This is a genomic window from Polaromonas sp. P3_B1 (assembly GCF_056402935.1).
In genome coordinates this window covers 57,111-107,175 of record NZ_JBFUGK010000016.1, presented here as the reverse complement: position 1 = coordinate 107,175, position 50,065 = coordinate 57,111, and the positions used below count along the sequence as shown (strand labels likewise).

General features: G+C 63.4%; 50 protein-coding genes and 1 tRNA gene (1 of these 51 running past the window's edge). 22 read left to right on the top strand and 29 right to left on the bottom strand.

Features of this window, described 5'->3' with window-relative positions; all coding sequences use genetic code 11:
* A partial coding sequence (locus AC1DXS_RS11545) for a purine nucleoside phosphorylase YfiH/LACC1 family protein (RefSeq protein ID WP_477737642.1) occupies positions 1-362 on the bottom strand: 362 nt, incomplete at its 3' end.
* Between the two features lie 7 nt (positions 363-369).
* Positions 370-1,008 (bottom strand): maleylacetoacetate isomerase, encoded by a 639-nt coding sequence (gene maiA / locus AC1DXS_RS11540; protein WP_477737641.1) that lies wholly within the window; start codon positions 1,006-1,008, stop codon positions 370-372.
* 234 nt (positions 1,009-1,242) lie between these two features.
* On the opposite strand from maiA, the gene AC1DXS_RS11535 reads away from it, so the two are divergent.
* Entirely contained in the window at positions 1,243-2,277 is a 1,035-nt protein-coding gene (locus AC1DXS_RS11535; protein ID WP_477737640.1) for an NADP-dependent oxidoreductase, read from the top strand.
* 16 nt (positions 2,278-2,293) lie between these two features.
* On the opposite strand, the gene AC1DXS_RS11530 is transcribed toward AC1DXS_RS11535, so the two are convergent.
* Together AC1DXS_RS11530 and AC1DXS_RS11525 are read right to left on the bottom strand one after the other, a co-directional pair.
* The gene (locus AC1DXS_RS11530) at positions 2,294-2,782 is read right to left on the bottom strand and encodes an Lcl C-terminal domain-containing protein (RefSeq protein ID WP_477737639.1); all 489 of its coding nucleotides are present in this window, start codon (positions 2,780-2,782) and stop codon (positions 2,294-2,296) included.
* A 150-nt stretch (positions 2,783-2,932) separates the two neighbouring features.
* Positions 2,933-3,877: a LysR substrate-binding domain-containing protein gene (locus AC1DXS_RS11525; protein ID WP_477737638.1), complete on the bottom strand. Its 945-nt coding sequence runs from the start codon at positions 3,875-3,877 to the stop codon at positions 2,933-2,935.
* A gap of 124 nt (positions 3,878-4,001) precedes the next feature.
* Between AC1DXS_RS11525 and AC1DXS_RS11520 the strand changes: the two genes are divergently transcribed.
* Both AC1DXS_RS11520 and AC1DXS_RS11515 read left to right on the top strand, forming a co-directional pair.
* Positions 4,002-5,204 (top strand): MFS transporter, encoded by a 1,203-nt coding sequence (locus tag AC1DXS_RS11520; protein ID WP_477737637.1) that lies wholly within the window; start codon positions 4,002-4,004, stop codon positions 5,202-5,204.
* A 35-nt stretch (positions 5,205-5,239) separates the two neighbouring features.
* Complete coding sequence (locus tag AC1DXS_RS11515) at positions 5,240-6,481, top strand: SGNH/GDSL hydrolase family protein (RefSeq protein ID WP_477737636.1); 1,242 nt, start codon at positions 5,240-5,242, stop codon at positions 6,479-6,481.
* Here AC1DXS_RS11515 and AC1DXS_RS11510 read toward each other — a convergent pair.
* Positions 6,478-7,200, bottom strand: a complete 723-nt coding sequence (locus tag AC1DXS_RS11510) for a GntR family transcriptional regulator (protein WP_477737635.1) — start codon at positions 7,198-7,200, stop codon at positions 6,478-6,480. The genes AC1DXS_RS11515 and AC1DXS_RS11510 overlap by 4 nt on opposite strands.
* A gap of 72 nt (positions 7,201-7,272) precedes the next feature.
* Between AC1DXS_RS11510 and AC1DXS_RS11505 the strand changes: the two genes are divergently transcribed.
* From AC1DXS_RS11505 to AC1DXS_RS11490, 4 genes are read left to right on the top strand one after another with little or no spacing between them, the layout of a single operon-like run.
* Positions 7,273-8,688 (top strand): Rieske 2Fe-2S domain-containing protein, encoded by a 1,416-nt coding sequence (locus AC1DXS_RS11505; protein WP_477737634.1) that lies wholly within the window; start codon positions 7,273-7,275, stop codon positions 8,686-8,688.
* On the top strand, positions 8,685-10,169 hold the full coding sequence (locus AC1DXS_RS11500) for a glutamine synthetase family protein (RefSeq protein ID WP_477737633.1): 1,485 nt from the start codon (positions 8,685-8,687) through the stop codon (positions 10,167-10,169). Before AC1DXS_RS11505 ends, AC1DXS_RS11500 begins: the two co-directional genes overlap by 4 nt.
* 33 nt (positions 10,170-10,202) lie before the next feature.
* Positions 10,203-10,526: a 2Fe-2S iron-sulfur cluster-binding protein gene (locus AC1DXS_RS11495; RefSeq protein WP_477737632.1), complete on the top strand. Its 324-nt coding sequence runs from the start codon at positions 10,203-10,205 to the stop codon at positions 10,524-10,526.
* Positions 10,527-10,549: 23 nt separating this feature from the next.
* Positions 10,550-10,852: an antibiotic biosynthesis monooxygenase family protein gene (locus AC1DXS_RS11490; RefSeq protein WP_477737631.1), complete on the top strand. Its 303-nt coding sequence runs from the start codon at positions 10,550-10,552 to the stop codon at positions 10,850-10,852.
* A gap of 111 nt (positions 10,853-10,963) precedes the next feature.
* On the opposite strand, the gene AC1DXS_RS11485 is transcribed toward AC1DXS_RS11490, so the two are convergent.
* A complete protein-coding gene (locus AC1DXS_RS11485) occupies positions 10,964-11,407 on the bottom strand; it encodes a MarR family winged helix-turn-helix transcriptional regulator (protein WP_413328456.1) in 444 nt (147 codons plus the stop codon).
* Positions 11,408-11,540: 133 nt separating this feature from the next.
* On the opposite strand from AC1DXS_RS11485, the gene AC1DXS_RS11480 reads away from it, so the two are divergent.
* The 12 genes from AC1DXS_RS11480 to AC1DXS_RS11425 all read left to right on the top strand — a co-directional run bounded on the left by AC1DXS_RS11480 (position 11,541) and on the right by AC1DXS_RS11425 (position 23,906).
* Positions 11,541-12,740, top strand: a complete 1,200-nt coding sequence (locus tag AC1DXS_RS11480; protein ID WP_477737630.1) for a 3-hydroxybenzoate 6-monooxygenase — start codon at positions 11,541-11,543, stop codon at positions 12,738-12,740.
* 28 nt (positions 12,741-12,768) lie between these two features.
* Complete coding sequence (locus tag AC1DXS_RS11475) at positions 12,769-13,749, top strand: Bug family tripartite tricarboxylate transporter substrate binding protein (protein ID WP_477737629.1); 981 nt, start codon at positions 12,769-12,771, stop codon at positions 13,747-13,749.
* 16 nt (positions 13,750-13,765) lie between these two features.
* Positions 13,766-15,142 carry an FAD-dependent oxidoreductase gene (locus AC1DXS_RS11470; RefSeq protein WP_477737628.1) on the top strand — a complete coding sequence of 459 codons (1,377 nt, stop codon included), beginning with the start codon at positions 13,766-13,768 and terminating at the stop codon, positions 15,140-15,142.
* A 20-nt stretch (positions 15,143-15,162) separates the two neighbouring features.
* Positions 15,163-16,257: a gentisate 1,2-dioxygenase gene (gene gtdA / locus AC1DXS_RS11465; RefSeq protein WP_477737627.1), complete on the top strand. Its 1,095-nt coding sequence runs from the start codon at positions 15,163-15,165 to the stop codon at positions 16,255-16,257.
* The gene (locus AC1DXS_RS11460) at positions 16,254-16,949 is read left to right on the top strand and encodes a fumarylacetoacetate hydrolase family protein (RefSeq protein WP_477737626.1); all 696 of its coding nucleotides are present in this window, start codon (positions 16,254-16,256) and stop codon (positions 16,947-16,949) included. The genes gtdA and AC1DXS_RS11460 overlap by 4 nt, the downstream gene beginning before the upstream one ends.
* A gap of 245 nt (positions 16,950-17,194) precedes the next feature.
* Positions 17,195-17,677, top strand: coding sequence for a TRAP transporter small permease (locus AC1DXS_RS11455; protein WP_477737625.1), 483 nt, complete (start codon positions 17,195-17,197; stop codon positions 17,675-17,677).
* Positions 17,674-18,993: a TRAP transporter large permease gene (locus AC1DXS_RS11450; RefSeq protein ID WP_477737624.1), complete on the top strand. Its 1,320-nt coding sequence runs from the start codon at positions 17,674-17,676 to the stop codon at positions 18,991-18,993. Before AC1DXS_RS11455 ends, AC1DXS_RS11450 begins: the two co-directional genes overlap by 4 nt.
* Before the next feature lie 87 nt (positions 18,994-19,080).
* The gene (locus AC1DXS_RS11445; protein ID WP_477737623.1) at positions 19,081-20,133 is read left to right on the top strand and encodes a TRAP transporter substrate-binding protein; all 1,053 of its coding nucleotides are present in this window, start codon (positions 19,081-19,083) and stop codon (positions 20,131-20,133) included.
* A gap of 211 nt (positions 20,134-20,344) precedes the next feature.
* Positions 20,345-21,307, top strand: a complete 963-nt coding sequence (locus AC1DXS_RS11440; RefSeq protein WP_477737622.1) for an MBL fold metallo-hydrolase — start codon at positions 20,345-20,347, stop codon at positions 21,305-21,307.
* 69 nt (positions 21,308-21,376) lie between these two features.
* A complete protein-coding gene (locus tag AC1DXS_RS11435; protein ID WP_477737621.1) occupies positions 21,377-21,931 on the top strand; it encodes an NUDIX hydrolase in 555 nt (184 codons plus the stop codon).
* A 158-nt stretch (positions 21,932-22,089) separates the two neighbouring features.
* Entirely contained in the window at positions 22,090-23,082 is a 993-nt protein-coding gene (locus AC1DXS_RS11430; RefSeq protein WP_477737620.1) for a recombination-associated protein RdgC, read from the top strand.
* Positions 23,083-23,192: 110 nt separating this feature from the next.
* Positions 23,193-23,906 (top strand): aspartate/glutamate racemase family protein, encoded by a 714-nt coding sequence (locus tag AC1DXS_RS11425; RefSeq protein ID WP_477737619.1) that lies wholly within the window; start codon positions 23,193-23,195, stop codon positions 23,904-23,906.
* A 57-nt stretch (positions 23,907-23,963) separates the two neighbouring features.
* On the opposite strand, the gene AC1DXS_RS11420 is transcribed toward AC1DXS_RS11425, so the two are convergent.
* The 12 genes from AC1DXS_RS11420 to AC1DXS_RS11365 all read right to left on the bottom strand — a co-directional run bounded on the left by AC1DXS_RS11420 (position 23,964) and on the right by AC1DXS_RS11365 (position 34,985).
* Positions 23,964-24,040: transfer RNA gene (locus AC1DXS_RS11420), tRNA-Pro, on the bottom strand.
* 35 nt (positions 24,041-24,075) lie between these two features.
* Positions 24,076-24,564 carry a MerR family transcriptional regulator gene (locus AC1DXS_RS11415; RefSeq protein WP_436154061.1) on the bottom strand — a complete coding sequence of 163 codons (489 nt, stop codon included), beginning with the start codon at positions 24,562-24,564 and terminating at the stop codon, positions 24,076-24,078.
* A gap of 162 nt (positions 24,565-24,726) precedes the next feature.
* A complete protein-coding gene (locus AC1DXS_RS11410; RefSeq protein ID WP_477737618.1) occupies positions 24,727-25,062 on the bottom strand; it encodes an integration host factor subunit alpha in 336 nt (111 codons plus the stop codon).
* Positions 25,063-25,108: 46 nt separating this feature from the next.
* Positions 25,109-27,535, bottom strand: coding sequence for a phenylalanine--tRNA ligase subunit beta (gene pheT, locus AC1DXS_RS11405; protein WP_477737617.1), 2,427 nt, complete (start codon positions 27,533-27,535; stop codon positions 25,109-25,111).
* 31 nt (positions 27,536-27,566) lie between these two features.
* Entirely contained in the window at positions 27,567-28,631 is a 1,065-nt protein-coding gene (gene pheS / locus AC1DXS_RS11400; protein WP_477737616.1) for a phenylalanine--tRNA ligase subunit alpha, read from the bottom strand.
* 187 nt (positions 28,632-28,818) lie between these two features.
* Positions 28,819-29,178 carry a 50S ribosomal protein L20 gene (rplT, locus tag AC1DXS_RS11395; protein WP_007870727.1) on the bottom strand — a complete coding sequence of 120 codons (360 nt, stop codon included), beginning with the start codon at positions 29,176-29,178 and terminating at the stop codon, positions 28,819-28,821.
* 25 nt (positions 29,179-29,203) lie between these two features.
* Entirely contained in the window at positions 29,204-29,407 is a 204-nt protein-coding gene (gene rpmI, locus AC1DXS_RS11390; protein WP_066266229.1) for a 50S ribosomal protein L35, read from the bottom strand.
* A gap of 258 nt (positions 29,408-29,665) precedes the next feature.
* Positions 29,666-30,268: a translation initiation factor IF-3 gene (gene infC, locus AC1DXS_RS11385; protein ID WP_477737644.1), complete on the bottom strand. Its 603-nt coding sequence runs from the start codon at positions 30,266-30,268 to the stop codon at positions 29,666-29,668.
* 95 nt (positions 30,269-30,363) lie between these two features.
* Complete coding sequence (thrS, locus tag AC1DXS_RS11380; protein ID WP_477737615.1) at positions 30,364-32,271, bottom strand: threonine--tRNA ligase; 1,908 nt, start codon at positions 32,269-32,271, stop codon at positions 30,364-30,366.
* A 285-nt stretch (positions 32,272-32,556) separates the two neighbouring features.
* Positions 32,557-32,736, bottom strand: coding sequence for a hypothetical protein (locus tag AC1DXS_RS11375; protein WP_477737614.1), 180 nt, complete (start codon positions 32,734-32,736; stop codon positions 32,557-32,559).
* Positions 32,737-32,901: 165 nt separating this feature from the next.
* A complete protein-coding gene (gene aceA, locus AC1DXS_RS11370) occupies positions 32,902-34,221 on the bottom strand; it encodes an isocitrate lyase (protein WP_007870714.1) in 1,320 nt (439 codons plus the stop codon).
* A gap of 350 nt (positions 34,222-34,571) precedes the next feature.
* Positions 34,572-34,985: a gamma-glutamylcyclotransferase family protein gene (locus AC1DXS_RS11365; RefSeq protein ID WP_477737613.1), complete on the bottom strand. Its 414-nt coding sequence runs from the start codon at positions 34,983-34,985 to the stop codon at positions 34,572-34,574.
* Positions 34,986-35,126: 141 nt separating this feature from the next.
* On the opposite strand from AC1DXS_RS11365, the gene AC1DXS_RS11360 reads away from it, so the two are divergent.
* On the top strand, positions 35,127-36,074 hold the full coding sequence (locus tag AC1DXS_RS11360) for a DMT family transporter (RefSeq protein WP_477737612.1): 948 nt from the start codon (positions 35,127-35,129) through the stop codon (positions 36,072-36,074).
* Here the strand turns inward: AC1DXS_RS11360 and AC1DXS_RS11355 are convergent.
* The 4 genes from AC1DXS_RS11355 to AC1DXS_RS11340 all read right to left on the bottom strand — a co-directional run bounded on the left by AC1DXS_RS11355 (position 36,019) and on the right by AC1DXS_RS11340 (position 40,265).
* Positions 36,019-36,897, bottom strand: coding sequence for an ABC transporter permease (locus AC1DXS_RS11355; RefSeq protein ID WP_477737611.1), 879 nt, complete (start codon positions 36,895-36,897; stop codon positions 36,019-36,021). The two genes, AC1DXS_RS11360 and AC1DXS_RS11355, sit on opposite strands and share 56 nt — an antisense overlap.
* A 13-nt stretch (positions 36,898-36,910) precedes the next feature.
* Positions 36,911-37,855, bottom strand: coding sequence for an ABC transporter permease (locus AC1DXS_RS11350; protein ID WP_007870705.1), 945 nt, complete (start codon positions 37,853-37,855; stop codon positions 36,911-36,913).
* A gap of 36 nt (positions 37,856-37,891) precedes the next feature.
* Positions 37,892-38,998, bottom strand: coding sequence for an ABC transporter ATP-binding protein (locus AC1DXS_RS11345; protein ID WP_477737610.1), 1,107 nt, complete (start codon positions 38,996-38,998; stop codon positions 37,892-37,894).
* A 100-nt stretch (positions 38,999-39,098) separates the two neighbouring features.
* Complete coding sequence (locus AC1DXS_RS11340) at positions 39,099-40,265, bottom strand: extracellular solute-binding protein (RefSeq protein ID WP_477737609.1); 1,167 nt, start codon at positions 40,263-40,265, stop codon at positions 39,099-39,101.
* Positions 40,266-40,519: 254 nt separating this feature from the next.
* Here AC1DXS_RS11340 and AC1DXS_RS11335 point away from each other — a divergent pair, with 254 nt between their 5' ends.
* Positions 40,520-42,655 carry an acyl-CoA dehydrogenase gene (locus tag AC1DXS_RS11335; RefSeq protein ID WP_477737608.1) on the top strand — a complete coding sequence of 712 codons (2,136 nt, stop codon included), beginning with the start codon at positions 40,520-40,522 and terminating at the stop codon, positions 42,653-42,655.
* Positions 42,656-42,675: 20 nt separating this feature from the next.
* Here AC1DXS_RS11335 and AC1DXS_RS11330 read toward each other — a convergent pair whose 3' ends face one another.
* The 6 genes from AC1DXS_RS11330 to lgt all read right to left on the bottom strand — a co-directional run bounded on the left by AC1DXS_RS11330 (position 42,676) and on the right by lgt (position 49,404).
* Positions 42,676-44,196 carry a malonate--CoA ligase gene (locus AC1DXS_RS11330; protein ID WP_477737607.1) on the bottom strand — a complete coding sequence of 507 codons (1,521 nt, stop codon included), beginning with the start codon at positions 44,194-44,196 and terminating at the stop codon, positions 42,676-42,678.
* Between the two features lie 57 nt (positions 44,197-44,253).
* A complete protein-coding gene (locus tag AC1DXS_RS11325) occupies positions 44,254-45,030 on the bottom strand; it encodes an enoyl-CoA hydratase/isomerase family protein (RefSeq protein WP_477737606.1) in 777 nt (258 codons plus the stop codon).
* A gap of 7 nt (positions 45,031-45,037) precedes the next feature.
* Positions 45,038-46,036, bottom strand: coding sequence for a Bug family tripartite tricarboxylate transporter substrate binding protein (locus AC1DXS_RS11320; RefSeq protein ID WP_477737605.1), 999 nt, complete (start codon positions 46,034-46,036; stop codon positions 45,038-45,040).
* Positions 46,037-46,158: 122 nt separating this feature from the next.
* Positions 46,159-47,631: a malonyl-CoA decarboxylase domain-containing protein gene (locus AC1DXS_RS11315; RefSeq protein WP_477737604.1), complete on the bottom strand. Its 1,473-nt coding sequence runs from the start codon at positions 47,629-47,631 to the stop codon at positions 46,159-46,161.
* On the bottom strand, positions 47,628-48,296 hold the full coding sequence (locus AC1DXS_RS11310) for a GntR family transcriptional regulator (protein WP_477737603.1): 669 nt from the start codon (positions 48,294-48,296) through the stop codon (positions 47,628-47,630). Before AC1DXS_RS11310 ends, AC1DXS_RS11315 begins: the two co-directional genes overlap by 4 nt.
* 292 nt (positions 48,297-48,588) lie before the next feature.
* Entirely contained in the window at positions 48,589-49,404 is an 816-nt protein-coding gene (lgt, locus tag AC1DXS_RS11305; RefSeq protein WP_477737602.1) for a prolipoprotein diacylglyceryl transferase, read from the bottom strand.
* A 91-nt stretch (positions 49,405-49,495) separates the two neighbouring features.
* Between lgt and AC1DXS_RS11300 the strand changes: the two genes are divergently transcribed.
* On the top strand, positions 49,496-50,053 hold the full coding sequence (locus AC1DXS_RS11300; RefSeq protein ID WP_477737601.1) for a DUF4124 domain-containing protein: 558 nt from the start codon (positions 49,496-49,498) through the stop codon (positions 50,051-50,053).
* Here the strand turns inward: AC1DXS_RS11300 and AC1DXS_RS11295 are convergent.
* On the bottom strand, positions 50,040-50,065 hold the 3' end of the coding sequence (locus AC1DXS_RS11295; RefSeq protein ID WP_477737600.1) for a LysR substrate-binding domain-containing protein. Its footprint extends 946 nt past the window's final position; 26 of the gene's 972 nt are visible here — the last part of the coding sequence; the start codon falls outside the window, past its right edge — the gene reads right to left on this strand; its stop codon occupies positions 50,040-50,042. The genes AC1DXS_RS11300 and AC1DXS_RS11295 overlap by 14 nt on opposite strands.

Genomic DNA, 50,065 nt, shown 5'->3' with positions numbered 1-50,065 from the left:
GCAGCCACCACGGCACCGTCATCCGTCGCCAACAGCACTGGCAGGCAGTCGGCCACCATGATGGTGCAGGCTACACCTGCCTCTTTTGTCATGCAGGCATCAGCCTGCAGGCCGTCTTCCGTGCCGGCGTCCAGCGCAATCACCTCGCTGCCGTGCACCTGCTGCAGGAAAACCGCGCGGCCGCCCAGGGCCTGGCGCAACAAGGCGCGGTTGGCCGCGACCTTGGCCGGCAGGTCGCCGACGTGATCGCCAAGGTTCATGCTGTCGTAAGGCACGGCAGACAATCCGCCGGCCCGGGTAGTGAACACCGCACGCACACCGGCGGGCGCCGGCCAGTCGGGAATCAGCCAATCCGCATGCACGGCGATTTCAGGCCTCGTTGTCAGGGCAAGACGAAGGCTGTGCCTTCTGGAAGGCCGGCAGCGCCATGCAGGCGTCGAATGCGGCCATGGTGCGCGGCAGGCCGTCAAAGCTCACGTTAAAGCGCTTGGCATTGAAGATCTGCGGCACCAGGCAGCAGTCGGCCAGCGTGGGGGTATCGCCGTAGCAGTAGGTCGACGGAGGCAATTGCGCCAGCTGGCGCTCGAAGGCCTCCAGCCCTTCGCGGCACCAGTGCACATACCAGGCGGCTTTGGCGGCCTCGTCGAGCTTGAGCTCTTTCACCAGGTATTTGAGGACGCGCAGGTTGTTGACGGGGTGGATTTCACAGGCAATCGACTGGGCCAGCGCACGCACCTTGGCGCGGCCCAGCGCGTCGGCCGGCAGCAGGGCCGGTGTGGGGTGTGTTTCGTCCAGGTATTCGATGATGGCCATGGACTGCGAGAGTTTTTCGCCGTCCACTTCAAGCAGCGGCACCAGGGTGTCGGCCGCCAAGGCGGCATAGGGCGACTGCTTGTGTTCGCCCTTGGCGATGTGCACGGGAATGTACTCGTAGCTCAGCCCCTTGAGCTCCATCGCAATACGTACACGAAACGAGGACGAAGAGCGGAAATAGTTGTGGAGTTTCATCTCTAAAGCATAAACGATGGCCCCCACGCTCGTCACTTCGTGTACTTCGCTGCCCCCCCGAGGGGGCCGCTGCGCCTGCGGCCCGGCAAAGCCGGTTCCGCGGCCCCGGCTGGGTTAAATACATCCCCGCCGTCGCGCCCACCATGTGGCAGGGCAATCGCGTGGGCGACTGACGCGCGGGCAGTCCGCCACTACCATGGCCGTTTTGCCCACTCGCCACTCCCGGAGACACCCATGAGCGCCATCACCAGCCTGAGCAACCACCAGATTCGCCTGGCCAGCCGCCCCGTCGGCCTGCCCACACGCGACAACTGGAGCTTCACCACCGAGCCCGTCGCCGAACCCGGCCCGGGCGGCGTGCTCGTCAAGACCCTGTACCTGTCGCTGGACCCGGCCATGCGTGGCTGGATGAACGACGCCAAAAGCTACATCCCGCCGGTGGAAATCGGCGCCGTGATGCGCGCCGGCGGCGTGGGCAAGGTGATCGCATCGCAGAACCCGGCCTTCGCCGTGGGCGACTACGTAAACGCCGCGCTCGACGTGCAGGAGTACTGCCTGATCCCGGCCGACCAGATCAAGCGCAGCGGCATGTTCAAGATAGACCCGCGCCTGGGCCTGACGTCCTGGCTCAACGTGCTGGGCCTGCCCGGCATGACCGGCTACTTCGGCCTGCTGGAAGTTGGCCTGCCCAAGGCGGGCGAAACCGTGGTGGTGTCGGGCGCGGCCGGCGCCGTGGGCCAGACCGTAGGCCAGATCGCCAAGCTCAAGGGCTGCCGCGTGATCGGCATCGCCGGCGGCAAGGCCAAGTGCGACTGGGTGGTCAATGAGCTGGGCTTTGACGCCTGCATCGACTACAAGAACGGCGACGTGCGTGCCGGGCTCAAGGAACACTGCCCCAAAGGGATAGACATCTATTTCGACAACGTGGGCGGGGAGATCCTGGACATGGTGCTGGCACGCCTGGCGCGCGGGGCCCGCATCATCATCTGCGGCGCCATCAGCCAGTACAACAACACCACGCCCGTGAAGGGCCCGGCCAACTACCTGTCGCTGCTGGTGAACCGCGCGCGCATGGAAGGCATCGTGGTGTTCGACTACGCCGACCGCTACCACGTCGGCGTGGCCGAGATGGCGGGCTACCTCAAGGCCGGCACCATGAAAAGCAAGGAAGACGTGGTCGTCGGCCTGGACACCTTCCCGGAGACGCTGCTCAAGCTCTTTAACGGCGAGAACTTCGGCAAGCTGGTGCTGCAGGTGGCGAAGGACTGAGGGCTTTTCTTCGTTCTTATTTGCCGCCGCGCACCAGGCGCACCGCGGCGGACGTGGCGCGAGGGGCTTCACCGGCGCTGCCGTCGCTGAAACCCACAAAGGTGAAATAGCCCGGGCCGGTGCTGCTGGAAGTCCAGAAGCGGGCCACCGGTGTGGCGGGAAAGGCATTGGGCTCTATCGCCGCCTTGTTTTCTTCCGCCTCGCGCGCGGACACAATGCTGGAGAGTTCCTTGAGGATGGGCATGCGCCATTCAGCCTCGGGCGTCGAAGCCGCCTTGGCGCGCGCGGTCGCATCGGGGTGGTTCAGGAAAGCCGCCTGGCCGGTGCAGGTTTTTCCCTTGAAGACCATGCCTTCGGCGCAGCGCTTCCAGATCAGGCCGGTGCGGCTGTCGGTGACTTCCTGGCCGTCGGCGGAGGGCGTAAAACGATCCTGCGCCAGGCTGGCGCCGGCCGATGACAGCAATACAAGGGCCAATCCCAGGGTACGAAATACAAAGCGATGCATAGCAATTCTCCATAGCCGGAAGCGGCCCCATATGGGAATGCTAGGCAGGTCTGGGGCTTGCAACCATAGGGAAGCTATCTAGTGACTTGTACCTAGCAGGGTATTACCCAGCCGCAAGCACCGCCTGCGGGGGTTCAGGCACCAGGACAGTCAGGGCAGGTAATCCGGCCCGACGCCGCCTGCATCGAGCACCTCCTGCGTGACCTGCTCCACCAGGAAATCCAGCAGCACACGCACACGCGCCGGCAGGCGGCCGCCCCGGCCGACAAACACCGCATGGATGGGTTCGCGCTCGCCCGGGTTGAGCTCCTCGGCCACCGCGACCAGGCGGCCGGCGTTCAGGTCGCGGCGGATGTGGAACATGGACATGCGGGCCAAGCCCGCGCCCGCCAGCACCAGGTGGCGCAGCGCCTCGCCGTCGCTGGCGCGCGCATAGCCGGTGATCGGCAACTGCTGGATCTGGCCGTCCACCCGCACCGGCCAGTAATGCATATTGCGCTTGAAGGTATGGGCCAGGCGCTGGTGCGCCTCCAGGTCTTGCAGCGTACGCGGCGTGCCGTGGCGCGCCAGGTAGGCCGGGCTGCCGACGATAAGCTGCGCCGTGTCGCCCAGGTGCCGCGCCACAAGTTGCGACGAGGCGAGCGCGCCCCAGCGTATCGCCACGTCGGTGCGTTCGTCCAGCAGGTCGACCACGCGGTCGGTCAGGGTGATGTCCAGCGAGATATCGGGATAGCGCTCGTGGAAGGCCGGCACCAGCGGCAGCAGCAGGCGGTGCGCGGTCGGCATGCTGGCATTGATGCTGACGCGCCCGCGCGGCATGGCGCCGGCGGCCGCGCCGCGCTCGGCCTCGTCCATGTCGGCCAGCACGCGTGTGCTTTGTTCGTAAAACGTCGTGCCCTCGGGCGTGAGCTGCAGCTTGCGGGTGGAGCGGTTGACCAGGCGCGTGCCCAGCCGCGCCTCCAGCCGGGTCACCAGCTTGCTGACGGCCGAAGGCGTCATGCACAGCTGGCGCGCGGCCGCCGAAAACCCGCCTTTGTCCACCACCTGAACAAAAGCTTCCATTTCGCCGGAGCGGTTGACGTCTATGCGGGGCATGGTGGGGTTATTGTGGCCGAATTATTGTGAATTGAATTCACAAATGATTGTCTCCAGGCCATTCTAGTCAAGATGCCGCTACATCTCCACACTAGCTGCATCCTCACTTTTTCTGGCAACTTCCATGGCTGCGCAAAAATCCCCCTCTTCACTTCCTTTAGGCCTGCTGGCCCTGACCGCCGGCTCCTTCGGCATAGGCACGACCGAGTTCGTCATCATGGGCCTGCTGCTGCAGGTCTCCGCCGACCTCGGCGTCAGCATCGCTTCGGCCGGGCTGCTGATTTCAGGCTATGCGCTGGGCGTGGCGGTGGGCGCGCCGGTGCTGACGCTGGCCACGCGCAAGCTGCCGCGCAAAACCGTGCTGCTGGCGCTGATGGCCATCTTCACACTGGGCAACCTGGCCTGCGCGCTGGCGCCGGACTACGCCAGCCTGATGGCGGCGCGCGTGATCACCTCGCTGGCGCACGGCACTTTCTTCGGCGTGGGCTCCATCGTCGCCACCGGCCTGGTTGCGCCCGAACGCAAGGCCTCGGCGATTGCCATCATGTTCAGCGGCCTGTCGCTCGCCACCCTGCTCGGCGTGCCGGCGGGCGCCTGGCTGGGCCTGCACTACGGCTGGCGCGCCACCTTCTGGGGGGTCGCGCTGATAGGCCTGCTGGCCTTCCTGGTGCTGGCGGTCTTTGTGCCGCGCAGCGCCGCGGAAAACGGCAAGGGCTCGATCCGTCAGGAACTGGCCGGGCTGGCCCGCCCGCAAGTCATGCTGGGCCTGTTGATGACGGTCTTCGGTTTTGCCGGCGTGTTCGCGATCTTCACCTACATCCAGCCCATACTGACCCGGCTCACCGGCTTCAGCGAAGCCGCGGTGTCGCCCATCCTGCTGGTGTTCGGCGGCGGCATTTTTATCGGCAACCTGCTCGGTGGGCGCCTGGCCGACCGCGGCCTGCGCATGTCTCTGCTTGTCACCCTGGGCGCGACGGCGTTGGTGCTGGGCACCATGGGTTTTGTGCTGCATTCACCGGTAGCCACGGTGCTCTTCGTCGGACTGCTGGGCGTAGCCTCTTTCGCCACCGTCGCGCCGCTGCAAATGCGCGTGCTGCAGCAGGCCCAGGGCGCCGGCCAGAACCTGGCGGCCAGCCTCAACATAGGCGCGTTCAATGTGGGCAATGCGCTGGGCGCCTGGCTGGGCGGCCTGGTGGTGAGCAGTTCCTTTGGCCTGGGAGGATTGAGCTGGCTGGCCGCGCTGATCACCGTGGCGGGCATTGCCGTCACGCTGTACAGCCTGTCGCGCGACAAGGCTGAATTGCAAGCCGTTCCCGCCACCTGCTGAACGACATCGCCATGAATACCTTGATGAAACTCCGCGTGCTTAAGTCCGCCCTCTCTATCGCGCTGCTATGCGCCGCTTTTCTTCCGCAGGCGCAAGCGGCCGATAGCAACTGGGTTCCAGGCTGGACGGCCAGCCCCCAGCCGGTCTGGGCCGATGGCTTTGTCCTGCCGCTGGGCCTTCCGGCCAGCCTGCGCGACCAGACCGTGCGCCATATCGTGCGCGCCGGCGTGGGCGGCTCGCGCGTGCGCATTGTGCTGTCCAACGAATACGGCACGCAGCCCATGCGGATTGGCGCGGCCCATATCGCGGCAGCGGGCGACGCCGCGGGCAGCATCCGCGGCCCCGGCCTGGCCCTGACGTTTGGCGGCCAATCCACGGCCACCGTGCCGGTGGGCGCGCCCATCGTGAGCGACCCGGTCGCGATGGAGGTCGCACCGCTGCAGCGCCTGGCTGTCAGCCTGTACTTTCCGCAAACAACAGCCCTCACGACCATCCACTGGGACGGCCTGCAGCCCGCGCAGATCGCGGCCGGCAATGTCGTTGGTGCTGCAAACATCAAACCCGACAGCGTGGTGAACAGTCGCCTCTTCCTCAGCGCCGTGCTGGTGGAAGCCGCGCCCGGTACACGCAGCGTGGTGGCCTTTGGCGATTCCATCACTGACGGCGCGGCTTCCACGCCGGGCACTGACAGCCGCTGGCCCGACTTCCTCGGGCGGCGACTGACCGGGCAAAAGGTGGCCGTCATCAACGCCGGTATCTCAGGCGGGCGGGTGCTCAAAAACCACATGGGCCCGAATGCGCTGGCGCGTTTTGAGCGCGACGTACTGGGCCAGCCCGGCGTGGCCGGTGTGGTGCTGCTCATGGGCATCAACGACATCAGCTGGCCGGGCAGTACGTTTGAACCCACGGAGCCGGCCACGCAGGCCGATGCGCTGATTGCAGGCTACCGCCAGTTGATCACCCGCGCCCGCAGCCGCGGCGTGCGCATCGCCGGCGCCACGCTGACACCCTTTGAAGGTGCGCTGACCATGCCGGGCTCGCCGATTGCGAACTATTACAGCCCCGCGAAAGACGCGCTGCGCCAACGCATCAATGCGTGGATTCGTACCAGCGGTGAATTCGACGCGGTGCTGGATTTTGACGCGGTGGTGCGCGACCCGCAAAACCCGCTGCGCATACGGCCGGCCTATGACTCTGGCGACCACCTGCACCTGGGCGATGTCGGCAACAAGGCCGTCGCCGATTCGGTGGACCTCAAGCTGCTGCTGGGGGATTAACCGCCGACCACGAGGCGCAGGCCCGGCATCACACTTTCGGTTTCGGCGCGCCGCTCCAGCGCCATGCGCATATTCATTTGCGCCACCTCGGTGTGCTCCACGGCCAGGGCCTGGGCGCGCGCGCCCTCGCCGGCCTTGAGCGCCGCGAACAGCATGTGATGCTGGCGGTGCGCGTAATGCATCCAGTCGCGGTCCTGCTCCAGCGTGGACTGCATGGGCAGCATGGCCGAGGCTGAGGCAAACGGCAGTTTGTCGTTGAGCTCAATGGCGCGCTGCAAGGCGCGGTTGCCGCTGGCCTCCAGGATCAGCGCGTGGAAGCGGTCGTTCATGGCGGCATAGGCCGCGTAGTTCTCATAACCCAGCGGGTTGGCCGCCAGCGCACGGTCGCCTTCGTCCAGGCAGGACTGCAGATCAAGCTGCAGCTGGCGCGACACGCCGTGCTCGGCCACCAGGCGCGCCGCCATGCCCTCAAGGTGGCCGCGCACCGCAATCGCGTCGGACACTTCGCGCGGCGTGAACTGGCGCACCAGGTATTTGCCGGTGTCGTTGGCCTCGACCAAACCCTCCTGCTCCAGCGTGACCAGCGCGGCCCGCACCGGTGTGCGCGAGGCGCCCAGGCGCTCGGCCAGCTGCTGCTCGGCCAGCCGCTGGCCGGGCTCGAACTCGCCGCGCAAGATCAGGTCGCGCAGCTGCATCAACACGGTTTCTTGCAAGTTCATGGCCGTGAATGTACACTGAATTTTAAATTTGGGATACCGTTTTAGGTTTACCCTGCATGACAAGGCTCCGCCATGAACGCTGAACAGAACCAACTGCTGACCCGCATCACCGCGGGCACGCCTTGCGGCAAGCTGCTGCGCCAGTACTGGCAGCCCGCAGCGCTGGTCGACGAGTTCAACCCGGCGCTGGACCCGCGCATGGCGATCCGCCCGGTCAAGGCGCTCAAGCTCTTCGGCCAGGACCTGGTGCTGTTCAAGGATGCCTCCGGCGCCTGGGGCCTGCTGGACCGCGATTGCGCCCATCGCGGCGCCGACCTGTCCTTCGGCCGGCGCGAAAGCCTGGACCAGGGCGGCGGCCTGCGTTGCCCCTTTCACGGCTGGAAGTTCGCCACCGACGGCCGCTGCCTGGAAACGCCGGCGGAGCCCACGGGCAGCAAGCTGTGCGAGCGCATACGCCAGCGCAGCTATCCCATCATTGAAAAAGCCGGCGTGCTGTTTGCCTGGCTGGGCGACGAGGGCAGCACGCCGCCGCCCTTCCCGGCCTTTGACTGCTTTACCGCGCCGGCCACACACAGCTTTGCCTTCAAGGGCCTGTGGAACGCCAACTGGCTGCAGGCCTTTGAGGTGGGCATAGACCCGGCGCACCCGTCTTTCCTGCATCGCTTTTTGCAGGACGACCCGCTGGAGCAAATCGGCGAAAACCCGGCCGGCAAACAGTTTCGCAGCGCCAGCGCCGGCAGCAAGGACGGCGAGCAGTGGCCGATGACGCGCATCATGCGCGAGTTTGCCCAACCCGAGATCAGCTTCGAGAACAAGCCCTGGGGCATGCAGTTGACCGCACTGCGCGCCATGACCGACAAGCTCACGCACGTGCGCGTGACCAACGCCATCTTCCCGGCCACCTTTGTGATCCCGCTGTCCGAGACCATGACCATCACCCAGATGCATGTGCCGGTGGACGACACCCACACCTACTGGTACACCTTCTTCACGAGTTTTGCCGGCCCGCTGGACCGCGAAAGCATGCGCACCCAGCGCCAGCAGTTCATCGCCCTGCCCGACTACATCCCCAAGGCCGGCCGCCACAACGACTGGGGCTTTAACGCCGAAGAGCAGATGAGCACCACCTACCTGGGCATGGGCGAGGAAGACATCAATGTGCACGACCAGTGGGCGGTGGAAAGCATGGGCGCCATCCAGGACCGCACGCGCGAGCACCTGGCCACGTCCGACAAGGTCATCATGGCCAACCGGCGCGTGCTGCTCAAGGCGATCGAGACCGTGCAGAACGGCGGCATGGCGCCCGGCATCGCCGACCCCGCGCAGGCCGCGATGATCACCGGCCCGGACACGGTGGACGGCATCGCGCCGGCCGGTGAATGGGCCCAGTGGTGGCAGCAAAACGCCCGCGCCAAGCGCGAGGGCGCGCCCTGGCTGGACGCAAAAGCGCCCTCGACCGCTTCGGCCGACACTGCCACACAGCCATGAGCAGCTTCGCGGCGCAATGCGGCGTGCACGACGCCGCCAGGCAAGCCGCCCAGGCCGAGGCGCTGCGGCGCATCGAAGCCGGCGGCCTGGAGCTGGTGCGCTTTGCCTGGTGCGACCTGCACGGCATGCTGCGCGGCAAGACGCTGGTGGCGGCCGCCGCGGCGCAAGCCATGGCCGACGGCGTGGGCATGGTCAGCACGCTGCTGCTCAAGGACACGGCCGACCGCACCGCCTACAAGGTGTTCGAGGCCGGCGGTGCCGCGGGCCTGCCGGGCTTTGAGTTCGGTGGCAATGTGATGCTGCTGGCCGACCCGGCCAGCTTCAAGCAACTGCCCTGGACCGAAAAAACCGGCTGGCTGCAGTGCCAGCCCTGGTTTCCCGACGGCCGCCGGGTCGAACTCGATACCCGGCGCGTGCTGCAAAGCGCGCTGGCCAAACTGGCCGATGCCGGCTACGGCATGAAGTGCGGGCTGGAGATCGAATTTCATATCTACCGTATCAACGAGGATGGACTGCATTCCCAGCTGGATCCCGAACTGGCCGCCTGGCCCGGCCTGCCGCCCGAGGTGAGCATGATCCACCCGGGCTACCAGCTGCTGTCCGAACAGTGGGCGGACATGGCCGAAGAGCCGCTGCGCATCGTGCAGCGCACCGCGCAGGCGCTGGGCCTGCCGCTGCTGTCGCTGGAAATCGAACTCGGCCCCAGCCAGGTCGAGGCGGTGTTCGAGGCCACCGACGCGCTGGCGGCCGCCGACAACATGGTGCTGTTTCGCAGCGCGGTGAAACAGGCGCTGCGGCGCGCCGGCTACCACGCGACGTTTATGTGCCGGCCGCCCTTCCCCAGCATCATGTCCAGCGGCTGGCACCTGCACCAGTCGCTGGTGGACCTGAAAACCGGCGCCAACCTGTTCAAGCGCGCCAGCCCGGCCGCAGGCAGCACGCCGGCGGACGCGCAGTACACGCTCTCGGAAACCGGTGAGCACTACCTGGCTGGGCTGCTGGCGCATGCGCGCGGCATGACGGCTTTCTGCACCCCCACCATCAACGGCTTCGGGCGTTTCCGGCCCAACGCGCTGGCGCCGCAATCGATTTTGTGGGGCCGCGACAACCGCGGCGCCATGCTGCGGGTGGTCGGCCAGTGCAATGACAACAGCACGCGCATCGAAAACCGCCTGGGCGAACCCGCCGCCAACCCTTACCTCTACCTGGCCTCGCAAATCCACGCCGGGCTGGACGGCATCGCGCGCCGCCTCAAGGCCCCGCCGGCAACGGACTCGCCCTATGGCGCCGGCGCCGAGAAAATCCCCACCAGCCTGGGCGGGGCGCTCGAGGCGCTCCAGGCCGACACCGTACTCATGGCCGCCTTCGGCGATACTTTCGTCGGCCACCTCATCCACATCAAGCAGGCCGAAATCGCCCGCCATGCCGACGCCGAGGACAAGGACGACTGGCAACGGCGTGAATACTTCAGCCGCATCTGACAGCCGCAACCGCAACAGGCCACCGCACACTTCATGATCACCCTTCATTTCATCGCGGCCGATGGCCGTGCCACCTCGGCGCAGGGCAAGCCTGGCAAAAGCCTGATGGAGGCCGCCGTGGCGGCCGGCATAGACGGCATCGCGGCCGACTGCGGCGGGCTGCTGACCTGCGCCACTTGCCATGTGCATGTCCAGGAGCCCTTCGCGTCCAGCCTGCCGCCGCCCGACGGCGAGGAACTGGGCATGCTGGAATTCACCGCCGCGCCGCGCAGCGCCGCCAGCCGCCTGAGCTGCCAGATCAAGCTGACCCCGGCGCTGGACGGATTGACGGTAGAGTTACCGGTCACCCAATATTGATCCACCGATTCACAGGAGCTTTGATGATTCTCGAACTCGCCGACATCCGCATCCACCCCGGCCAGCAGGCCGCTTTTGACGAAGCCATACAGCGCGGCCTGCGGGAAGTGATTTCCAAAGCCAAGGGATTCCAGGGTTTCAAGGTCAACAAAGGCATTGAAAGCCCGGAGCGCTACATCCTGCAGATCTTCTGGGATACGCTGGAAAACCACGCCGTCGACTTCCGCCAGTCGCCGGCTTTTGCCGACTGGCGCGCCATCGTCGGGCCGTTTTTTGCCGGCCCGCCCACGGTGGAGCATTTCGACCTGCTCGCCAAGTCAGCCTGAAGCCTGGTTGAACCCAATAAAAAACGGGGCTGAAAAGCCCCGTTGTTTGTTGTTTGTTGTTTGTTGTTTGTTGTTTGTTGTTTGTTGTTTGTTGTTTGTTGACGTGCCGGCCTAGCGGCCATCGTTCTCGTGGCCGGTGACCAGCTTGGCCAGCAACTGGTTGAACTGGACCCGCTCGTTCTCGTCCAGCGGGGCCAGGATGCGCTGCTGGGTCTTGCCGACGGCGCGCTTCATCTGCAGCGCGATTTTTTCGCCTTCGGGCGTGGTCCATAGCAGTTTGCGGCGCTTGTCGGAGGGGTCGGCCTCGCGCTTGACCCAACCCTTGGCCTCCAGCCGGCCTATGACCGAGCCGAAGGTGGCCGGGTCGAAGGCCACCCGGCCCGACAGCGTGATCTGGTCTTCACCCGGGTCGTCCATCAAGGCATTGAGGATGGCAAACTGCACTGGTGTGGCATCAAAACCGGCGGTTTCCTCCATAAAGATCGCCACTGCGAGCTGTTGCGCGCGACGGATCAAATGCCCGGGCGCTTCGCTGAAATTAAAAGTTTTGGCCATGTGCGGAGTTTAACGGGCGGCTTTGCAATTCAGGGTATCTACCAAGACGCTTAGCACTCTATTAATAAGTATACTTATCATAAGACAAACGAGCCGGCTTTCCCTTCGACCAACTCCACCCATCCTCCCCGATATGGCACAAACACTCCCGCTCCCTTTCCTCATCTCGGGCGGCGGCATTGGCGGGCTGGCTGCGGCCATGGTACTGGCCCAGGACGGCCACCGCGTGATCCTGTTCGAGCAGGCGGCGAACTTCGGCGAAATCGGCGCCGGCATCCAGCTGGGCCCGAATATTTTCCGCATGTTCGACTACCTGGGCCTGACCGAAGCCATCAACCGGGTGGCCTTCTTCCCGACGGGCCTAGGCATGAACGACGTGCGCACCGGTGAAAAAGTCGTGCGCGTGCCGCTGGGCGACCTGGCCCGCGCGACCTACGGTTTTCCTTACGGCGTGATCTACCGCGCCGACCTGCACCAGGTCTTCCTGGACGCCTGCCGCTCCCTGCCCAACATCACCCTGCGCACCAGTGCCAAGGTGGAGTCGTTTGAGCAGTCCGAGGGTGGCGTGACGGTGCGGCTCGAAGGCGGCGAAACCGTGGAAGGCAGTGCGCTGATAGGCGCCGACGGCATGTGGAGCCGCATCCGCGAAGCCGTGGTCGGCGACGGAAAGCCCCGTGTATCCGGCCACATCGCCTACCGTGCGGTGCTCAAGCGCGAGGATGTCCCGGCCCATTTGTGGAGTGACGACGTGACCCTGTGGGGTGGCGAAAAAACCCACCTGGTGCACTACCCGCTGCGCCGCGGCGAGTTGTTCAACCTGGTCGCCGTGTTCCACAGCAACAAATACGACGAAGGCTGGAACACCTTCGGCGATACCGCCGAGCTGACCGAACGTTTCGCCGACGCCTGCCCGCAGGTCAAGGAGTTGCTGGCCAAGATCGAAACCTGGAAGATGTGGGTGCTCTGCGACCGCGAGCCCGTGAAGAACTGGACCGACAGGCGCGTGACCCTGCTGGGCGACGCGGCCCACCCCATGCTGCAATACCTGGCCCAGGGCGCCGGCCAGGCCATCGAGGACGCAGTGGTCCTGCGCGAGGCGCTGCGCCATACCCGCGGCGATGTGGAAAAGGCGTTCCAGAAGTACCAGCAAAAGCGCTACCTGCGCACCGGCCGCGTGCAGCTGACCGCGCGTTTTTATGGTGATATTTACCATGCGGCCGGCGTGCAGCGTGAACTTCGCAACCAGATGTTCCAGAGCGGCACCGAAAGCGCGGGCTTCGCGGGCCTGAAGTGGATGTACGACGGAATCGAGCCGTCAAAACTGTTCCAATGACACTTTTAAAGTTTCAGGGACTGTTGTGATGAAGCCTTTCGCCAGCGTGTATTCCACCGTGTTTTCCGCCGTGTTTCTGGCCGCCTGCGCGCAGCCCGCCGCGGCCACCGCCCCCACCGCCTGGCCGACGAAGCCGGTGCGCATCATCGTGGGCTTTCCCGGCGGCTCCACACCCGACATGGCGGCCCGCACCCTGGCCGAACCGCTGAGCCGCGCGCTGGGCCAGCCGGTGGTCATCGACAACAAACCCGGGGCATCGGGCAATATCGCGGCCGACCAGGTCGCCAAGGCCACGGACGACCACACGCTGGGCGTCGTCATCAACGGCAACCTGACCTCGGCCAAGCTGCTCTACCCCAAGCTGCCTTACGACCCGGCCAAAGATTTCACGCCCATCTCGCTGCTGGCCACCGCGCCGCTGGTGCTGGTGGCGCCTGCGAACGAGCCCGGCGGGGCCGACTTCTTCACGGCCGCGCGCCAGGGCGGCGCCCAGTGGAACTACGGCTCGGTCGGCAACGGCTCGGTCGCCCACCTGGGCATGGAGTTGCTCAAAAGCCGCGTGCCCGGCCTCATCCCCGTGCACGTACCCTTTGCCGGCAACCCGCAGGTGGTCACCGCCATGCTGGGCGGCCAGATCCAGATGGCGCTGATCCCGCCCGGCGTGGCCATGCCGCATGTGCGTGCGGGCAAGCTCAAGGCCATAGGCCTGGCCGGCGGGCGCTCCTCGCTGGTGCCCGAGGTGCCGCCGCTGGCCGATGCCGGCGTGACGAACGTCAACCTGGAGGTGTGGACGGCGCTGATTGGCCCGGCCAACCTCTCCAAGGCCGCGCAGGCGCGGCTGGCGCAGGAAGTGCCGCGCATCATCCGTGATGCCGACACCCGGCAAAAACTGTTTAACCAGGGCTGGCAGGCTGTGGGCACTTCGCCCGATGGCCTCAAAAGCCGCGTGAAGGACGAGGCCGCCATCCTGGGCGGCATCATCCAGTCGCGCGGCATCAAACTTGAATAAGCCACCGAAAACAGCCATGTCCTCCATCACTGAACCCGCGCGCAGCCTGCCCATCTACGGCGAATTTGACGTCGTTGTGATTGGTGGCGGCCCGGCCGGCCTGGCCGCCAGCGTCAGTGCCGCTCGGCATGGCGCACGCACCTTGCTGGTGGAGCGCTACGGTTTCCTGGGCGGCATGGGCACGGCTGGTGGCGTCACCAATTTCGCGGGTCTGTACGGCCGCAAGAACGGCGAAATGCGGCAGGTGGTGCGGGGCGTGGCCAACGACCTGTTGCAGCGCATTGACGCGCTGGGCGGCTTGAACGCGCCGCAGGACGGCATGCAGGGCCGCATACGCGTGCGATCCTACGACGTGTCGGCCTACAAATGTGCGGCCGACCAGTTGCTGGTGGCCGCCGGCGTGCACATCCTCTTTCATGCCTGGGCCGCGGCCGTGGTGATGGAGGGTGATCGCATCAACGCCCTGGTGGTGGAAACCAAATCCGGCCGACAGGCGATACGCGCTGCGCGCTTCATCGATTGTTCGGGCGACGCCGACGTGGCGAACTTCGCGGGTGTCCCATTTGAGCTCGGCGACGGCCACGGCAGCGCGCTGTTTCCCTCGACCATGTTCCGCGTCGGCCATGTCGATGCGCCACGCGCGCTGGCGGCAGTCGGCGAGTTCAAGGCCATCAACACCTTGATGGCCGAGAGCCAGGCGCGTGAGCCGGGCCGCTACAAGTTTCCGCGCGAAGGCGCCATCCTCAGGCCGCAGAAGAACCCAACCGAATGGCGCGCCAATGTCACGCAAATCCGCAACGCCCAGGGCACGGCCATGGACGCCACCGACGCGCGGCAACTCAGCGAGGGCGAACTCGAGGGCCGGCGCCAGATCACCGAATACTTCCGCTTCCTGCGCAATGAGGTGCCGGGTTTCGCGGAGTCCGCCATCGTGGACATCGCCCCCCAGGTCGGCATACGCGAGACGCGCCGCATCCAAGGCGTGTACGCGTTGAGTGGTGAAGACATCCTTTCGTCGGCCCGCTTTGACGACGCCATCGGCATCAATGCCTGGCCCATGGAGCTGCATGCCGACGGCCGCATCGACTGGCAGTTTCCGCGCAACGTCGATGCCGCTGAAGGCCGCGCCTACAACGAGCTGCCTTGGCGCATGCTGGTGCCCCAGGGCGTGGCCAACCTGCTGGTAGCCGGGCGCTGCGCCTCGATGACGCACGAGGGCCAGTCAGCCGCGCGTGCCAGCGGCGGCTGCTTTGTGATGGGCCAGGCGGCCGGCACGGCGGCGGCCATGCAGGGTGTTGGCCAGAGTTTTACAGAGACCGATGTGAAGCAGTTGCAGCAGTTGCTCACGCGGGACGGCGTGTATTTCGACAGCGACAACGACGGCGATCGTTAACAAAGAGACTGGATACCACCATGGACATGACGCCCCCTCCCGCCCACGACCAGAGCGCCGTGTCCAACGGTGCCGCGCGCAAGGCTTTTTACGAGGCGATTTCGGCGCACAGCATGACGCCGCTGTGGGAAGTGCTGCACGCGCTGGTGCCCCAGTCACCCAGCACGCCCTGCCAGCCAGCGTTGTGGAAATATGCCGATGTTCGCCCCTTCCTGATGCAATCGGGCGAGCTGATCACCGCCGAAGAGGCCGTGCGCCGCGTGCTGATCCTGGAAAACCCAGGCCTGCGCGGGCAGTCCTGCATCACGCAGTCGCTGTACGCGGGCCTGCAGGTCATCCTGCCGGGCGAAATCGCGCCCAGCCACCGCCACACGCAAAGCGCGCTGCGCTTTGTCGTGGAAGGCCACGGCGCCTTCACCGCCGTCGACGGCGAGCGCACGCTGATGAAACCCGGCGACTTCATCATCACCCCCAGCTGGACCTGGCACGACCACGGCCATGAAGGCCGCGTCGAAAGCGATGCACCCGTGGTGTGGCTGGACGGCCTGGACATTCCCATGCTGCGTTTCTTCGACGCCGGCTTTGCCGAGAACGGCGGCGCCAAGCAGCAAGAGGTCACCAAGCCCCTGGGCATCAGCAGCCACCGCTACGGCGCCAACATGCTGCCGGTGCGCTACGACGCACCTTTCGGCCAGACCTCGCCCATCTTCAGCTACCCCTACGAGCGCACGCGCGAGACCCTGCACCAGCTGGAAGCCCATGCCGACATTGACGCCTGGGACGGCGTGAAGTTGCGTTATGTGAACCCGGCCACGGGCGGCTCGCCCATGCCCACCATGGCGACCTTCATGCAACGCCTGCCGGCCGGCTTTGCGGGCAAGCCCTGGCGCCAGACCGATGGCGCCGTATTCAGCGTGGTCGAGGGCTCGGGTTCGGTCGACATCACGCAAGGCGGCAAGACGCAGACTTTTGAGTTCGGCCCGCGCGACCATTTTGTGATTCCGTCGTGGCACACTGCGCAATTGCGTTCAGCGCAGGGTTGTGTGCTGTTCAGTTTTTCAGACCGCCCGGTGCACCAAGCCCTGGGCATACACAGAGAAGAAAGGTTGTCATGAGCTTTGTCATCACCCCACCCGCCACAGTGTCCGTCCCCGTCGTCGGCACAAAAGAGCGCTTTCCCGTGCGCCGCATTTACTGCGTGGGCCGCAACTACGAAGAGCACGCCAAGGAAATGGGCTTTACCGGCCGCGAGCCGCCCTTCTTCTTTCTGAAGCCGGCCGACGCCATCGTCGCGGTAGAAGCAGGCAGCACCGGCACCATTCCCTACCCGAGCCTGACCAAAAACCTGCACCATGAGATCGAGCTGGTCGTGGCCATAGGCACGGGCGGCAAAAACATCAAGGCCGCCGACGCGCACAAACACATCTACGGCTACGCCGTGGGCCTGGACATGACGCGCCGCGACCTGCAGGGCGAAATGAAGAAACAGGGCCGCCCCTGGTGCATCGGCAAGGGCTACGACCACTCCGCCCCTATCGGCCCGATCACACCCGCGGCCCAGGCCGGCGACGTGAACAATGCCGAGCTCTATATCCAAGTGAACGGCACGGATCGCCAGCGCAGCAATGTGTCCAAGCTGATCTGGAACATCGCCGAAACCATCGAGCACCTGTCGACGGCCTGGGAGCTGCAGCCCGGCGACCTGATTTACACCGGCACGCCCGAAGGCGTGGCGGCGGTGGTCTCCGGCGACACCATGGTCGGCAGCGTGGCCGGCCTGGGCACGCTGACCATCAAGGTCGCCTAAGCAGACTTTTGCCCATGTCCGCGCCCACACCGCAGGCTGCGGCGACAAGCATGGACGGCCGCCTCGCGCGGCCGTTTTTCATGGCGGGCGGTTTGCGCGATGAACGCGCATCTGTTGTAATCACCGCGCAAATACCCCGGCCTCTTCGGGTAAGCCGCCTGCCCGGATGAAGCCGCAATTCTGATAATCGGCACACGCGGTCCGGGGGCACCCCGAAACCATGTTCTGCTTTTCGGAGACCTTTCTTGAAAATCCTTGAAAACCTGTCGAAGCTGAGCGCCATCCTGGCCGGGCTGTTGATGACGGCGATCACGCTGCTGACCTGTGTCAGCATCATCGGCCGCGAAACCCTGGGCAAAACCGTTCCGGGCGACTTTGAGCTGGTCGGCCTGGCCACCGGCGCGGCCGTGGGGCTGTTCATGCCCCTGTGCCAATTGCAACACGGCAACATCATCGTCGACTTTTTTACCGCACGTGTGCCGCATCGCATCAATACGCAACTGGACCGGCTGGGAGCGCTGCTCCTCGGCCTGTGCTTTGTGCTGCTGGCCTGGCGCGCCGGGCTCGGTGGTCTGAACTCGTGGCAGACCAATTCCAGCACCATGCTGCTGGGCGTTCCGGAGTGGTACGCCTACGTCACCATGGTACCGGGCTTTTTGCTGACTGCGGTGATAGCCCTGCATCAGGCGGTCTTTGGTTTCCGGGCCGAGCCGGAGATTCCGGCATGAGCGGCCTTTCCATCGCGGGTTTCGTCCTCGTTCTGATGTTCGTACTGATGGCATTGCGCACGCCGATCGCCATCAGCATGTTCCTGGCCGGCTCCGTGGGCTACGTCATGCAGACCGGCTGGGGCCCGTTTGCCAACTTCATGAACAGCATGGCGTTCGCGCGCTTTGCCAGTTATGACCTGTCGGTGATCCCGCTCTTTATCCTGATGGGCCAGTTCGCCACGCAAGGCGGCATCAGCAAGTCCCTGTTCGAGTTCACCGCGGCCATCACCGGCCGGCTCAAGGGCGGGCTGGCCATGGCCGCCGTGATGGCCAGCGCGGCTTTCGGCGCGATTTGCGGATCTTCCGTCGCCACCGCAGCCACCATCACGGGAGTGGCCTTGCCTGAAATGAAACGCCACGGCTATTCGGGACGCCTTGCCACCGGCACGCTGGCCACCGCAGGCACGCTTGGCATCCTGATCCCTCCGTCCGTGCCGCTCGTGATCTACGCGATCCTGACCGAGCAAAACATCGCCAAGCTGTTTCTCGCCGCCACCATCCCCGGCATCCTGGCGATGCTCGGCTATATGCTGGTGATCGCCGTCTACGTGCGTGTGGTGCCGGGCCATGCGCCGGAGGTATTGAAGAATCCGCCGAAAATGAACACGCGACTGATCCTTGGACTGGCACCGATTGCCGCCGTGTTCACGCTCGTGTTTGGCGGCATTTACGGCGGATTCTTCTCGCCAACCGAAGGCGCGGCCGTGGGTGCGGCCACAGCCTTCCTGGCGGCGCTGGCCAAGGGCGAGATGACCTGGGAGAAGTTCAAGCATTGCTTTTACGGCACCGCCACCAGTTCAGCCATGATTTTCCTGATCTTCATCGGCGCCGACATCATGAACTCGACACTGGCGCTGACGCAGATACAGCACCAGCTGGTCGGGCTGATCGCCAGCTGGAACCTGGCGCCGATCTGGGTCATGGTCGCCATCGTGGCGTTGCACCTCCTGCTGGGCATGGTGACTGAGGAGCTTTCCATCATTCTGCTGACCATCCCGATCTTTTTCCCGGTCGTGATGGGCCTGGATTTCGGCATGCCCAAGGAGTCGCTGGCCATCTGGTTCGGCATCCTGATCCTGATGGTGGTCTCCTTCGGCCTCCTGGTCCCGCCCATGGGGCTGAACGTTTACGTGGTCAACGGCATGGCCAGAGATGTACCGCTCAGCGAAAGCTTTCGCGGCGTGCTGCCCTTTCTCGTCAGCGACCTGATCCGCATCGTGTTGATGCTGGCCTTCCCGGGCATTGCCCTCTGGCTGGTGAAGTTCATGAATTGACCTCCGCACCGCATTCAAGGGAATTCACCGGTTCAGCCTTTGCGGGTTTCGTATAACGTCGAATCATCTTTACCAATGGAGACTTCCATGATCCACCGCCGCACACTTTTGAAGACCGGCGCCGCCGCGGCCCTGGGCACACCGGCCCTCTCCAGCCTGGCCCAGCAGGCCGTGACCCTGAAGTTCCACACCTTCATGTCGCCCTCGTCCAATGTCTGGCTGGCCATGCACAAGCCCTGGATGGAAAAAGTCGAAAAGGAATCGGGCGGGCGCATCAAGTTCGAGGGCTACCCGGCCATGCAGTTGGGCGGAACGCCCGTGCAGCTCTACGACCAGGTCAAGGACGGCGTGGTCGACGTGGTCTGGACCCTGCCGGGCAACACCGCCGGGCGCTTCCCGCGCATCGAGGTGTTTGAGCTGCCTTTCATCATGTCCAACGCCGAAGCGACCTCCAAGGCCTATTGGGAATACGTGCAGACCGTCGCGCCCGACGAGTTCAAGGACACCCAGGTGCTGGCGCTGCAGGTGCACGGCCCCGGCGTGATCCACACGGTGGACAAACCCGTCAAGTCCATCGCCGACATGCGCGGCCTCAAGCTGCGCGCGCCGACCCGCCAGGTGACCAAACTCATGGGCGTGCTGGGCGCCACGCCGGTCGGCATGCCGCTGCCGCAGATTCCCGACGCGCTGAGCAAGGGCACCATCAATGGCTGCGTGATTCCCTGGGAAGTCGTGCCGTCGGTCAAGGTCAACGAGCTCACCAAGTTCCACGCCGAGTTCGACCCCGCCGGCGGCAGCCTCTACACCACCACCTTTGTGATGGCCATGAACAAGGCCAAGTACAACTCGCTGGCGCCCGACCTCAAAAAAGTCATCGACAACAATTCCGGCATGGCCACCTCGGCCTGGCTGGGCAAAGTGCAGCAAGGCAACGACGTGCCCGGCCGCAAAACCGCCAGCGACCGCGGCAACACGATTTACACCGTGAGCGCGGCAGAAGCCCAGGACTTCCGCCGCAAGTCGCGCACGGTGGAAGTCGAGTGGGTGGAAGACATGAACAAAAAGGGCTTCGACGGCAAGAAGCTGCTCGACACGGCACGCAGCCTCATCGAAAAGCATACCAAGACGACCAAGGCCTGAATGGCACTCGATGGCCTGAGTGCAGGCCGAGACAGAAAAAACCGGGTTCAGGCCCGGTTTTTTGTTTTCTGAGCTTCTCTCCCAAGCCCGCGAGTTGCCCATCCGCGAGCAGGGGATTGCCGAAAGCAGCGCACAAAGATTCCGCCCGGCGACTACATTCACACGCGCTCAAGCACCATTCAAAACACAGCAACAACTCAAGGGGAACCTCATGCCGCGTCCTTTCACTTTCAAGCACCTCGCCCTCAGTGTCCTGCTGGCAGGCTCCGCGCTCAGCGCCTTTGCCGCCGGCCCCATGGTCAAGACCCAGGCCCCGGGCTACTACCGCGTCATGCTCGGCGACTTTGAAGTCACCGCGCTGTCCGACGGAACCGTCAAATTGCCCGTCAAGGACCTGCTGACCCGCACCACGCCAGCCAAGGTCGACGCAGCCCTGAAACGCGCCTTCCTGGGCGACAAGGTGGAAACCTCGGTCAATGCCTACCTCATCAACACCGGCAGCAAGCTGGTGCTGATTGACACCGGCGCAGCCGGCCTGTTCGGCCCCACGCTGGGCAGCCTGCAGGCCAACCTCAAGGCGGCCGGCTACCAGCCCGAGCAGGTCGATGAGATCTACATCACCCATATGCACCCCGACCACGTGGGCGGCCTGGTGGCGGGCGGCGCCGTCGCCTTTCCCAACGCCATCGTGCGCGTGGACAAGGCCGACGCCGATTTCTGGCTGGACGAAGCCAAGATGAACGCGGCGCCCAAGGAATCGCAAGGCTTCTTCCAGGGTGCGATGGCATCCATCAAGCCCTACGCGGCAGCTGGCAAACTCAAGACCTTCGAGGGCCGCACCGAACTCGTGCCCGGCATCAGCGCCCAGCCGTCTCACGGCCACACGGCCGGCCACAGCGTGTATGTGGTGGAAAGCAAGGGCGAGAAGCTGGTGCTGTGGGGCGACCTGATGCATGTGGCGGCCGTCCAGTTCGACGATCCCGGCGTCACCATCAAGTTCGACAGTGATTCCGAACCGGCCGCCAAAGAGCGAGCCCTGGCCTATGCCGCCGCGGCCAAGGGCGGCTACCTGGTCGGCTCCGCCCACATCGCCTTCCCGGGCCTGGGCCATGTGCGCAAGGCTGCCGGCAAGTCTTACGCCTGGGTTCCGCTCAATTACTCCTCTCTCAAATAGGCGAGAGCCCTGCAGGCGCCCGCGTGCCTGGGCGAGTCTGCCCGGGCACGAAGCCGCTACACTCATTTGATGCACCGCCCTCCCCTGAAACATTGCCGTGTCTGCGGCACCGCCGTGGCCTACAGGCTGCCGGATGACGGCGACACCAAGGAGCGCGCGGTCTGCCCGGCCTGCAACACCGTCCACTATGAAAACCCGCTGAATGTGGTCGGCACCGTGCCCACCTGGGGCGAGGATGGCGCGCAGGTGCTGCTCTGCAAACGCAACATCGAACCGCGCTGGGGCAAATGGACTTTGCCCGCGGGCTTCATGGAGCTGGGCGAAACCACCGCCGAGGGCGCGGCCCGCGAGACCGATGAAGAGGCCGGCGCTCAGTTTGAAATGCTGGGCCTTTTCACCGTGATGAACGTGGTGCGCGTCGGCCAGGTCCATTTGTTTTACCGGGCACGGCTTTTGAGCACCGAGTTCAATCCCGGCCACGAAACCATAGAGGCACGGCTGTTCACCGAAGCCGAAATTCCCTGGGACGAAATAGCCTTCAAGACGGTCAAGGAAACCCTGGAACGCTACTTTGAAGACAGGCGCAAGGGCGCCTTTGGCATCCATACGAGCGACATCGCATAAGGCCGGCCGCCGGCGCCACAGACCCCGGTAGAATTTCCCGCATACCGGCCCATGTCGGCAAAAGGCCTTGGCCCGGGTCCCGGCCCCTGCGACCGGCTTCTTTCTCCTCTTCCCCTTTTCCCTCTTTCCCCTCTTTCCCCAACACCTCCCCGGAATCCATGTTCAATACCGCGATCTTTTTCCGCATTGCCGATGATTTTGTGTTGCCGCCGCTGGAGGCGCTGGAAGAAATTTTCCAATCGCATCGCTTTGTTCCCTGCGGCGCGACCGAGCCCGAGTCCAGTGGCTGGGTGCCGCCGCGCGGCAACAAGAGCACCGTGCTGCTCGAAAGCGTAGGCCGCTCGGTGATCGCGCGGCTGTGCACCGAGCGCCGGCCCGTGCCCTCCTCGGCCGTCAAAGCCGCGGTGGATGAACGCATTGAAAAATACAAAGAAGAAACCGGCCGCGAACGCGTGGGCGCCAAGATCAAAAAAGAATTCAAGCAGGAAGCCATGCTGGACCTGCTGCCGCGCGCCTTCACCAAACGATCCACCACCACGCTGTGGGTAGACCCGGTAAACAAATTCCTGGTGGTCGATTCCGGCAACCTCACGGGCGCCGACAAAGTCATCAGCTACCTGGTGGAAGCGCTCAGCGAAATCCCGGGCGCGCTGCCCGGCCTCAAGGCCAGCCCCATCCAGACGCAGATGTCCGCCGCCGCGGCGATGTCCCACTGGCTGTCGACCCGCGAGGCGCCCTACAACTTCACGGTGGACCGTGACTGCGAACTCAAGACGCCAGACGACCAGAAGGCGACGGTGCGCTATTCGCGCCATACGCTGGACATCGACGAAGTGGCCCAGCACATCGCAGCCGGCAAGCTGCCCACGCAGCTGGCCATGACCTGGAACGAGCGCGTGTCCTTTGTGCTCACCGAAACCGCGCAGCTTAAAAAACTGAAACTGCTCGACGTGGTGCTCGACGGCGTGCAGGAAAAGGGGAAGGACGACGACGGCTTTGACACCGATGCGGCCATCATCACCGGCGAGCTGTCTTCGCTGATTCCCGACGTGCTGGATGCGCTGGGTGGTGAACTGGGCGAGGGCGAGGGCGAAGCCGACGCCGGGCCGGCTGCAGCAGCGTCACCCGAACTGGCATCCGAGCCGGCCTGAGCGATCAGGGTTTTCCGGGAGTTGAAATCCCGCGGCGCAGGCGCCAACTGAGCAGGCAGCCGCACGAGTTCCCGCTGCGGCGGCATCCCTCGCACAAGGTCGTAAACACCATGGTGAAACCCCAACACATCGGCATCGTCGGCTGCTCCGCGGAAGGCGCGGCGCTTTGTTACCAGACCATTTGCACCGAAGGCGCCAAGCTGCTCGGCCCGCATGCCCACCCCGAGGTGTCGCTTCACACCCCCTCACTTTCGGATTACATGGCCTGCATTTACCAGGACGACTGGCGCGGCGTGGGCGACATCATGCTGGCCTCGGCCCACAAGCTCGCGGCGGCGGGCGCCGACTTTCTGATCTGCCCCGACAACACCATTCACCAGGCCTTCGCGCACGTTGAGGCGCGCTCGCCCCTGCCCTGGCTGCATATTGCCGAGGTCGTTGCCGAGGAAGCCGCGCAACGCGGTTTTCTGCGCATCGGCATTACCGGCACCCGCTGGCTGGTGGGTAGCGAGGTCTACCCCGACAAACTCCACGCGCGCGGGCTGGACTTCCTGCGCCCCACCGACGCCGAACGTGACGAGATCAACCGCATCATCATGGACGAGCTGGTGTACGGTGTGTTCAAACCCGAGGGGATCACCTACTTCCAGCAAGTGATGTCGCGCATGAAAGGCGCGGGCTGCGACGCCGTCGTACTGGGCTGCACCGAGATCCCGCTGATCATGAGCGACGCCAATTCGCCCTTGCCGACGCTGGACTCGACGCGCCTGCTGGCACGGGCCGCGCTTCGGCGGTCGATCCAGGCTGCAGCCACGTCGGCGTAGTCGCAGGCAGAAACAAAAAAGCCGGTCAGCAAACGCTGACCGGCTTTTTATTTTTAATGGTCGGTGTGAAAGGATTCGAACCTTCGACCCCTTGCACCCCATGCAAGTGCGCTACCAGGCTGCGCCACACACCGACAAGCCTCAGATTATAGCCTGCCGCGAGCGCTTCTCAGTGGTTGTTGCCCAGGAGATCACGGATTTCGAACAACTCGCGGCGCACCAGCTGCAGCCGTTGCTGCGCGGCCGTCCCCGTTGGCAGGTCGGCGCCCTCGGGCTCGCTGTCTTCGAAGTCGGAGTGGTCCGTCGAATCCTCAAAGTCCTCCAGCAGAGACTCACCACCTTCGAGCACCTCAACACCATCAAGCATGACTTCGCCGTTGCGGCGCTTGTCGCGTTCAATCTGGACGATTTCCTGGAGCTTGTTGCGCGCGCCGCTGATGGTGAAGCCCTGGTCGTAGAGCAGGTCGCGGATGCGCCGGATCATGAGCACCTCGTGGTGCTGGTAGTAGCGCCGGTTGCCACGCCGTTTCATCGGGCGCAGCTGCGTAAACTCCTGCTCCCAATAACGGAGCACATGAGGTTTGACGCCGCACAAGTCGCTGACTTCACCGATGGTGAAATAGCGTTTCGCCGGGATGGGTGGAAGGGTTTTCTCCAATTAAATCAATGCGCTAAAGGGGAAACCTCTAAATCTACTCTAAGTAGAAAGTTAGCGCAAAGAGTTACTTGGCTTTTTTGAAATCTGTTGTTCCGTCACACAAGTAACACGAAGTTACCAAGCCACAGCAGTGCAATAAGACGGCATCCGCGATGCCAAGGCTCACCCAAGCTGTTCGGCCGGATTTTCGCCTTGTATCTGATCTTTGAGCTTGTGACTGGCGTGGAAAGTGACCACGCGGCGGGCCTGGATGGGGATAGCCTCGCCGGTGCGGGGGTTCCGGCCGGGACGCGGAGCCTTGGTGCGGATCTGGAAATTGCCGAAACCGGAAATTTTTACATCATTTCCGTCGACCAGGCTGTCTGAAATCAGGTCGAAGAACGCGTCGATCATGTCTTTCGATTCGCGCTTGTTGAGTCCGATCTGTTCAAACAGCAGTTCGGCGAGGTGCGCCTTGGTCAATGCCGGGGTTTCCAGGCTTTCAACAGAAAATTCCATGCGGCAGTGCTCCGGGCGTTTTTATTTTGGAGGGTTCGTGGAAGCCTCAGGCACGCAGGCGCGCCCCGACTTGACCTTGCAGATTCGCGAGAACCGCCTGAACGGCCGCCTCAATCTCCTCGTCGGTCAGTGTAGCGGTGTCGCTCGAAAGGACCAAGCGCACGGCCAGGCTTTTTTCACCCAGTTGCATGCTGGCGCCGGCTTGTTGCGGCCGATAGACGTCGAACAAAGTCGCGCCTTTGAGCAAGCCTTGCGTAGCCGCGCCGTGGATGGCCGCCATGAGCGCTGCATGCGTGACACTCTCCGCAACAATGACGGCGATGTCGCGCTCCACGGGCTGCAGTTTGCTCACCGGCTGGAACTCAGGCACCGGCCTCTGCAAGACCGCATCCAGTTCCAGTTCAAACAACAGCGGCGCTTGGGCCAGTTCATAGCCCTGGCGCCACTGCGGATGCAACTCGCCCACAAAGCCGATGGCCTTGCCGCCCACCGACACGGCAGCGCAGCGGCCGGGATGCATGGCCGGATGTGCGGCGGGCGTAAAGACCGCCTGAAGCGGCGCGAGCAAGGCCTCGACGTCGCCCTTGATGTCGAAGAAATCCACCGCCTTGTCAGACTGGCTCCAGTTCATGGCCGAGCGCGGTCCGTAGGCCAAGCCCGCGACACGCATGGGCTGGCCGAAGCCGGCCACGGTGGTGTCGGTGTTCTGGCTATGCGCGTCGCGCAGGAAGACGCGGCCCAGCTCAAACACGCTCACACGGGATGCCTTGCGGTCCAGGTTGAACTTGAGCACCTGCAGCAACGAACCCAGCAGCGAGCTGCGCATGACGCTCATCTGGCTGGCGATCGGATTGAGCAGCTTGATGGGGTTAGCGTTGCCGGCGAGTTCATGCTCCCAGCGCTCTTCCACAAAGCTGAAGTTGATGGTTTCCTGGTAGCCCAGCGAAGCCAGCGCGCGGCGCACGGCAAAAGGGCTGCGCTCGGCCTCAAGACGCAGCCGCGCCGTGATGGGCGCCAGGGGCGGCGTGTCGGGCAAATGGTTGTAGCCCACCATGCGCACCACCTCTTCGACGAGGTCTTCCTCGATTTGCAGGTCGAAGCGGTAGCTGGGCGGGGTCACGGTCAGCGTGCCCTCGCCTTGCGTCACCGGCAAGCCCAGCCGCTGTAGCGCATCCAGGCACTGCGCCTGGGTGAGCGGCATGCCGATCACCTTGGCGGCACGTGCCACGCGCAGGGTGACGGGCACCGCCTTGGGCACGTTGACCTGCTGGTCGTCCATGGGACCGCACACGGTTTGCGCCGTGCCGCAGATATCGATGATCAGCTGGGTGATGCGCTCGATGTGCTCCACGGTGTGGCCGGGGTCAACGCCGCGCTCGAAACGATGGCCCGCATCGGTCGAAAAGTTGTAGCGGCGCGAGCGGCCGGCGATGGACTTGGGCCACCAGAAAGCGGCTTCGACGTAAACATGTTTCGTATCATCAGACACCGCGGTGGCGTCGCCGCCCATGATGCCGGCCAGCGATTCGACTTGCGCGTCGTCGGCGATCACACCGACTTTTTCATCGACCGTCACGGTGTTGCCGTTGAGCAGCTTGAGCGTCTCGCCGGGCTTGCCCCAACGCACGTCGAGCCCGCCGTGGATCTTGTCGAGATCAAAGATGTGCGAGGGGCGGCCCAGCTCGAACATCACGTAGTTGGAAATATCCACGAGAGCGGTCACGCTGCGCTGGCCGCAACGCGCCAGGCGGTCCACCATCCATTGCGGCGTGGCGGCTTTGGTATTGACGTTGCGCACCACGCGGCCTGAAAAGCGGCCGCAAAGATCGGGAGCGCTGATTTTGACCGGCACTTTGGTCGCATCGACCGCGGTCACGGCCGGGATGGACGGCGTATGCAGCGGCGCGCCGGTGAGCGCGGCGACTTCGCGCGCGACACCATAAACGCTCAGGCAATGCGCGAGATTGGGTGTGAGCTTGAGGGTGAACAGGGTGTCGTCCAGCCGCAGGTGCTCGCGGATGTTCTGGCCCAGCGGCGCATCGGCGGCCAGCTCGAGCAGGCCGCCATGGTCTTCGGAGAGCTTGAGTTCTCGCGCCGAGCACAGCATGCCCTGGCTCTCCACGCCGCGCAGCTTGCCGACCTTGATCAGGAAGGGCTTGCCGTCTTCGCCGGGCGGCAGTTCGGCGCCCACCAAGGCGCAGGGCACCTTGATGCCGACACGGGCATTGGGCGCGCCGCAGACGATGTTGAGCAGGCTGCCCTGCCCTACGTCAACCTGGCAGACGCGCAGGCGGTCGGCGTCGGGGTGCTGAACAGCTTCCTTGATTTCGCCGACGACGATCCTGCTAAAGGGCGGCGCCACGGGCTTGAGCTCTTCGACCTCGAGGCCGGCCATGGTGAGGGTGTCGGCGAGTTGCTGGGTGTCGAGCGGTGGGTTGCAGAATTCGCGCAACCAGGATTCTGGGAATTGCATGGTGAGACCTTGTTGTTCTTGTTCTTGTGGCTTATGACTGGAACTGCGAGAGGAAGCGGATGTCGCCGTCGAAAAACAGGCGCAGGTCGTTGACGCCATAGCGCAGCATGGTCAGGCGGTCCGGGCCCATGCCGAAGGCAAAGCCGATGTATTTCTCGGGATCCAAGCCCATGTTGCGCACCACGTTCGGGTGCACCTGGCCGGAGCCGGCCACTTCCAGCCAGCGGCCGGCGAGCGGGCCGGTCTGGAACTGGATGTCGATCTCGGCGCTGGGCTCGGTGAAGGGGAAAAAGCTGGGACGAAAGCGCAGCACCAGGTCGTCGCTTTCAAAGAAGGTGCGGCAGAAATCGGTGAAGACGAACTTGAGGTCCTTGAAGCTCACGTTCTCGCCTATCCACAGGCCTTCGCACTGGTGGAACATGGGCGAGTGGGTGGCATCGCTGTCGACACGGTAGGTGCGGCCCGGCGCGATGACGCGGATCTCGGGCATGCGGCCGCCGGCATCGATCAAGGCACGGTGCTTCTTGACATGCTGCACCGCATAGCGGATCTGCATCGGGCTGGTGTGGGTGCGCAGCAGGTTGGGCGCGGCCTCGGTGCCGCCTTCGACATAAAAGGTGTCGTGCATGGACCGCGCCGGATGGTCTTCCGGCGTGTTGAGCGCCGTGAAGTTGAACCAGTCGGTCTCGATCTCGGGGCCCTGGGCCACGTCGAAACCCATGGAACCGAAAATGCCTTCGATGCGCTCAAGGGTCAGCGAGACGGGATGCAGGCCGCCGTGCACGCGCTGCCGGCCGGGCAGGCTCACGTCAAGCGCCTCGGCTTTGAGCTGCTTTTGCAGTTCGGCATCGGCCAGGGCCTGACGGCGCGCGTTCAGCGCGGCTTCAATGGCTTGCTTGGCCAGGTTGATGGCGGCGCCGCGGGATTTTTTCTCCTCCACGCTGAGGGCCGCCATGCCCTTCATCAACTCGGTCACACGGCCGGTCTTGCCCAGGAACTGCGCTTTGGCGTTTTCCAGGTCGGCGGGCGTATTGGCCTGCGCAAAGCTGGCCTGGGCGCTGCTGACCAGCTCTTGGAGGGCATCAGGTTGGGTCATACGTTCTCTTGTTCGAAATACAAAACGGCAAAGGCGCTTTCGGCAGCACTCTCACCACGCCGGCGGGGAGTTAGCACTGCGGAAAAAACCATGAAAAAGGGCCAGAGCCTTTTCAAGCTCCAGCCCTTTTATTTTCTTGCGAAGGCAGTGATTGATCGGATCGCGTCAATACCGCCTGGCCTGAAAATCAGGCGGCCAGCTTGGCTTTCACCTGTTCAACGATGGCGCCGAAAGCAGCGCTGTCATTGATGGCCATGTCGGACAGAACCTTGCGGTCGATCTCGATGCCGGCTTTCTTCAGACCGTTGGCAAACTGGCTGTAGGTCAAGCCGAATGAACGGCTTGCAGCATTGATACGGGCGATCCACAACTGGCGGAACACGCGCTTCTTGGTACGGCGGTCACGGTAGGCATATTGCCCAGCCTTCATTACCGCTTCTTTGGCGATACGGAAGACATTGCCGCGGCGGCCGCGGAAACCTTTAGCAAGGGTTAAAACTTTTTTGTGGCGGGCGCGAGCCGTTACACCACGTTTGACGCGAGGCATGTGTGTACTCCTTGTTCGTCGTTAATTAAATGCCCTGGCCGGGGAGCATCTGTGCCATGTGACCCATATTGGTCTCATGAACAGTCACTGCACCACGCAGATGGCGTTTGTTTTTGGTGGTCTTCTTGGTCAGAATGTGACGTTTGAAGGCTTGGCCGCGCTTGACGGTACCACCCGGACGAACGCGAAAGCGTTTCTTCGCGCTGCTCTTGGTCTTCATTTTGGGCATGTAAATGCTCCTTTTCATTTGTGCTCGTGAGGCGCTGCGAACCTTCCGCAGACTTGATGGCCCCGAGCCACTTGTCAGTGGCAAGTTATGACGCTTGCCACTGCCGGCGAATGCTTTTCAACATCCGCTGGTCGCGGCGGGTTTGACCCCGCCACTTTTGGAGAAAGGCTTGTTGCCTTGTCTCACAGGAAACGCCTCGCGGCATCCCCTCAACAGCTTGCCGGATCACTCCGGCAAACCTGTGTTCTTTTCAATCCCTCAGGCCGCGGCCGAAGGGGCCGGTGCTGCAGTTTCCGCTGCCGGCTTGCCGCCGGGTTTCTTGCGGCCCGGCGCGATCATCATGACCATCTGCCTGCCTTCAAGCTTGGGGAACTGCTCCACCACAATCAAATCCGCCAACTCGTCGCGAATGCGCGCCAGCAGGGCCAAGCCCAGTTCCTGGTGCGTGATTTCGCGGCCGCGAAAGCGCAAGGTAATCTTGCACTTGTCGCCCTCTTCCAAAAAGCGCTTGATGTTGCGCAATTTGATGTTGTAGTCCCCATCGTCAGTGCCGGGCCGGAATTTGACTTCCTTGATCTCGATCACTTTTTGCTTGGACTTCGCTTCCGCCGCCTTTTTTTGCTCGGCGTACTTGAACTTGCCGTAATCCATCAACCTGCATACCGGCGGAACCGCCGTGGGGGAGATTTCAACAAGGTCCACGTCGGCCTCACCTGCCAACCGCAAAGCTTCCGAGAGGCTGACAATGCCTAAAGGCTCGTTGTCCGGCCCGGTCAGGCGCACTTCGGGGGCCATGATTTCACGGTTCAAGCGGTGCTTGCGTTCTTCACGGTGACGGCGGTCACGAAATTCAGTAGCGATGGTTCTATCCTTTAACTCTTGCTATAAAAGCTATAGCGGCTTGCACCCGTCCTGTAAGGACGACAGGCCAAATTCATCAACAATTTTGTCAAAAATCAGGCTTTTTTGGCGATGTCGGAAGCAATCGTTTCAGCGAAGGCTTCAAGAGGCATCACTCCAAGGTCTTTGTTACCCCGGGCGCGCACTGCAACGGATCCGGCTTCCTTCTCCTTGTCACCCACGACCAGGATGTAAGGGAGCTTTTTCATCGAGTGCTCCCGTATTTTATACGTAATTTTCTCATTGCGCAGGTCCAGGTTGACCCTAAGCCCTTGATTTTGCAGCGTTTTGGCAACTTCCCGAGCATATTCGGCCTGGGAATCGGTGATATTGAGGACCGAAACCTGCTCAGGCGCCAGCCAGGTCGGCAGCGCGCCGGCGTGTTCCTCGATCAAAATCCCGATAAACCGCTCCAAGCTGCCCACAATCGCGCGGTGCAGCATCACCGGCCGGTGGCGATTGCCATCTTCACCGACGTATTCGGCGTCCAGGCGCTCCGGCATCGAAAAATCGACCTGCATGGTGCCGCACTGCCACTGGCGGCCGATGGCGTCTTTCAGCGTGTATTCGATCTTGGGGCCGTAAAACGCGCCGTCGCCGGGGGCGATTTCAAACTCACAGCCGGACGCGCGCAGGCTTTCCATCAGTGCGTGCTCTGCCTTGTCCCAGCTCTCATCCGAGCCGATCCGCGCTTCCGGACGCGTGGCAACCTTGTAGATGATGTTCTTGAAGCCGAAGTCGGCATACACCTTTTGCAGCAAGGTGGTGTAGTCCACGCACTCCTTGAGGATCTGGTCCTCGGTGCAAAAAATGTGGCCGTCGTCCTGCGTGAAGCCGCGCACGCGCATGATGCCGTGCAGCCCGCCCGAAGGCTCGTTGCGGTGGCACTGGCCGAATTCGCCGTAGCGCAGCGGCAGGTCGCGGTAGCTCTTGATGCCCTGTTTGAAGATCAGGATATGGCCGGGGCAGTTCATGGGCTTGAGCGCGTATTCGCGCTTTTCGCTCTCGGTCGTGAACATGTTGTCGCGGTACTTGTCCCAGTGGCCGGTCTTTTCCCACAGCGTCTTGTCGATGATCTGCGGGCCCTTGACCTCCTGGTAGCCGTTGTCCTGGTAGACCTTGCGCATGTACTGCTCCACGCCCTGCCAGACCGTCCAGCCCTTGGGATGCCAGAACACCAGGCCGGGCGCGTGGTCGTCGATGTGGAACAGGTCCAGTTCCTTGCCGAGCTTGCGATGGTCGCGCTTTTCGGCCTCTTCGAGCATGGTCAGGTACTGCTGGAGCTCATCCTTGGTGGCCCAGGCCGTGCCGTAGACGCGCTGCAGCATCTCGTTGCGATGGTCGCCGCGCCAGTAGGCGCCGGCCACTTTCATGAGCTTGAAAAACTTCAGCTTGCCCGTGCTGGGCACGTGGGGGCCACGGCAAAGGTCTTCGAAGGCGCCCTCGCGGTAGAGCGAGACGTCTTCGTTGGCGGGAATACTGGCGATGATCTCGGCCTTGTAGTGCTCGCCTATGCTCTTGAAGTGCGCCACGGCTTCATCACGCGGCAGCACGCGGCGCGTGACCGGTTCGTCCTTGGCTGCGAGTTCCGTCATACGCTTTTCGATCGCGACCAGGTCTTCCGGCGTGAACGGGCGCTTGTACGAGAAATCGTAGAAAAACCCGTTTTCAATCACCGGGCCAATCGTGACTTGCGCATCCGGGAAAAGCTCTTTCACGGCATAGGCCAGCAAATGGGCGGTAGAGTGGCGGATCATGTCCAGCCCATCGGCATCCTTGGCCGTGATGATGGAGACCGCGCTGTCTTTGTCGATCAGATAGCTGGTGTCCACAACCTTGCCATCGACCTTGCCCCCCAGGGCGGCCTTGGCCAGACCGGTGCCTATCGAGGCAGCGACTTCGGCGACCGTGACGGCTTGCGGATATTCGCGCTTGGAGGCATCGGGGAGCGTGATCTGAATCATGGGATGGGCTTTAGGGAAAAAGTGGGAAAACAAAACAAAAAGCGCGGAACATGCCGCGCTTTGAGAGGGAAATTTGGATTTAAGCTATGAATTGTGTAGCTAACAATCACCAAGGGATGCGGACTAGCCCCCTGGATGACTCCAGAAAACGGACGAGAACCTAGTTCGCGGTGTCATAACCCGAACGATCCTTCCTGTTTCCAGTTTGATTGATTGCATGCGCGTATTTTACGGCAGCTTGGCAAGCCCGGGTCCGAAGCGCATTCGCCTGCGTGCCGCAGCGGATTATTGTGCCGAGCCTGGAGGCAAAAATCCCAAGCCCAGGCAACGCGGGCATTCCGTGATGACCGTCTGCTTTTCGACTTCGAAGTGCTCGTTGATGTTTTCGCTCTCAATGCGCAGTTCGCCGGAGCCTTCGCAATCGGGACAGGAAATACGCTTGAAACCTACGGTTAGCTCCGACATAGCCACCTCCTCCAGTTGATGTTCGCAGTCGTGTTTTATGTAACAAACAGCACTCTACGCCAAAAAGCACTCGCAAAAAAGCCCGGACAGGCCCTAGGTTCCGTCCGGGCTAAAGCTTCACCCCTGAGGGCAAAAGCGTATGGGTAATCGTTGAAGCGTAGTGGCTCAGTGGAACTGCTCTTCTTCGGTGGAACCGGTCAGCGCGGTCACGCTGGACTTGCCGCCCTGGATCACCGTGGTGACTTCGTCGAAGTAGCCGGTGCCGACTTCCTGCTGGTGCGAGACGAAGGTGTAGCCGCGGTCACGTGCCGCGAACTCGGGTTCTTGAACCTTCTCGACATAGGCAGACATGCCGCGCTTGACGTAGTCCTGGGCCAGGTCGAACATGTTGAACCACATCGAGTGGATGCCGGCCAGGGTGATGAACTGGTACTTGTAGCCCATCGCGCCCAATTCTTTCTGGAACTTGGCAATGGTCGCGTCGTCGAGGTTTTTCTTCCAGTTGAAGGACGGCGAGCAGTTGTAAGCCAGCAATTTACCAGGGTGAACCTTGTGCACGGCCTCAGCAAACTTCCTGGCGAATTCCAGGTCAGGCGTGCCGGTTTCGCACCACACCAGGTCGGCGTAGTGGGCGTAAGCAATGGCGCGGCTGATGGCCTGGTCAATGCCTTTTTTCGTCTTGTAGAAGCCTTCGGAGGTGCGCTCGCCGGTGATAAAAGGCTTGTCGTTTTCGTCGTAATCGCTGGTCAGCAAGTCGGCCGCTTCGGCATCAGTGCGGGCAATCACCAGCGTGGGCACGCCGCAGACGTCGGCAGCCATGCGGGCTGCCACCAGTTTCTGTACGGCTTCAGCGGTTGGCACCAGCACCTTGCCGCCCATGTGGCCGCATTTCTTGACCGATGCGAGCTGGTCTTCCCAGTGCACGCCGGCGGCACCGGCCTTGATCATGGCCTTCATCAGTTCGAAGGCATTGAGCACGCCGCCGAAACCGGCTTCGGCATCGGCCACGATGGGCGCGAAGTTGTCGATATAGCCCTTGTCGCCGGCGTCTATGCCCTTGGAGTGCTGGATCTCGTCGGCGCGGCGGAAGGTGTTGTTGATGCGCTCAACCACGGTGGGCACGGAGTCCACGGGGTACAGCGACTGGTCGGGGTACATGGAGGCGTAGCTGTTGTTGTCGGCGGCGACTTGCCAGCCCGACAGGTAAATGGCTTTGACACCAGCCTTGACCTGCTGCATGGCCTGGCCGCCCGTGAGCGCACCCAGGCAGTTCACGTAAGGCTCGTTGTTGACCAGGTTCCAGAGTTTTTCGGCGCCGCGGCGTGCCAGCGTGTGCTCAATCGGGAAGGAGCCGCGCAGGCGGACCACGTCGGCTGCGCTGTAACCGCGCTTGATGCCCTTCCAGCGCGGGTTGGTGGCCCATTCTTTTTCGAGGGCGGAAATCTGCTGGTCGCGGCTCAGTTGTTCGGTCAGGGTTTGCGGCATGGTGGGCTCCTTGAGTTGAAAGAATTGAAGAAGAGAAAAGTGGTGACTGCGATGGACTCACTTTAAGTCTTCTACAAGACTTTGTGAAGCTCTTATGTCTTATATAAGACAAAAATAAAATTCAATAAAATCATTGAACTACACAAAAAATACCGCAATACAAAATCATATTTCTCGGATTGAGAAATATTTGCGCAGCGCAGCATTTGCAATTTTTGCATTGTGAAATTAATTTATTGGATCGTGAAATATGCGGCGCCGCCCGCACAGGGCAGAAACGGCGCAGCAGCAGCGCGCCTGAGCCAGGAGCAAAGAGGGGCCTGGCGCGCTTGCAGCAGGCGCCCTGAAATTCAGGCTTGGCGGCCGGTGCGGTGCAGCACCCAGTCGCCGCCGGCAATGACGGGTTTGCCCCGGGTGCGCTCCGGCGAAATTTCATAGAGCACGCACAGCAATTCGCGCGCCGGCGTGGTGTCCAGCTGCACCATCACTTCGCGCCTGGTGTACTCACCGGTTTGCTGCGGCCAGACCTCTTCGATCTCATCGAGCACCCGCTCCAGCTCCGGGCTGACGGCATAGACCTCGCCGTGCACGACACCCATCCCGCCCAGCACCAGGCCCGGGTAGCTTCCCAGGTGATGCATGACGCCGGCCACCCGGGCCCGCCCCACCCACTGCGGCGCGGGCCGCAGGCGGTTGATGTCGCGCTCTTCCCCTTTGCGCAGGGTGCCGTAGACAAAAACATGGCGAGTGGCGAGAGCGTTCATCGCTTGGAATCCTGGGTATCGGAAGGCGGGGAAATTCGGTCCGCAAAAAACTAAGGCATGATTCCGGCCTGCGCCGGCATCCCCTGCCGGCCCATGCAACCGATGGGCCGCAGGGCCGCTGCAACAGGAACTCCCAGTTTAATGAACCGCATTGTGGCTTACGCCTGTCTCGGGCTCAGCATGTCTTTGGTGGGCAGCTATGTGGCGCTGTCCAAACCCCTGGTTGCCGCCCTGCCCGTCTTTCTGCTCGCCTGGCTGCGTTTTGGCATAGGCGGTGTGGCCATGCTGCGCTGGCTCAAAAAACCGGCTGGAGAGGCTGCCATGAGCCAGCAAACCGCCCGCCTGCTGTTCCTGGAATCCTTCCTGGGCAACTTCCTGTTTTCCCTCTGCATGCTGTTCGGCGTGAGCCTGACCAGCGCCGTCGCGGCCGGCGTGATCATGGCGTCCATCCCGGCCGCCGTCGCGCTCATGAGCTGGCTCTTCCTGCGGGAGCGCATCAGCCTGCGGGTATGGGGCGCGGTGGCCTGCGCCGTGGTCGGCATTGCGCTGGTGTCGCTGGCCAAAAATCCAGCGCCGGCGCACGCCGCCGCCGGGCCGCAAACCGACTTGGTGCCAAGCTACGCCTGGCTGGGCAACCTGCTGCTGGTGGGCGCGGTCTTGTGTGAGGCCTTCTATGCGGTGATCGGCAAGAAACTGACCGGCGTGCTGAGCCCCAAACGTATTTCAGCCCTGATCAACCTCTGGGGTTTTGCGCTCGTCACCCCGCTGGGCCTGTGGGCGGCCTGGCGTTTTGACTTCGGCGGGGTCGCGCCTTCCCTCTGGCTGCTGCTGGTGTTTTATTCGCTGGCTGCCAGCGTCTGGACGGTGTGGCTCTGGATGACAGGCCTCAAAACCATCCCCGCCAACGAAGCCGGCGTGTTTGCCGTCCTGCTGCCCATCAGCGCCGCCGCTGTCGGCGTCATCGTGCTGGGCGAAACACTGAACCCCACCCAGGTCGGCGCCTTCGGCATCGCGCTGGCCGGTGTGGTGCTGGCTACTTTGCCGGGACGGGGTCTGGAAAAGCCTGCTCCGGTCGAGCCGCCGCACTGATCTCGCGGTCCAGGCGCTTTTGCCGGCGCATCACATAGATGCTGTAGCTGATGATACCCAGCGACACCACCGTGATCAAAATCGTGGCCGCCGCATAGATCGACGGGTTCACACCGCGGCGGGCATAGCTGAAGATCACCTGCGGCAGGGTCGTCACGCCCGGGCCCGACAAAAACTCCGAAATCACCACGTCATCAAACGAGAGCGTGAAGGTCAGCAGCCAGGCCGACACCAGGGCCGGTGCGATGTTGGGCAAGGTCACCAGGAAAAACACCTGCATGGGCCTGCAGCCCAGGTCCATGGCAGCCTCCTCGAGGGTGCGGTCCATTTCGCTCAGGCGGGACTGGACCACCACGGTGGCGTAGGCCATGCCCAGCAAGGTGTGGCCGGTCACGATGGTGATGAAGCCGCGGTCGGGCCATCCCACGGTGCGTTGCACCGCCACCATCAGCAGCAGCAGGGACAAGCCGATGATGACCTCGGGCATGACCAGGGGTGCATTCACCAGGCCGTAAAACAGCGTGCGCCCGGTAAAGCGCAGGTAACGCACCAGCACAAAGGCGGCAAAGGTGCCCAGCACCACCGACAGCGTACCGGTGATCAGCGCCACCTTGAGCGACAGGAAGAAGCCCTCGACCAGCCGTGAATCCGCGAGCAGTGCCTCATACCAGCGCATGGAAAAGCCGGTGAAGACACCATCCTGCCGCGTGCTGTTGAAGGAAAAGACGATGAGGAAAAACAGCGGGATGTAAAGAAACAGGTACACCAGCCCCATCCAGAGCCGGCCGACGTTGTTTTCCACAAAACGGGAAATACCTCTCATGCCGCTCTTCATCTCAGTGCCCTCCCCGAGCGTCGCGGTCGCTGCTGGAGCGGTAATAAAAGGCGAGCGGCACCAGGATCAGCAAAATCATCACCACCGCGAGCGCCGACGCGCGCGGCCAGTTATTGCTGCTGAACATCTCGTCCCAGACCACGCGGCCGATCATGATGTTTTCGGCGCCGCCCAGCAGCGAAGGAATCACGAACTCGCCGACGCTGGGAATGAACACCAGCATGGAGCCGGCCACGATGCCCGACTTGCTGAGCGGCACGGTGATCAGCCAGAAGGCCTTCCAGGCGCTGGCGCCCAGGTCGTGCGCAGCCTCCAGCAGGCGGAAATCCATCTTCACGAGGTTGGCGTACAGCGGCAGGATCATGAAGGGGCAGTACACATAGGTCATGCCCACCAGCATGGAGACGTCGGTGTAGAGCATCACCATGGGCTCCTGGATGATGCCCAGCGACAGCAGCAGGTTGTTGAGCACGCCCTGGTCGGCCAGTATGCCCTTCCAGGCATAGACGCGCAGCAGAAAGGACGTCCAGAACGGCAGCATCACCAGCATCAGCAAGGCCGGGCGTATCGAGGGCCGCGAGCGGGCGATGAAGTAGGCAAAGGGATAACCTATGACCAGGCAGGACAGCGTGGTCAGCAAGGCGTACTTCAGTGAGGTTTTGTAGGCCTCCATGTAGATGGTGTTGCCGAAGCCGCCCACGGCGTCCTGCGCGTTGTCGATAAAGATGGACGCGTAGTTGTTGTAGCGCAGCAGGACGTGCCAGGAGCCCTTCACCGTCTCTATCAGCGGCGCGAAGGGATCGACGCCGCCTCCCATGTCCGTCACGCTGATACGCAGCAGGATCAGGAAAGGCAGCACAAAAAACAGCAGCAGCCAGACATAAGGCACGGCAATCACGAAGCGCCGCCCGAGGTTGAGCTGAAGCCAGGAGGGGATGTTTTTCATCGCCGGGATTGAATCGTTGAAGGCAGCGAACTGGGCCTACTGCGTCAGCACCACCGGTGCGGAGCCGTCCCACCAGAAGAAGACCTGGTCATCCCAGGTGATGGTGTCGCTGTCGTGGCGCGTGGTGTTGGTCTCGGTGATCTTGAGGGTGCGCCCGCCAGCCGCTTCCACGATGAAGGTGTTGTAACTGCCGAAATAAGCGATCTCGCGCACCTTGCCGGTGAACAGGTTGCTGCTGACCCCAGGCGGTCGGGCCTTGGCGATATGGATCTTCTCGGGCCGCACCGCGATGGCCACCGCCATGCCCAGCGTGCCGCTGATGCCGTGCCCCACGCTGACCACGCCCTGGTCGGTGGTGACTTCGCAGCGGTCGGCCTCGTCCAGCGTGAGCTCGCCTTCCAGCATGTTGACGTTGCCGATGAAGTCGGCCACAAAACGGCAATTGGGATGCTCGTAGATTTCCTTGGGCGTGCCAACCTGCAGCACGCGGCCGTGGCTCATCACGGCGATGCGGGAGGCCATGGCCATGGCCTCTTCCTGGTCGTGCGTGACCATGACACAGGTCACGCCCACCGACTCAAGAATGTTGACGAGTTCGAACTGCGTGCGTTCGCGCAGCTTTTTGTCCAGTGCGCCCAGGGGTTCGTCGAGCAAAAGCAGCTGGGGGCGCTTGGCCAGGCTGCGCGCCAGGGCCACACGCTGCTGCTGGCCGCCCGAAAGCTGGTGCGGCTTGCGCCTGGCAAAGGCCTCGAGCTGGACCAGCTTGAGCATTTCCTGCACACGCGCTTCGATCTCGCCCTTGGGCATGCCTTCACGCTTCAGGCCAAAGGCGATGTTGTCCCAGACCGTCAGGTGGGGAAACAGCGCGTACGACTGGAACATCATGTTGATGGGCCGCTCGTAGGGCGGGAAGGACGCAATGTCCACGCCGTCGAGGAAGACCGCACCGGAGGTCGGTTTTTCAAAACCCGCCAGCATGCGCAGCAGGGTCGACTTGCCGCAGCCCGAGCTGCCTAGCAGTGCGAAGATTTCCCCTTTATGGATGGACAGCGAAACGTCGTCAACCGCTGCCACGCCGTCAAAGCGCTTCACCAGCTGGTCGGTCCGCAAATAGCCATCACCGGGCGATGGAGGCAGGTTCATGAACAGGGGCACCAAGATGAAAAAAAGCTGCGCACACAACGCATTGCATGCACAGCCGGGGTCACACTGAAATCAGCGCTTGCCAGAGATCAGTAAAACGTCACTTGCCTTTTTTGAAGGCGGTGAACACATTGCTCATGGATTCGCGGGCTTCATTGGTGAAGCTGGCGGGCGACACCATTTTCTTCAGGTTGTCGGCATCGGGGAACACCGCCTTGTCCTTGGCGATTTCAGGCTTGACGTTGGCCAGGCTGGCCTTGTTGGCGGTGGCGTAGCCCAGCTCGTTGGTCAGGGACGCGGACACTTCAGGGCGCAGCGAGTAGTTGATGAAGGCCAGGGCATTGTTGGGGTGCTTGGCATCCTTGGGGATGGCCAGGGTGTCAAAGAAGATCAGGCCGCCGGTGCTGGGCAGCAGGGCCTCGACTTCGTTGCCGCTCTTGTTTTCCAGCGCACGGCCGCGGGCGATGTTGATGTCGCCGGCCCAGGCCAGCGCCACGCAGGCCTTGCCGCCGGCGAGGTCGTCAATCATGGTGCTGGAGAACATGCGGATGTGCGGGCGCACCTTGGCCAGCATCTCGGCCGCCGCCTTGTGGTCGGCCGGGTCGTTGGAGTACGCGTTTTTGCCCAGGTAGTGCATGGCCGGGGGCAGCACTTCGGTGGGTGAGTCAAGGTAGGCGATGCCGCAAGACTTGAGCTTGGCGGTATAGACCGGGTTGAACACCAGGTCCCAGGCGTTTTCAGGCATGGGGGTGGAGCCCAGGGCCTTGGTGACCTTGGCCTTGTTGATGCCGACCGTGGTGAAGCTCCAGGCCCAGGGCACCAGATAACCGTTGCCGGGATCTATGGTGCCCAGCTTTTCCATGATGGCCGGGTCCAGGTTGCCGTAGTTGGCAATTTTGGTCTTGTCCAGCTTGGCGAGCAGGCCGCCGTCGATCTGCGGCTTGGCGAACACGGCGCCGGGCACGACGATGTCGTAGCCGGTATTGCCGGCGACCAGCTTGGCGTGCAGGGCTTCATTGTTTTCGAAGGTCTGGTAGTTGACCTTGATGCCGGTTTCCTTCTCGAAGTTGGCCACCATGTCCTTGGCGACATAGTCTGGCCAGTTGTAGACATTGAGCACTTTTTCCTCGGCGGCTACGGCAGGCGCCGGTGCGCTCGCGGCGGCGGCCGGTGCGGCGGCGGCAGGCGCTTCGTCTTTTTTACCGCAAGCAGTCAATGCTGCCACCAGCATGGCCGAAAACGCCCAATACCCGAGATGCTTTTTCATAATGTCCTCAACTCCTCTTATAAAAACTTGGAAGTAAAAACCAGGAAACACTAGCAAAAATCAGACCGGAGCAATTGTATAAGAGGGTCGCAGGCACGGGAACCTTTCTTCTTATGCGGCCTTTGCATCAGGGCTTGCCGCCGGCAGCCCGGCAAATTCGCCTACAGCAGGACGGGCCGAAGGCGCTAGGCGCCTTTCCCCTCCCCGCGTACGCTTTTGGGACAAGCTTTCACTTCCCTTCCGAAAGACACCCCATGGGATTTGCCCGCTGGCTAGGCCAGGCCGCCATGAAGCCCTTCGCCGGGGCTCTGCCTGTGATGAGCGACACGGAGCGCGCCGCCCTCGAGGCCGGCACCGTCGGCTTCGAGGGCCGGCTGTTTTCGGGCCGCCCTGATTTTGATGCCCTGCTGGCAGCCGGACCCAATGTGCTCAGCGCCAAAGAGCAAGCCTTCCTGGACAAGGAAGTCACCACCCTGTGCGCCATGCTGGACGATTTCGCCATCGACCAGGCTGGCGACCTGCCGCCTCAGGTCTGGGCTTACCTGCGCGAGCACCGCTTCTTCGGCATGATCATTCCCGAGGCGCATGGCGGGCTGGGCTTCAGCCACTATGCCCACGCCACCGTGGTCACGCGCATCGCCTCGCTGAACATCTCCGCGGCCGTGACCGTCATGGTACCCAACTCCCTGGGCCCGGCCGAACTGCTGCTGCGCTACGGCACGCCGGATCAGAAGCAGCACTACCTGCCGCGCCTGGCCGACGGCCGCGACCTGCCCTGCTTCGGGCTGACCTCGCCCTATGCGGGCTCCGACGCGGCGTCCATCCCCGACCGCGGCCTGCTGGTGGAACGGGAGTTTGAAGGCCGGGTGGTGCGCGGCTTCAGCCTGAACTTCTCCAAGCGTTACATCACACTGGCGCCGGTGGCCACCGTTGTGGGCCTGGCCTTCAACGCCTTCGACGAAAGCCTGCCCGAAGGCCAGCGCGAGCTGGGCATCACCTGCGCGCTGATCCCGGTGCCGCAGCCGGGCATGAAGATCGGCAGGCGGCATCGCCCCATGGACGCCGCCTTCATGAACGGCCCCATAGAAGGCCGCGAGGTCTTTATCCCCATGGACTGGGTCATAGGCGGCAAAGCCCGGGTCGGCCAGGGCTGGCGCATGCTGATGGAATGCCTGGCGGCGGGTCGGGCGATTTCGCTGCCCGCGCTGGGCTCGGCCATGCAGCAAACCTCGCTTTTCGTCGCCAATGGCTACGGCCAGGTGCGCGAGCAATTCGGCCTTCCGATAGCCCGCTTTGATGCGATTGCCGGCGTGATCGCCGAAATGGGCTGCGAGCTGTATGCAACCGATGCCGCGCGCCGCTACACCGCCGCCGTGCTGGACCACGGCGAGCAACCCAGCGTGGCCAGCGCCATCCTGAAGGTACAGCTGACCGAAGCCGGCCGCCGCGCCGTCAACCACGGCATGGACATCCTGGGCGGCAAGGGCATCATCCAGGGCCCTTCCAACCTGCTGTCCGTGGCCTACCGCGGCGCGCCGATTGCCATCACGGTGGAGGGCGCCAACATCCTGACGCGCTCACTGATCATCTTCGGCCAGGGCGCGGTACGCTGCCACCCGTATGTGATGAAGGAAATGCAGGCAGTGCGGGACAAAGACGCCCAGGCGCTGGGCGAAGCGCTCATAGGCCACGGCGGGCACGTGCTGCGCAACATCTGGCAAAGCATCGCGGGCGCGCCGCTGCTAGGCACACCGCCCGCGGGCCTGGAAAAGGAAGCCCGGCTGATCGCGCGCCTGAGCAGCCAGTACGCGCTCACCTGCGACCTGGCCATGGGCCTGCTGGGCGGCAAGCTCAAGCGCATGGAGCTGCTGTCGGCCCGGCTCGGCGACGTGCTGTCGCACCTTTACATGGCCAGCGCCTGTGTCTGGCGGTATGGCGTTGAAAAGGACGGCGGCATGCTGCCGATGGCAAAGGCCGCGATCCGCATGCAGCTCGATGAAGCCGGCAATGCGCTTGAAGCGCTGTATGCCAACTTTCCGTCACCGCTGCGCCGCGTGGTAGGCGCGCTGGTGCTCAACCGCAGCACACGGCTGGCACCGCTTCGCGACGTTCAATTGCTGGAGCTGGCCAATCTGCTGCGCACCAATCCCGAGCTCATAGGGCGGCTGTGCCCTGACCTGGCAAGACCCACCGGCGGCGGCTTGCGCGACCTGATGGATGCGCTGGATCTCGCTGCCCGGCTCGGCGAAGAAACCGTGGCGCTCAACAAGGCTGTGCGCCGCAGCCAGTCGATGGAGCGCGCCGCGCAGGCCTCGAGCCGGCCTGAACTGGCACTGGCCTACCTGCGCGCGGCCGACAAGGTGATACAGGTCGACGACTTCGCGCCTTGAAGCACCTGCCGGGCGAACACTCAGGCGAACAATCCCTTGTATTGCTCGCGCAGCAAGTTCTTCTGCACCTTGCCCATGGTGTTGCGCGGCAGCTCGCTGACCACAAAACACTGCTTGGGAATCTTGAAGTTGGCCAGCTTCGATTTGAGCTCGCCCACGATCTGGCCGCCTTCCAGCGCGGCGCCGGGCTTGGCGATCACGACGGCCACGCCCACTTCGCCGAAGTCCGGGTGCGGCACACCGACCAGGGCACTTTCGGCCACGCCGGGCATGTCGTTGATATAGCCTTCAATTTCCGCCGGGTAGACGTTGTAGCCGCCGCTGATGATCAAATCCTTGCTGCGGCCCACGATGATGATGTAGCCGCGCTCATCGATCTTGCCGACGTCGCCGGTCTTGAAGTAGCCGTCCGCCGTGAATTCTTCTTTGGTTTTTTCCGGCATACGCCAGTAGCCCTTGAAGACATTCGGCCCCTTGACCTGGATACCGCCTATCTCACCGGCCGGCAGGGGCTGCCCGTCATCGCCCTGCACGCGCAGGCTGACGCCCGGCAACGCGAAGCCCACGGTGCCGCCGCGCCGCTCCGCGCCCTGGTAGGGGTTGGAGGTCAGCATCACGGTTTCGGACATGCCGTAGCGCTCCAGAATCGTGTGGCCCGTGCGCTCCTTCCATTCGTTGAAGGTCTCGATCAGCAAGGGAGCCGATCCCGCGACGAAGAGACGCATGTTGCGGCAGGCCTCGCGCGTGAGGCCCGCTTCGGCCAGCAGGCGCACATAAAGTGTGGGCACACCCATGAACACCGTGGCCTCGGGCAGCTTGCGCACCACCAGCTTGGGATCAAACTTGGCGAGCCAGATCATCTTGCTGCCGTTGATCAGCGCACCATGAATGGCGACGAACAGGCCGTGCACATGAAAGATCGGCAAGGCATGGATCAGCACGTCGCCCTTCCTCCAGCCCCAGTAGTCTTTGAGCACCAGGGCATTGCTCAGCATGTTGCCGTGCGTCAGCATGGCGCCCTTGCTGCGGCCCGTGGTGCCGCTGGTGTAAAGAATGGCGGCCAGGTCGTCGGCTTGCCGCGGCACTGCTTCATGCTGGTCGCTGCAGTGCGCGGCGCGGTCCAGCAGCGAGCCGGTGCGGTCGTCGTCAAGCGTAAAAACGTTCTGCGTGCCGGCCTTGAAGGCGATCTTGCTGACCCAGCCGAAGTTCTTGCTGCTGCACACCATGACCGAAGGCTCGGCATTGCCGATGAAGTACTCGATCTCCGCGCTCTGGTAGGCCGTGTTGAGCGGCAAGAACACATACCCGGCGCGCAAGGTCGCCAGGTAAAGCATCATGGCTTCCACCGACTTTTCAACCTGCACCGCCACACGGGCGCCCTGCGCCAGCCCGAGTGAGGCCAGCAGGTTGGCCATCATCGCGGTGCCGCGTTCAAGGTCGCGCCATGAATAATTCAGGCCGTTGTCGGTTTCGACGGCAACGTCGTCCAGCGAGGAAGGAAATGCGGCTCGCAGCGCCGCGAACAGGTTGTGGTTTTTCATGGCTCAGGCTGTCAGTGGTGTCTATGGTGTCAGTAGTGAGATTCAGCGGCCCGGCCGTCAAAACCGGGGCTGGCGTTTTTCATTAAAGGCCGTCACGCCCTCGCGGTGTTCGGGCGATGCGGCGTATCGGTAAGCACTCGCTGTCAAATCCGCCGCGGCCTGCGTGCTGCCGGCCTGGGCCAGCGTCCGCAAAGCCTGCTTGTTCTGCCTGGCCGCGCCGGGTGCCAGCGCGGCGCAACGGTCCACGCAGGCCATGGCCATGGCGCTCGCCTCCTGGGCGGGCACCACCTGATTGAGGAAGCCGCGGCGCTTCATCTCGCCAGCGTCCAGCACGGCGGCCGACAGCAGCATTTCGCGCGCGGTCAGCTCGCCCGCCGCGCGCATCACAAGCGCGGCTTCGCGCGGCGCCATCGGAAAGCCGAGCTTCGCGATGGGCGCGCCGAACTTCGCGCTGTCGCCGGCGATACGGATATCGCAGCAGCTGGCGATCTCCAGGCCGGCGCCCATGCAATTGCCTTCGATCTGCGCGACCATGGGCACGTCGCAATCGAGCATGGCTTGCAGGCCGCCCCACACGTCACGCTCATGAAAATCACGCAGAGCCGCTTCTTCAAACCGAAAACCGGCGTATTCGGAAATGTCTCCCCCCGCGCTAAAGTGCCCGCCCTCGCCCCGCAGTAGCACGCAGCGCAAGTCGGCGGCCTGCTGGATGCGCTCGAAGGCCGCGCGCAGCTCGCGCCACATGGCGCGGCTCATGGCATTGAACTTGCCCGGATGGGATAAGGTCACAAAGGCCAGGGAGCCCTTCACCTCGAGTAAAACAGCTCCGGCCATCAAGCGGTCATTCGAGTTTGGCGCCGGAGGCTTTCACCACGGCCGACCAGCGCTTGACTTCGCTGCTCACGAAAGCGCCGAACTGCTGCGGCGTGAGGTTGCCGAATTCCGCTCCGTTGTTGGCCCAGATGGCCTTGAGCTCGTCGGTGGTGGCGGCCTTGCGCAGGTCTTCGACGATGCGCGCCTGCACGTCGGGCGGCGTGCCCTTGGGCGCCCACATGCCGTACCAGGTGGTCACCGTGTAGTCGGGCAGGCCCAGCTCGCCGGCGCAAGGCACATCCGGGAAGGCCGGGTTGCGCTTGGTGCCGGACACCATCAGCGCCTTGATGCGTCCGCCCTTGATGTGGTTGGCCGAAGAACCCAGGCCGTCAAACATCATGTCGACATTGCCCGAGATCAAGTCCTGCAGCGCAGGGCCCGCGCCGCGATAGGGAATGTGGGTGATGAAGGTCTTGGTCTGCTGCTTGAACAGCTCACCGGCCAGGTGATGCGAGGTACCCGCGCCGGCCGAGCCATAGTTGTACTTGCCCGGCGCCTTGCGCACGGCTGCAAGATAGGCTTTGAAATCGGGAAACGGCAGGTTGCGGGGGTTGACCACCAGCACCTGCGGCACGTTGGCCATCAGGGCCAGCGGCACGAAGTCTTTTTCGATGTCGTAGTCGAGCTTGGGATACATCGAAGGCGCAATCGTATGGTGCACGGCGCCCATGAACAGCGTGTAGCCGTCGGGCTGCGCCCTGGCGGCGATGCTGGCACCCAGAGTGCCGCCGGCGCCGCCGCGGTTGTCGATGATGAGCTGCTTGCCGGTCAGCTTGGCGAACTGGGCGGACAGGGGACGGGCGAACGCGTCAGTGCCGCCGCCGGCCGGAAACGGCACGATCATCGTCACCGGCTTGGTCGGCCAACCCGACTGGGCCTGGCTGCCGAAAGACAGCGTCGCAGCGCCGGCGGCCGCGGCACGCAGGATGTCGCGCCGGGATGCGCCGGCATGAAAGCGGAAAGTCATTGTTGTCTCCTGTTGTCGTTGAAATAAGAAAAAACAAACCGGAAGTTCAAGCGCGATGAGCCGGTTTGCATTACCCAAACCCACTTAAGCAACGTTCGTAAAACCCGTTCCTAAGTACACATTCAAATGTACAAATCTTCGATGTCGCCCGACACGGGGATTTCCCCCTGTGCCAGTTGCGCGCGATGCCGGTCAAGGCGCTTGAGGTCATAGAGGTAATTCACCATGAGGCCGTAGGACTGCTTGAGCCCTTTCGGTGTCGGGTCGCCGGCCCAGTTGATGCGCTCTATGCGCGCGCCGTTGCCCAGGTGAAAACGCGCGACAGGATCCAAGGGCTTGCCTTCTTCCATCGTCCGCCCCAGGTAGTGTGCCGCGCAGTGCAACAGCATTTTGCGTACCGGAGATTTTTCGGCCAAAGCGAGCGGGTTTTCAGCCGCTGTGAGCAGATGCCCCGCACCTGGCGGCTCGAAGCCCACGGCCCTGCCCAGCGCAGTGCGTTCTTTCTCGCCGAGCTTCTCCAGCATGGCCCCGGCGTTCTTGGCCAGCCAGCCGCGAAAGCCCGGAATCGGCGAGAGCGTGGCAAAGGTCTTGAGCTTGGGAAATTCTTCTTTCAGCGTCTCGACCACGCGCTTGATCAGTGAATCGCCAAAACTCACGCCGCGCAGCCCGGCCTGGGTGTTGCTGATCGAATAAAAAATGGCGGTGGTGGCCCGGCTCAGGTCCGAGGGCGCAGCCAGTTCGTCGAGCAGCGGCATGATGTCGCCCGCGATCTGCTCAACCATGGCGACTTCCACGAAGATCAGCGGTACCTCGGGCAGGCGCGGGTGGAAAAAGCCGTAGCAGCGCCTGTCGCTGTCAAGCCGGTTCTTCACGTCGGCCCAGCCCTTGATGTCGTGCACCGCCTCGTACTTGATGAGCTTTTCGATCAGTGAGGCCGGCGAATCCCAGGTGATGCGGCGCAGGTCGAGAAAGCCCACGTCGAACCAGGTGGAAAACATGTATTCCATTTCCACGTCAAGCGCCAGGAGGCGCTTGTCGGCCTTGAGGCTGGGTTGCATCTCGGCGCGCATATCGACCAGGAACTGGATGCCGCCGGGATAGACGCTGAAGCGCTGCAACAGGCGCCGGCGCGGCGACACCGTGGCGCGCCGGTAGCGCACCTCGGCCACGGCCTCTTCAGGCGTGCCCACCGCAGCCGCGAACTGCGCCTGCGCGGCCTTGACCTTTTGCGGATTGGCGACGAACTGCTCGCTCATAAGCATCCACAGGTCGCGCCGGCGCGCAATGGTGGCACCCTCGTACCAGGCCGCGATGGCCATGGCGCGGCGGCCGCCCTCGACCTCGCTCACGCGCGGGTCGATGATGGCCTGCAACTCCTGCAGGGTGCGGCGCAGCACGCGCGGCGACAGCGCCTCGTCTTTGTGGCTCAGCGTCGCCTGCAGGCGCTCGTGCGTGCTGCGCATGGGCAGGCTCGCACCGGACGCTGTTTTTTTGCCCGTCGACGGCGCGGCTGGCGCCGGCGCACTTGCCCCGGCGCCTTTATCGCCCGCCGTGAAACGCGAGACGTTGCGGCTGAGCCATTCGGCCGCGCTCACGATGCCACCCGTGAGCGCTGGTTGCGGGCCAGTTCGCGCAGCGCTTCGCGCTGGCGCGTCAGGTGCGTGCGCATGGCGGCCTCGGCGCCTTCGCTGTCGCGGCTCTTGAGGGCGGCGAATACGGTCATGTGTTCCGACAGGCTTTGCGCCAGCCGCCCCGGCGCGTGCAGTTGCTGCAGCCGCGCCAGTTTGAGGATCTTGCGCAGGTCGGCAATCGCCTGTGCCAGCCAGCGGTTGTCGGCCAGCAGAATGATCGCCTCGTGGATTGCGAAGTTGGTGGCGTAGTAGTCATTGATGCGGCCGGTTGCGGCGTGGCTGTTAAGCCTTTCGTGCAGGGTCGTGAGGGCAGCAAGGTCGGCATCGGTGGCGTTGCGCGCGGCCTCGTAGGCACAGCGCCCCTCAAGCAACGCGATCACCGGAAAGATGTCGTCCAGGTCTTTTTCAGTCACTTCATTGACGAAGCAGCCGCGTCGCGGCTCATGGCGCAGCAGCCCTTCCGAGGTCAGCACCTTGAGCGCCTCCCGCAGCGGCGTGCGCGAGATTTCAAGGCGCTCACACAGCGCGACCTCGTCCAGAAAGCTCCCGGGCGCCAGCTGGCCCGCGAAGATCTGCTCGCGCAGGGTATCGGCGACCTCCTGGTGCAGTGAATTCTGGACAAGACGCATGGCATGACCCTTTGACTGACCCGATCCGCTGTACCCGGCGAATCCCCCTGCTGAACACTTGCTTTACCGCTGGTGCCAAGCATTCAGCCCAGCAATAATTTCAAGTAATTACGTGTAATTATGAGAAATAATTCAATCTCGATCAAGAGGCCTGTGCCTGAAAACGACAGGGAAAAACCCTAGTCTGGCCGACCTTGCTGTTTGGGGATTGGGAATGGGGAAATTGCGAAGCGACAGCAGCAGGCACAACCCGCCCACGGCGACGCCCCGCGTGGCATTTTTGTGCGGGGCCTCAGACCGGCTCAGCCCGTTTTGTCGCCCACACCCATAGCCAGGCACCGCCAATGATCATGGGAACGCACAGCCACTGCCCCATGCTCATACCCAAGGCCAGGATGCCCAGGAACTCGTCCGGCTCGCGGAAAAATTCGGCAATAAAGCGGAATACGCCGTAACCCAGCAGGAAGGCTCCCGACACCTGGCCTGTCTTGCGCGGCTTGCGCGCATACAGCCAGAGCAGCACAAACAGCAATACGCCTTCGAGCAGGAACTGGTAGACCTGCGACGGATGGCGTGGCAGCGGCGAGCCGCTGCCCGGAAACACCATACCCCACGGCAAGGCCGGGTCGCTGAAACGGCCCCACAACTCGCCGTTGATGAAATTGCCGACGCGCCCCGCCGCCAGCCCCGTGGGAACGCAAGGCGCCACAAAGTCCATCACCTGCAGCCAGGGCCGCTGGCGGGAGCGCGCAAACCACCACTGGGAGGCCAGCACCCCCAGCATGCCGCCGTGAAAGCTCATGCCCCCCTGCCACACGAAGAGGATTTCCAGCGGATGTGTGAGGTAGTGGCCCGGCTTGTAAAACAGGCAATAACCCAGCCGCCCGCCTAACACCACCCCCATCACGCCGAGAAACAGCATGTCCTCAATATCCCTGCGCGACCAGGCGCCCGGGCCGGTGATGGAGGCAAAAGGCTGGTGCCGCAACCGCCGCGTCGCCAGGAAAAAAAACAGGCCGAAGGCTGCCAGGTAGGTCAGGCCGTACCAATGGATGCCCAATGGGCCCAGCTGCAGCGCGACGGGATTGATTTGCGGGTGGATAAGCATGGGCGGTATTTTGCACGCAAGCCTCGTAGGAAAAGGCTTACGCGCAGGCCTCATTCGACTAGACTGGCGCAAACACGTCACGGATTTCGCCATGCGCCACTCCCTCTACCCCGCCCTTGTTTCCGGCCTGCTGGCTTTGCTCCTCACACAGACCGCCGCCGCGCAGGTCTACCAATGCCTTGATGCGAGCGGAAAAAAGGTTTACTCGCAAATGCCCTGCGCAGCCCAGGGCGGCAGCGAACTAGTCATCATGCAGGCACCCACCAGGTCCGCAGCCCCTGCGGATGGCGCGCCTTTCGCAGGCGCGCCGGGCACCAGCGCTGCTGCTGCGCCCAAAGATTGGGCGGCGGAAAATGCCGCAGCCGACGCGAGGGCAGCCGAAGCCGCCGGCGCAGCGCGCCAGGGCGCTCCATCGGGAATGGGCGGCTTGCGCAAAGGCACCGCCCAGCCGCAGCTCACCGACAAACAGATCATTGCCAACTGCGAGGCCAATCACGGCGCGCGTTGCAGCAGCGCCGGCGAAATAGCCCAGCGCCGGATGGAGCAGCGCGAACTTAGCCCGGCGGAAAGGCAGCAGCAGCAAAGCGCCGTGGCAGCGCGCCGCTACCGCGAACGGGAAGAAGCCTTTGACCGGGCTACTCGCCGATAAACGCCATAAAGC

Excerpts from the sequence above, each read along its gene's own strand:
- AC1DXS_RS11355 (WP_477737611.1), bottom strand. The coding sequence starts at position 36,897 with ATGAGAGGTATTTCCCGTTTTGTGGAAAACAACGTCGGCCGGCTCTGG.
- AC1DXS_RS11520 (WP_477737637.1), top strand. The coding sequence starts at position 4,002 with ATGGCTGCGCAAAAATCCCCCTCTTCACTTCCTTTAGGCCTGCTGGCC.
- AC1DXS_RS11460 (WP_477737626.1), top strand. The coding sequence starts at position 16,254 with ATGAGCTTTGTCATCACCCCACCCGCCACAGTGTCCGTCCCCGTCGTC.
- AC1DXS_RS11330 (WP_477737607.1), bottom strand. The coding sequence starts at position 44,196 with ATGAAAAACCACAACCTGTTCGCGGCGCTGCGAGCCGCATTTCCTTCC.
- AC1DXS_RS11440 (WP_477737622.1), top strand. The coding sequence starts at position 20,345 with ATGCCGCGTCCTTTCACTTTCAAGCACCTCGCCCTCAGTGTCCTGCTG.
- AC1DXS_RS11425 (WP_477737619.1), top strand. The coding sequence starts at position 23,193 with ATGGTGAAACCCCAACACATCGGCATCGTCGGCTGCTCCGCGGAAGGC.
- AC1DXS_RS11510 (WP_477737635.1), bottom strand. The coding sequence starts at position 7,200 with ATGAACTTGCAAGAAACCGTGTTGATGCAGCTGCGCGACCTGATCTTG.
- pheT (WP_477737617.1), bottom strand. The coding sequence starts at position 27,535 with ATGCAATTCCCAGAATCCTGGTTGCGCGAATTCTGCAACCCACCGCTC.
- AC1DXS_RS11340 (WP_477737609.1), bottom strand. The coding sequence starts at position 40,265 with ATGAAAAAGCATCTCGGGTATTGGGCGTTTTCGGCCATGCTGGTGGCA.
- AC1DXS_RS11450 (WP_477737624.1), top strand. The coding sequence starts at position 17,674 with ATGAGCGGCCTTTCCATCGCGGGTTTCGTCCTCGTTCTGATGTTCGTA.
- AC1DXS_RS11325 (WP_477737606.1), bottom strand. The coding sequence starts at position 45,030 with ATGGCCGGAGCTGTTTTACTCGAGGTGAAGGGCTCCCTGGCCTTTGTG.
- AC1DXS_RS11505 (WP_477737634.1), top strand. The coding sequence starts at position 7,273 with ATGAACGCTGAACAGAACCAACTGCTGACCCGCATCACCGCGGGCACG.
- lgt (WP_477737602.1), bottom strand. The coding sequence starts at position 49,404 with ATGCTTATCCACCCGCAAATCAATCCCGTCGCGCTGCAGCTGGGCCCA.
- AC1DXS_RS11375 (WP_477737614.1), bottom strand. The coding sequence starts at position 32,736 with ATGTCGGAGCTAACCGTAGGTTTCAAGCGTATTTCCTGTCCCGATTGC.
- AC1DXS_RS11485 (WP_413328456.1), bottom strand. The coding sequence starts at position 11,407 with ATGGCCAAAACTTTTAATTTCAGCGAAGCGCCCGGGCATTTGATCCGT.
- AC1DXS_RS11445 (WP_477737623.1), top strand. The coding sequence starts at position 19,081 with ATGATCCACCGCCGCACACTTTTGAAGACCGGCGCCGCCGCGGCCCTG.
- AC1DXS_RS11530 (WP_477737639.1), bottom strand. The coding sequence starts at position 2,782 with ATGCATCGCTTTGTATTTCGTACCCTGGGATTGGCCCTTGTATTGCTG.
- AC1DXS_RS11430 (WP_477737620.1), top strand. The coding sequence starts at position 22,090 with ATGTTCAATACCGCGATCTTTTTCCGCATTGCCGATGATTTTGTGTTG.
- AC1DXS_RS11435 (WP_477737621.1), top strand. The coding sequence starts at position 21,377 with ATGCACCGCCCTCCCCTGAAACATTGCCGTGTCTGCGGCACCGCCGTG.
- AC1DXS_RS11495 (WP_477737632.1), top strand. The coding sequence starts at position 10,203 with ATGATCACCCTTCATTTCATCGCGGCCGATGGCCGTGCCACCTCGGCG.
- AC1DXS_RS11500 (WP_477737633.1), top strand. The coding sequence starts at position 8,685 with ATGAGCAGCTTCGCGGCGCAATGCGGCGTGCACGACGCCGCCAGGCAA.
- AC1DXS_RS11410 (WP_477737618.1), bottom strand. The coding sequence starts at position 25,062 with ATGGAATTTTCTGTTGAAAGCCTGGAAACCCCGGCATTGACCAAGGCG.
- rplT (WP_007870727.1), bottom strand. The coding sequence starts at position 29,178 with ATGCCTCGCGTCAAACGTGGTGTAACGGCTCGCGCCCGCCACAAAAAA.
- gtdA (WP_477737627.1), top strand. The coding sequence starts at position 15,163 with ATGGACATGACGCCCCCTCCCGCCCACGACCAGAGCGCCGTGTCCAAC.
- AC1DXS_RS11300 (WP_477737601.1), top strand. The coding sequence starts at position 49,496 with ATGCGCCACTCCCTCTACCCCGCCCTTGTTTCCGGCCTGCTGGCTTTG.
- rpmI (WP_066266229.1), bottom strand. The coding sequence starts at position 29,407 with ATGCCCAAAATGAAGACCAAGAGCAGCGCGAAGAAACGCTTTCGCGTT.
- AC1DXS_RS11525 (WP_477737638.1), bottom strand. The coding sequence starts at position 3,877 with ATGCCCCGCATAGACGTCAACCGCTCCGGCGAAATGGAAGCTTTTGTT.
- AC1DXS_RS11475 (WP_477737629.1), top strand. The coding sequence starts at position 12,769 with ATGAAGCCTTTCGCCAGCGTGTATTCCACCGTGTTTTCCGCCGTGTTT.
- AC1DXS_RS11345 (WP_477737610.1), bottom strand. The coding sequence starts at position 38,998 with ATGAACCTGCCTCCATCGCCCGGTGATGGCTATTTGCGGACCGACCAG.
- pheS (WP_477737616.1), bottom strand. The coding sequence starts at position 28,631 with ATGACCCAACCTGATGCCCTCCAAGAGCTGGTCAGCAGCGCCCAGGCC.
- maiA (WP_477737641.1), bottom strand. The coding sequence starts at position 1,008 with ATGAAACTCCACAACTATTTCCGCTCTTCGTCCTCGTTTCGTGTACGT.
- AC1DXS_RS11480 (WP_477737630.1), top strand. The coding sequence starts at position 11,541 with ATGGCACAAACACTCCCGCTCCCTTTCCTCATCTCGGGCGGCGGCATT.
- AC1DXS_RS11470 (WP_477737628.1), top strand. The coding sequence starts at position 13,766 with ATGTCCTCCATCACTGAACCCGCGCGCAGCCTGCCCATCTACGGCGAA.
- AC1DXS_RS11360 (WP_477737612.1), top strand. The coding sequence starts at position 35,127 with ATGAACCGCATTGTGGCTTACGCCTGTCTCGGGCTCAGCATGTCTTTG.
- AC1DXS_RS11310 (WP_477737603.1), bottom strand. The coding sequence starts at position 48,296 with ATGCGTCTTGTCCAGAATTCACTGCACCAGGAGGTCGCCGATACCCTG.
- thrS (WP_477737615.1), bottom strand. The coding sequence starts at position 32,271 with ATGATTCAGATCACGCTCCCCGATGCCTCCAAGCGCGAATATCCGCAA.
- AC1DXS_RS11350 (WP_007870705.1), bottom strand. The coding sequence starts at position 37,855 with ATGAAAAACATCCCCTCCTGGCTTCAGCTCAACCTCGGGCGGCGCTTC.
- aceA (WP_007870714.1), bottom strand. The coding sequence starts at position 34,221 with ATGCCGCAAACCCTGACCGAACAACTGAGCCGCGACCAGCAGATTTCC.
- AC1DXS_RS11535 (WP_477737640.1), top strand. The coding sequence starts at position 1,243 with ATGAGCGCCATCACCAGCCTGAGCAACCACCAGATTCGCCTGGCCAGC.
- AC1DXS_RS11320 (WP_477737605.1), bottom strand. The coding sequence starts at position 46,036 with ATGACTTTCCGCTTTCATGCCGGCGCATCCCGGCGCGACATCCTGCGT.
- AC1DXS_RS11365 (WP_477737613.1), bottom strand. The coding sequence starts at position 34,985 with ATGAACGCTCTCGCCACTCGCCATGTTTTTGTCTACGGCACCCTGCGC.
- AC1DXS_RS11335 (WP_477737608.1), top strand. The coding sequence starts at position 40,520 with ATGGGATTTGCCCGCTGGCTAGGCCAGGCCGCCATGAAGCCCTTCGCC.
- AC1DXS_RS11490 (WP_477737631.1), top strand. The coding sequence starts at position 10,550 with ATGATTCTCGAACTCGCCGACATCCGCATCCACCCCGGCCAGCAGGCC.